This window comes from Duganella guangzhouensis, assembly GCF_009674535.1.
Lineage (GTDB): Bacteria > Pseudomonadota > Gammaproteobacteria > Burkholderiales > Burkholderiaceae_D > Rugamonas > Rugamonas guangzhouensis.
The window spans coordinates 510,765-567,179 of the sequence record NZ_WKJK01000002.1; the positions used below are offsets into that span (position 1 = coordinate 510,765).

The 56,415-nt window shown below is 63.3% G+C and carries 55 protein-coding genes (2 of these 55 running past the window's edge); 20 read left to right on the plus strand and 35 right to left on the minus strand.

Going from position 1 to position 56,415, the window contains the following annotated elements:
* Both GJ699_RS05495 and GJ699_RS05500 read right to left on the minus strand, forming a co-directional pair.
* Positions 1-861, minus strand: the 5' portion of a protein-coding gene (locus GJ699_RS05495) for a threonine ammonia-lyase (protein ID WP_154373864.1). The gene continues 177 nt to the left of window position 1, outside the view; 861 of the gene's 1,038 nt are visible here — the first part of the coding sequence; it begins with the start codon at positions 859-861; the stop codon falls past the left edge of the window.
* Between the two features lie 197 nt (positions 862-1,058).
* Positions 1,059-1,940, minus strand: a complete 882-nt coding sequence (locus GJ699_RS05500) for an alpha/beta fold hydrolase (RefSeq protein ID WP_154373866.1) — start codon at positions 1,938-1,940, stop codon at positions 1,059-1,061.
* A gap of 149 nt (positions 1,941-2,089) precedes the next feature.
* Between GJ699_RS05500 and GJ699_RS05505 the strand changes: the two genes are divergently transcribed.
* Positions 2,090-2,614: a gamma carbonic anhydrase family protein gene (locus GJ699_RS05505; protein ID WP_154373868.1), complete on the plus strand. Its 525-nt coding sequence runs from the start codon at positions 2,090-2,092 to the stop codon at positions 2,612-2,614.
* 4 nt (positions 2,615-2,618) lie between these two features.
* Positions 2,619-3,578 (plus strand): Hsp33 family molecular chaperone HslO, encoded by a 960-nt coding sequence (hslO, locus tag GJ699_RS05510; protein ID WP_154373870.1) that lies wholly within the window; start codon positions 2,619-2,621, stop codon positions 3,576-3,578.
* Positions 3,579-3,679: 101 nt separating this feature from the next.
* Here the strand turns inward: hslO and GJ699_RS05515 are convergent, their stop codons facing one another.
* Together GJ699_RS05515 and GJ699_RS05520 are read right to left on the minus strand one after the other, a co-directional pair.
* Positions 3,680-4,645: a bile acid:sodium symporter family protein gene (locus GJ699_RS05515; protein WP_154374147.1), complete on the minus strand. Its 966-nt coding sequence runs from the start codon at positions 4,643-4,645 to the stop codon at positions 3,680-3,682.
* Positions 4,645-4,956 carry a hypothetical protein gene (locus GJ699_RS05520; RefSeq protein ID WP_154373872.1) on the minus strand — a complete coding sequence of 104 codons (312 nt, stop codon included), beginning with the start codon at positions 4,954-4,956 and terminating at the stop codon, positions 4,645-4,647. The genes GJ699_RS05515 and GJ699_RS05520 overlap by 1 nt, the downstream gene beginning before the upstream one ends.
* Positions 4,957-5,071: 115 nt before the next feature.
* On the opposite strand from GJ699_RS05520, the gene GJ699_RS05525 reads away from it, so the two are divergent.
* The gene (locus tag GJ699_RS05525) at positions 5,072-7,483 is read left to right on the plus strand and encodes a TonB-dependent receptor (protein ID WP_154373874.1); all 2,412 of its coding nucleotides are present in this window, start codon (positions 5,072-5,074) and stop codon (positions 7,481-7,483) included.
* A gap of 110 nt (positions 7,484-7,593) precedes the next feature.
* Entirely contained in the window at positions 7,594-8,679 is a 1,086-nt protein-coding gene (locus GJ699_RS05530) for a glycerophosphodiester phosphodiesterase (protein ID WP_371867474.1), read from the plus strand.
* Between the two features lie 7 nt (positions 8,680-8,686).
* Here GJ699_RS05530 and GJ699_RS05535 read toward each other — a convergent pair whose 3' ends face one another.
* From GJ699_RS05535 to pyrG, 15 genes are all read right to left on the minus strand, one after another.
* Positions 8,687-8,989, minus strand: a complete 303-nt coding sequence (locus GJ699_RS05535) for a type II toxin-antitoxin system RelE/ParE family toxin (RefSeq protein ID WP_154373877.1) — start codon at positions 8,987-8,989, stop codon at positions 8,687-8,689.
* The gene (locus GJ699_RS05540; protein WP_154373879.1) at positions 8,989-9,210 is read right to left on the minus strand and encodes a hypothetical protein; all 222 of its coding nucleotides are present in this window, start codon (positions 9,208-9,210) and stop codon (positions 8,989-8,991) included. Before GJ699_RS05540 ends, GJ699_RS05535 begins: the two co-directional genes overlap by 1 nt.
* A 40-nt stretch (positions 9,211-9,250) precedes the next feature.
* Positions 9,251-10,429, minus strand: coding sequence for a ChuX/HutX family heme-like substrate-binding protein (locus GJ699_RS05545; protein WP_154373881.1), 1,179 nt, complete (start codon positions 10,427-10,429; stop codon positions 9,251-9,253).
* 10 nt (positions 10,430-10,439) lie between these two features.
* Positions 10,440-12,713, minus strand: coding sequence for a TonB-dependent receptor domain-containing protein (locus GJ699_RS05550; protein WP_229261952.1), 2,274 nt, complete (start codon positions 12,711-12,713; stop codon positions 10,440-10,442).
* Positions 12,714-12,947: 234 nt separating this feature from the next.
* Positions 12,948-13,478, minus strand: coding sequence for a gamma carbonic anhydrase family protein (locus GJ699_RS05555; protein ID WP_154373885.1), 531 nt, complete (start codon positions 13,476-13,478; stop codon positions 12,948-12,950).
* 11 nt (positions 13,479-13,489) lie between these two features.
* Positions 13,490-14,272, minus strand: coding sequence for a transporter substrate-binding domain-containing protein (locus GJ699_RS05560; RefSeq protein WP_154373887.1), 783 nt, complete (start codon positions 14,270-14,272; stop codon positions 13,490-13,492).
* A gap of 51 nt (positions 14,273-14,323) precedes the next feature.
* Entirely contained in the window at positions 14,324-14,959 is a 636-nt protein-coding gene (locus tag GJ699_RS05565; protein WP_154373888.1) for a glutathione S-transferase, read from the minus strand.
* Positions 14,956-15,657: an aspartate/glutamate racemase family protein gene (locus GJ699_RS05570; RefSeq protein WP_154373890.1), complete on the minus strand. Its 702-nt coding sequence runs from the start codon at positions 15,655-15,657 to the stop codon at positions 14,956-14,958. Before GJ699_RS05570 ends, GJ699_RS05565 begins: the two co-directional genes overlap by 4 nt.
* Positions 15,658-15,664: 7 nt before the next feature.
* Entirely contained in the window at positions 15,665-16,597 is a 933-nt protein-coding gene (locus tag GJ699_RS05575) for a L,D-transpeptidase family protein (RefSeq protein ID WP_229261953.1), read from the minus strand.
* A gap of 64 nt (positions 16,598-16,661) precedes the next feature.
* Positions 16,662-17,060 carry a VOC family protein gene (locus tag GJ699_RS05580; RefSeq protein WP_154373893.1) on the minus strand — a complete coding sequence of 133 codons (399 nt, stop codon included), beginning with the start codon at positions 17,058-17,060 and terminating at the stop codon, positions 16,662-16,664.
* Positions 17,061-17,081: 21 nt separating this feature from the next.
* Positions 17,082-17,897: a transporter substrate-binding domain-containing protein gene (locus GJ699_RS05585; RefSeq protein WP_154373895.1), complete on the minus strand. Its 816-nt coding sequence runs from the start codon at positions 17,895-17,897 to the stop codon at positions 17,082-17,084.
* 3 nt (positions 17,898-17,900) lie between these two features.
* Positions 17,901-18,230 (minus strand): cell division protein FtsB, encoded by a 330-nt coding sequence (gene ftsB, locus GJ699_RS05590; RefSeq protein ID WP_154374151.1) that lies wholly within the window; start codon positions 18,228-18,230, stop codon positions 17,901-17,903.
* 41 nt (positions 18,231-18,271) lie between these two features.
* The gene (gene eno, locus GJ699_RS05595; RefSeq protein ID WP_154373897.1) at positions 18,272-19,555 is read right to left on the minus strand and encodes a phosphopyruvate hydratase; all 1,284 of its coding nucleotides are present in this window, start codon (positions 19,553-19,555) and stop codon (positions 18,272-18,274) included.
* Positions 19,556-19,679: 124 nt separating this feature from the next.
* Complete coding sequence (gene kdsA, locus GJ699_RS05600; RefSeq protein ID WP_154373899.1) at positions 19,680-20,534, minus strand: 3-deoxy-8-phosphooctulonate synthase; 855 nt, start codon at positions 20,532-20,534, stop codon at positions 19,680-19,682.
* The gene (gene pyrG, locus GJ699_RS05605; RefSeq protein ID WP_154373901.1) at positions 20,531-22,198 is read right to left on the minus strand and encodes a CTP synthase; all 1,668 of its coding nucleotides are present in this window, start codon (positions 22,196-22,198) and stop codon (positions 20,531-20,533) included. The genes kdsA and pyrG overlap by 4 nt, the downstream gene beginning before the upstream one ends.
* A gap of 144 nt (positions 22,199-22,342) precedes the next feature.
* Between pyrG and GJ699_RS05610 the strand changes: the two genes are divergently transcribed.
* Together GJ699_RS05610 and GJ699_RS05615 are read left to right on the plus strand one after the other, a co-directional pair.
* Entirely contained in the window at positions 22,343-22,762 is a 420-nt protein-coding gene (locus GJ699_RS05610; RefSeq protein WP_154373903.1) for a PRC-barrel domain-containing protein, read from the plus strand.
* Positions 22,762-22,938, plus strand: coding sequence for a hypothetical protein (locus GJ699_RS05615; protein WP_154373905.1), 177 nt, complete (start codon positions 22,762-22,764; stop codon positions 22,936-22,938). The genes GJ699_RS05610 and GJ699_RS05615 overlap by 1 nt, the downstream gene beginning before the upstream one ends.
* On the opposite strand, the gene GJ699_RS05620 is transcribed toward GJ699_RS05615, so the two are convergent.
* Genes GJ699_RS05620 through GJ699_RS05630 form a run of 3 tightly spaced genes read right to left on the minus strand, consistent with a single transcriptional unit; the run spans position 22,939 to position 26,705 of the window.
* The gene (locus tag GJ699_RS05620) at positions 22,939-26,106 is read right to left on the minus strand and encodes an error-prone DNA polymerase (protein WP_154373907.1); all 3,168 of its coding nucleotides are present in this window, start codon (positions 26,104-26,106) and stop codon (positions 22,939-22,941) included.
* Between the two features lie 32 nt (positions 26,107-26,138).
* On the minus strand, positions 26,139-26,489 hold the full coding sequence (locus GJ699_RS05625; RefSeq protein WP_154373909.1) for an HVO_A0114 family putative DNA-binding protein: 351 nt from the start codon (positions 26,487-26,489) through the stop codon (positions 26,139-26,141).
* Positions 26,490-26,492: 3 nt separating this feature from the next.
* A complete protein-coding gene (locus GJ699_RS05630; protein ID WP_154373911.1) occupies positions 26,493-26,705 on the minus strand; it encodes a hypothetical protein in 213 nt (70 codons plus the stop codon).
* Positions 26,706-26,782: 77 nt separating this feature from the next.
* On the opposite strand from GJ699_RS05630, the gene GJ699_RS05635 reads away from it, so the two are divergent.
* The 9 genes from GJ699_RS05635 to GJ699_RS05675 all read left to right on the plus strand — a co-directional run bounded on the left by GJ699_RS05635 (position 26,783) and on the right by GJ699_RS05675 (position 36,705).
* Positions 26,783-27,559 (plus strand): PhzF family phenazine biosynthesis protein, encoded by a 777-nt coding sequence (locus GJ699_RS05635; protein WP_154373913.1) that lies wholly within the window; start codon positions 26,783-26,785, stop codon positions 27,557-27,559.
* Positions 27,560-27,684: 125 nt separating this feature from the next.
* Positions 27,685-30,066, plus strand: coding sequence for a TonB-dependent receptor plug domain-containing protein (locus GJ699_RS05640; RefSeq protein ID WP_154373915.1), 2,382 nt, complete (start codon positions 27,685-27,687; stop codon positions 30,064-30,066).
* Positions 30,067-30,132: 66 nt separating this feature from the next.
* Positions 30,133-30,435, plus strand: a complete 303-nt coding sequence (locus tag GJ699_RS05645) for a hypothetical protein (protein WP_154373916.1) — start codon at positions 30,133-30,135, stop codon at positions 30,433-30,435.
* Between the two features lie 84 nt (positions 30,436-30,519).
* Entirely contained in the window at positions 30,520-30,987 is a 468-nt protein-coding gene (locus GJ699_RS05650) for a DUF2844 domain-containing protein (protein ID WP_154373918.1), read from the plus strand.
* A 12-nt stretch (positions 30,988-30,999) separates the two neighbouring features.
* Entirely contained in the window at positions 31,000-32,712 is a 1,713-nt protein-coding gene (locus GJ699_RS05655; RefSeq protein WP_154373920.1) for a DUF3443 domain-containing protein, read from the plus strand.
* Between the two features lie 67 nt (positions 32,713-32,779).
* Positions 32,780-34,885: a bifunctional 2',3'-cyclic-nucleotide 2'-phosphodiesterase/3'-nucleotidase gene (locus tag GJ699_RS05660; RefSeq protein ID WP_154373922.1), complete on the plus strand. Its 2,106-nt coding sequence runs from the start codon at positions 32,780-32,782 to the stop codon at positions 34,883-34,885.
* A gap of 1 nt (position 34,886) precedes the next feature.
* The gene (locus GJ699_RS05665; RefSeq protein ID WP_154373924.1) at positions 34,887-35,609 is read left to right on the plus strand and encodes a tetratricopeptide repeat protein; all 723 of its coding nucleotides are present in this window, start codon (positions 34,887-34,889) and stop codon (positions 35,607-35,609) included.
* A 40-nt stretch (positions 35,610-35,649) separates the two neighbouring features.
* Positions 35,650-36,129, plus strand: coding sequence for a cytochrome P460 family protein (locus GJ699_RS05670; protein ID WP_154373926.1), 480 nt, complete (start codon positions 35,650-35,652; stop codon positions 36,127-36,129).
* A gap of 84 nt (positions 36,130-36,213) precedes the next feature.
* Positions 36,214-36,705 (plus strand): hemerythrin domain-containing protein, encoded by a 492-nt coding sequence (locus GJ699_RS05675; protein ID WP_154373928.1) that lies wholly within the window; start codon positions 36,214-36,216, stop codon positions 36,703-36,705.
* An 89-nt stretch (positions 36,706-36,794) separates the two neighbouring features.
* Here GJ699_RS05675 and coaD read toward each other — a convergent pair whose 3' ends face one another.
* The 5 genes from coaD to GJ699_RS05700 all read right to left on the minus strand — a co-directional run bounded on the left by coaD (position 36,795) and on the right by GJ699_RS05700 (position 42,167).
* Complete coding sequence (gene coaD / locus GJ699_RS05680; RefSeq protein WP_154373930.1) at positions 36,795-37,940, minus strand: pantetheine-phosphate adenylyltransferase; 1,146 nt, start codon at positions 37,938-37,940, stop codon at positions 36,795-36,797.
* Between the two features lie 32 nt (positions 37,941-37,972).
* A complete protein-coding gene (locus tag GJ699_RS05685) occupies positions 37,973-39,349 on the minus strand; it encodes an ATP-binding protein (RefSeq protein WP_229261954.1) in 1,377 nt (458 codons plus the stop codon).
* An 8-nt stretch (positions 39,350-39,357) separates the two neighbouring features.
* Positions 39,358-40,017 carry a response regulator gene (locus tag GJ699_RS05690; protein WP_072781257.1) on the minus strand — a complete coding sequence of 220 codons (660 nt, stop codon included), beginning with the start codon at positions 40,015-40,017 and terminating at the stop codon, positions 39,358-39,360.
* Positions 40,018-40,071: 54 nt separating this feature from the next.
* A complete protein-coding gene (locus GJ699_RS05695) occupies positions 40,072-41,574 on the minus strand; it encodes a Do family serine endopeptidase (RefSeq protein ID WP_154373933.1) in 1,503 nt (500 codons plus the stop codon).
* Positions 41,575-41,711: 137 nt separating this feature from the next.
* The gene (locus tag GJ699_RS05700; RefSeq protein ID WP_154373935.1) at positions 41,712-42,167 is read right to left on the minus strand and encodes an Hsp20 family protein; all 456 of its coding nucleotides are present in this window, start codon (positions 42,165-42,167) and stop codon (positions 41,712-41,714) included.
* 186 nt (positions 42,168-42,353) lie between these two features.
* On the opposite strand from GJ699_RS05700, the gene GJ699_RS05705 reads away from it, so the two are divergent.
* The 3 genes from GJ699_RS05705 (at position 42,354) to GJ699_RS05715 (ending at position 45,380) form a co-directional block, all read left to right on the plus strand.
* A complete protein-coding gene (locus GJ699_RS05705; protein WP_154373937.1) occupies positions 42,354-44,234 on the plus strand; it encodes a M61 family metallopeptidase in 1,881 nt (626 codons plus the stop codon).
* 165 nt (positions 44,235-44,399) lie between these two features.
* A complete protein-coding gene (locus tag GJ699_RS05710) occupies positions 44,400-45,023 on the plus strand; it encodes a glutathione S-transferase family protein (protein ID WP_154373939.1) in 624 nt (207 codons plus the stop codon).
* A gap of 18 nt (positions 45,024-45,041) precedes the next feature.
* Positions 45,042-45,380 carry a hypothetical protein gene (locus GJ699_RS05715; protein WP_154373941.1) on the plus strand — a complete coding sequence of 113 codons (339 nt, stop codon included), beginning with the start codon at positions 45,042-45,044 and terminating at the stop codon, positions 45,378-45,380.
* A 38-nt stretch (positions 45,381-45,418) separates the two neighbouring features.
* On the opposite strand, the gene GJ699_RS05720 is transcribed toward GJ699_RS05715, so the two are convergent.
* The 4 genes from GJ699_RS05720 to GJ699_RS05735 all read right to left on the minus strand — a co-directional run bounded on the left by GJ699_RS05720 (position 45,419) and on the right by GJ699_RS05735 (position 50,140).
* Positions 45,419-48,202, minus strand: a complete 2,784-nt coding sequence (locus GJ699_RS05720; protein ID WP_154373943.1) for a S8 family serine peptidase — start codon at positions 48,200-48,202, stop codon at positions 45,419-45,421.
* A 29-nt stretch (positions 48,203-48,231) separates the two neighbouring features.
* A complete protein-coding gene (locus tag GJ699_RS05725; protein WP_154373945.1) occupies positions 48,232-48,711 on the minus strand; it encodes a protease complex subunit PrcB family protein in 480 nt (159 codons plus the stop codon).
* Positions 48,708-49,268, minus strand: coding sequence for a PEP-CTERM sorting domain-containing protein (locus GJ699_RS05730; RefSeq protein ID WP_154373947.1), 561 nt, complete (start codon positions 49,266-49,268; stop codon positions 48,708-48,710). The genes GJ699_RS05725 and GJ699_RS05730 overlap by 4 nt, the downstream gene beginning before the upstream one ends.
* A 101-nt stretch (positions 49,269-49,369) precedes the next feature.
* Positions 49,370-50,140, minus strand: coding sequence for an alpha/beta hydrolase family protein (locus GJ699_RS05735; protein ID WP_154373949.1), 771 nt, complete (start codon positions 50,138-50,140; stop codon positions 49,370-49,372).
* Positions 50,141-50,153: 13 nt separating this feature from the next.
* Between GJ699_RS05735 and GJ699_RS05740 the strand changes: the two genes are divergently transcribed.
* Positions 50,154-50,342 (plus strand): DUF1653 domain-containing protein, encoded by a 189-nt coding sequence (locus GJ699_RS05740; RefSeq protein ID WP_154373951.1) that lies wholly within the window; start codon positions 50,154-50,156, stop codon positions 50,340-50,342.
* Between the two features lie 27 nt (positions 50,343-50,369).
* Here GJ699_RS05740 and GJ699_RS05745 read toward each other — a convergent pair whose 3' ends face one another.
* Both GJ699_RS05745 and imuA read right to left on the minus strand, forming a co-directional pair.
* On the minus strand, positions 50,370-51,848 hold the full coding sequence (locus GJ699_RS05745) for a Y-family DNA polymerase (RefSeq protein ID WP_154373953.1): 1,479 nt from the start codon (positions 51,846-51,848) through the stop codon (positions 50,370-50,372).
* The gene (gene imuA / locus GJ699_RS05750; RefSeq protein ID WP_154373955.1) at positions 51,778-52,470 is read right to left on the minus strand and encodes a translesion DNA synthesis-associated protein ImuA; all 693 of its coding nucleotides are present in this window, start codon (positions 52,468-52,470) and stop codon (positions 51,778-51,780) included. Before imuA ends, GJ699_RS05745 begins: the two co-directional genes overlap by 71 nt.
* Before the next feature lie 114 nt (positions 52,471-52,584).
* Between imuA and GJ699_RS05755 the strand changes: the two genes are divergently transcribed.
* Positions 52,585-53,844 carry a putative Na+/H+ antiporter gene (locus GJ699_RS05755; RefSeq protein ID WP_154373957.1) on the plus strand — a complete coding sequence of 420 codons (1,260 nt, stop codon included), beginning with the start codon at positions 52,585-52,587 and terminating at the stop codon, positions 53,842-53,844.
* Between the two features lie 10 nt (positions 53,845-53,854).
* Here GJ699_RS05755 and GJ699_RS05760 read toward each other — a convergent pair whose 3' ends face one another.
* Positions 53,855-54,967, minus strand: coding sequence for an extracellular catalytic domain type 1 short-chain-length polyhydroxyalkanoate depolymerase (locus tag GJ699_RS05760; RefSeq protein WP_195763464.1), 1,113 nt, complete (start codon positions 54,965-54,967; stop codon positions 53,855-53,857).
* Positions 54,968-55,033: 66 nt separating this feature from the next.
* A protein-coding gene (gene hrpA, locus GJ699_RS05765) for an ATP-dependent RNA helicase HrpA (protein WP_154373959.1) crosses the window boundary here: on the minus strand, positions 55,034-56,415 show its 3' end. It continues 2,749 nt past the right edge of the window; 1,382 of the gene's 4,131 nt are visible here — the last part of the coding sequence; the start codon falls outside the window, past its right edge; its stop codon occupies positions 55,034-55,036.

Genomic DNA, 56,415 nt, shown 5'->3' on the forward strand with positions numbered 1-56,415 from the left:
GGTGGCCACCGCCGCCGCCGGCTCCGCCACCAGCTTGGCATCGCGGAACAGATGCAGCATGGCCAGGCAGATCTCATCGTCGCTCACCCGCACCACCTCGGTGACGAAGCGGCGGCACAGGTTGAAACTGTACGCCATCGAATACGGCGCGCCCAGGCTGTCGGCCACGGTATCGATGCGCTCCAGCTGCAGCGGCGCGCCCTGCGCCAGGCTGCGGTGCATCAAATCGGCGCCGTAGGGCTCGACGCCATACACCGCGCACTGTGGATTCAGTTGACGCACTGCAGCGGCGATGCCGCCCAGCAAGCCGCCGCCACCGACCGGCACGATCACCGCATCCAGCTCCGGCACCTGCTGCATCAGTTCCAGCCCGACGGTACCGGTGCCCTGCGCGGTCAGCGCGCCGTCATAGGGATGCAGCATGGTGCGGCCTTCGTCGCGCACCAGCTGGTCGCCGTGGGCGAAGGCGGCGTGCATATCGGCCTTCAGCACCACCTCGGCGCCATACTCGCGGCAGGCGAGCACGCGTTCCAGCAGTGCGTGTTGCGGCATCACCACCTTGGCGCTGCAGCCGGCCAGCCGCGCCGTATAGGCCGCTGCGATGGCGTGATTGCCGGCGCTGACCGCCACCACGCCACGGGCGCGCGCCGCCGGAGTCATCGCCTCGATGTTGTTGAGTGCGCCGCGCAGCTTGAAGGTGCCGGTCTTCTGGAACAGCTCCAGCTTGAGCCAGACTTCGGTATTCGGGAATTGCTGCTCGATGATGCCGGTCTGCCAGCGCCATACGGGCGTGGTCAGGACTTTGCCTTGCAGGCGTTCAGCGGTGGCGCGGATGTCGGACAGGGTGGGATAAGGCGTCATGGGTGCTCCATCAATAATTATTCAAAGGGGAATACGCGTGCGATCCGGGGCGCCGAGCACCGGCGCACAGCCGCAGCTCAGCGACCCTGAATAATTCGAATAATGATGGAGCGCGCGCCACCGGCAGCGGCCTGGGCGGCGCTGATGCGATGAATAGTGGTGGCGCGGTAAGAAATCATGTCTGAATCATACCTCGGCTAGGCGAGGAAGTCTTCTATCATTTTCGCCAGCTCGGCGGGCTGATCGTGGTGCAGCATATGGCCGGCGTCATACAGCATTTTCTTGGTGACATCGCGCAGATGGCCGAGGCGGCGCTCCAGCTCGACGCGGCCGGCCGGCTTGGCGCCCATCCAGTCCCACATATTGGTGTGGTCGGCCTCCACCCACAGCACCGGTGCCGTGATCGCCTGCCAGCACGCCATCACATCATCGACCTGATATGGCAGCGGGCTGGCCTGCTTGTGCACCGGATCGCCCAGGATTTCCCACTCGCCGGCCGCGTTCTGTTCCGACCAGTGCTGGGCCAGGAAGGCGGCCTTGTCGTCGCTCAGGCGCGGATTGGTCTTTTGCAGACGGGCGGCGACGGCGGCCTGAGTCGGATAGCCGCGCATTTCCGGCGGTGCCAGCAGGCTGTCCATCCACTTGGCGTAGCGGCCCGGCGCCTGCTCCGGTTTGGAGCCTTTGAGGCCGGCGCCCTCCAGATTGATCAGCTTGCGGATGCGCTCGGGGCGCGCGCCGGCATACAGGCCGACGATGTTGCCGCCCATGCTATGCCCCAGCAGATAGACCGCCTGATCCGGCGAATAATGGCGCAGGATCGCGTCCAGATCGGCCAGGTAGTCGGGGAACCAGTAAGTATCCAGGCCATTGCGCTGCGACAGGCCGAAACCGCGCCAGTCCGGCGCGATCACATGCCAGTCGCCCTTCAGCTCGTCGACCACGAACTGGAACGAGGCGCCGACATCCATCCAGCCGTGCATCATGAACAGCTTGGGCGCGCCCTCCCTGCCCCAGTGGCGGACATGGCAGCGCAGGCCACGGATGGTCAGGAATTCGGAACGGGACGGAGTGTGTGTCATGATGCGATCTACCTTGAAATTAACAGGGCCGGCGCCATATCCTAACCTTCGCGGCTGCCAGGCAAAATAATAGCACGACCGTTCGATAGCTGGGCAAACTAAAAGCCAGCGTAAAATAGCGCCATCCCACCGCACTCAACCAGGCCTCCATGTCTATTTATCAACTGGGCGATCACACGCCCGAGATTGCCGCATCGTCATTTGTTGCCGATACTGCCACTGTGATTGGCAAGGTCAGCCTGCACGAACATAGCTCGGTATGGTTTGGCGCCACGCTGCGCGGCGACAACGAACGGATTACCATCGGTGAAAACAGCAATGTACAGGAAGGCACGGTCATGCACACCGACATGGGCTATCCGCTGACCGTCGGGCGCAACGTCACCATCGGCCACCAGGCCATGCTGCATGGCTGCACTATCGGCGACGGCGCGCTGGTCGGCATTCAGGCCGTGATCCTGAATGGCGCCAAAATCGGCAAAGGCTGCCTGGTTGGGGCCGGCGCGCTGGTCACCGAGGGCAAGGAATTCCCCGACCACTCGCTGATCATCGGCGCCCCGGCCAAGGTCGCACGCGCGCTGACGCCGGAGGAAGTCGCCGCCCTGCAAGGCAGCGCCGACAGCTATGTCAAACGCGGCCAACTGTTCAAGACGCAACTCAAAAAGATTGGATAAAACAATGAGCAACACCCCCACTACCAGCCAGGACACCCTGCAGAAATTCATCTTCGACAACGCCACCGTGCGTGGCGAGCTGATCGACATCTCCGCCACCTGGCGCGAAGTGCAGGCACGGCACGCCTACCCGGCCCCGGTCAAAAAACTGCTGGGCCAGATGACCGCCGCCGCCGCGCTGCTGTCGGCCAATCTGAAATTCAACGGCTCCATCATCATGCAAATCCACGGCGATGGCCCGGTGCGCCTGCTGGTGGTCGAATGCGACGCCGAGCTGCGCCTGCGCGCCACCGCCAAGCTGAACCCGGATCTGCCGATCACCGACGACGCCAACCTGACCGACCTGCTGAACGCAAACGGCAAGGGCCGCTTCATCATCACCCTCGATCCGCTGGATAAAGTGCCGGGCCAGCAGCCATATCAAGGCATCGTGCCGCTGGACGGCGACGACGTCGCGACCGTCATCGAAAACTACATGCTGCGTTCGGAACAGCTGGACACCAAACTGTGGCTGGCGGCCGACGACACCGTCTCACGCGGCCTGCTGCTGCAAAAACTGCCGCACCATGGCGGCAAGGCCGAAGCCAACCCGGTCAGCGCCGACGACGCGCTGGAGACCTGGAACCGCGCCGTCATCCTCGGCTCGACGCTGAAGGAACAAGAGCTGCTGGAAACCGGCATTGACGTGCTGATCCAGCGCCTGTTCTGGGAAGAAACCATCCGCGTCTTCGACCCGGTGCATCCGCAATTCCATTGCAGCTGCACGCGCGAAAAAGTCGGCAACATGCTGAAGATGCTGGGGCAAGAAGAAATCGAAAGCGTGATTGCCGAACAAGGCCACGTCGGCGTCAACTGCGACTTCTGCGGCAAGCACTACGAATACGACAAAGTCGACTGCACCCAGCTCTTCGCCAGCAGCGCGCCAGTCGAAACCCTGCTCCCCGCCAGCGACGCCAAACACTAAAATGTCCACACTTCGGGGTCTGACCCCGAACAAGACATTACAGCGGGCGCGATGCAATGTCCACTTCGGGGTCTGACCCCGAAGTGGACACGAGGTGGGCATTAGCTCGGGTCTTTGGCGTAGCGCTGGGCGAGGACGGCGCAGACCATCAGTTGCAATTGGTGGAACAACATCAGCGGTAGCACTACGGCGCCCAGCGCGCCGCCGGCGAACAGGACTTTGGCCATCGGCACGCCGCTGGCCAGGCTTTTCTTGGAGCCGCAGAAGACAATCGCGATCCGGTCTTCGCGGTTGAAGCCGAGGCGGCGCGCGGCTTGCGCGCTGATCCCCATCACCAGCGCCAGCAACAGCACGTTGATGAGCATCAGGCCGGCCAACGTGCCCCACGATACCTGATGCCACAAGCCCTCCCCCACCGCTTCGCTGAACGCGGTGTACACCACCAGCAAAATCGAGCCCTGGTCGACCAGACGCGTCAGCGGCTTGTGCTTTTCCACCCAGGCACCAATCCAGCGTCGCGCCACTTGGCCGGCGATGAATGGCAGCAGTAGTTGCAAGGCAATCTGCAAGGCCGATTCCATCGGCGAACCGCCCGACATCTGCGCCGAGGTCAGCAAGCCCACCAGTACCGGTGTGATGAAGATGCCAAACAGGTTGGAGGCCGAGGCGCTGCAGATCGCCGCCGGCACATTGCCGCGCGCCGCCGCCGTGAAGGCGATCGACGATTGCACGGTGGACGGCAGCATGCACAGGAACAAAATGCCGAGATACAGATCCGGCGTCACGAGCGGCGTCAGCAGTGGTTTCAGCACCAGCCCCAACAACGGGAACAGCGCGAAGGTGCACAGCAGCACCAGCAGGTGCAATCGCCAGTGGGTGACGCCGGCGATCACCGCCTCGCGCGACAGCTTGGCGCCGTGCAGGAAGAACAGCAGCGATACCGCGACATGGGTGATGCCGTTGAAAATCACGGCGCCCTGGCCATGGCAGGGGAAGAAGCTGGCGGCGATCACGGTGACGATCATCGCCAGCGTGAAGTTATCTGGCAAAAAACGGGGACGTTGCATCATTTAGGACATTTCACTTCCAGCACATCAATCGCGCCGACGGTTTTAGCGGACGTGGTGCTGCGGACGATGTCCACCCGCTCCACGCAGTTTTTCTGGACCAGGCGCTCATAGGTGCGGGTGCACGCAATGATGGCATCGCTGCCGCTGCCGGCGTTGCAGTAGAAGCCCTCGGCCTGCATGCGCACCAGCGCCTGCTCCAGCGGCATGCCGGGCTGGATGGTCTGGGTGACGAAGTGCCCCAGCCGCGACTGGTCGACCGCGCAAGCGGCCAGCGCCAATGGCAAGACTGCCAACAAAAATCTCTGCATCGTAGCGATCTCCTTATTTCCAGACAGCAGTTTAACGCATTGCGCGTCGTCATCACCCGGTCACACTCGGCCCCTATGATGCGCAGCGTTATTCATCCCATAACCTGGACAAAACATGAACAAGAAATTCTCCGCCGTGTGCTTCGCCGCGCTGAGCTTCCCGATGCTGGCCATGGCCGCCAATGTCGCCGCCGCCGTTGCTGACATGGCTAACACTCCGGCCGCCGCCACCGCCACTGCCGCTGCCGCCGATACCGCGCCGGAAGTCGAAGCCGCCGCCGCCGCGCCGATCGCCACGGTGGAAGTCGCCACCCGCAAGACCCGCTCTTCGGTAGAGCTGGGGAAGAGCGAAATGCAAAAGATCCTGCCGGGCATCAACCCGCTGAAGGCGCTGCAAACCCTGCCGGGCGTCAGCTTCCAGACCGCCGACCCGTGGGGCAATAACGAACAGAATCTGTCGCTGTTCATCCACGGCTTCAGCGGACAGCAACTGGGCTATACGATGGACGGCGTGCCGCTGGGCGATCAGCAATATGGCAACTACAACGGCCTGTCGCCACAGCGCGCCATCACCAGCGAAAACGTCGGCAGCGTGATCCTGTCGTCGGGCGCCGGCGACCTGGCCACCGCGTCGACCAGCAACCTGGGCGGCACCATCGAGACCTTCTCCAGCAACCCGCTGCCGAACCGCAACGTCGCGGTGCAACAGACCGTCGGCAGCTACAAGACCTCGCGCAGCTACGTGCGCTACGACACGGGCAACTTCGGCAACGGCAACAGCGCCTACATCTCGGCCGTGCACCACGAGCAAAAAGCCTGGGATTTCAACGGTCGCCAGGGCGGCGACCAGGTCAACGCCAAGTGGATCAACAACGGCGACAACGGCAAGCTGACCGTCTACTTCGCGTATTCGGACAAGATCGAGCCGAACGAGGACGCCACCGTGCGCTCGGCCACCGAGAAATACCAGCCTTACACCCGTCCGTTCACCTATCCTAACTTCCAGCAGGCGCTGAGCTATCTGTCGTCGACCGGCGCCACGCCCACCGCCGATGGCAATAACTACCGCAACTACTACAGCGATGCGCAGCGTACCGACTATCTGACCTACGCCAAGTACGACTGGAACCTGAGCGACAACACCACCTGGTCCAACCAGGTCTACTACCACACCGATGACGGCGTCGGCGTGGTAGCGGGTCCGATCGGCGTGGCCGGCCTGCCGGCACTGTTCTCGGTCTACTTCCCGGGCCAGGATCTGAAACAAGTGTTCGGCAATTCCGGCTACGCGGTGCGCACCACCGAATACGCCATCCACCGCAGCGGCTGGCAATCGACCTTGCGCAGCGAGATCGGCAACCACACGCTGCAGGCCGGCCTCTGGCTGGAGCACAACCGCTCGTCGGCGTATCGCCGCTGGTATGCGCTGGATGTGAACAATCCAACCTCGCCGTACGACCGTCCAAGCAACCCGCTGATCACCCAGTACGGCAGCGAGATCGACAACAAAGTGGCTCAGCTGCACGTGCAGGATGAATGGCATCTGCGTCCAGACATGACGCTGCAGGCCGGCTTCAAATCGAGCCTGCAGTTTGCCGATGGCCAGTTCCCGGTGCAACCGAAAAACGGCGCCATCGCCAACTCGACCGCGCTGCCGGTCGGCACCATCGACACCAAGAAATGGTTCCTGCCGCAGATCGGTGGCCGCTGGGACATCACCGCGCAAGATCAGGCATTCTTCAACGTGCAGAAGAACATGCGCCAGTTCGTGACCTACGGTGGTGGCGGCGTCTCGCCATGGAGTCTGTCGAACCAGGCCGCGTTCGACCTGTTCAAGAAAACCGCGAAGCCGGAAACCTCGATCACCTACGAAGCCGGCCTGCGCAGCAGCCATCAACTGGACGCCGGCGCGCTGACCGCGTTTGACAGCCAGCTGAACTTCTACCACGTCGACTTCAAAGATCGCCTGCTGCAGATCAGCCCGACCTCGGTGATCACCTCTATCATCGGCGGCAACCTGGCGGTGCTGACCAACGTTGGCAGCGTCAAGACCAACGGCGTCGACTTCTCCGGCACGCTGCACTTCGGCCGCAACTTCTCGCTGTACAACGCGCTGTCGTACAACGATTCCAAGTACGACGACAACTACGCCAGCGGCACCACCACCGTACAAACCGCCGGCAAGAAAGTACCGGGCAGCCCGGAGTGGATGGATAAATTTGTCGCCAGCGCCACCGTGGCCGACACCGAGTTCCAGCTGATCGGCGACTACGTCGGCAAGCGCTACGCCACCTACACCAACGATCTGTGGGTGAAGAGCTACTTCCTGATGAGCCTGGGCGTATCGGGCAAGCTGCCATTCCTGAACGGCGGCTGGGTGAAGAACGCGCGCTATCGCGTCAACGTCACCAATCTGGCCAATCGCGAGGGTGATCTGCAGGTAGTGGTCGGGGCCGCCAGCGGCACGTACAATACCTATCCAATTCCTCCACGTCAGGGCTTCCTGACTTTGATGGCCGACTTCTGATGAACGCACTTTATTTACCCAAGCGGCTATCGCGCCGCGGCTTTATCCAAACTGCGGCGGTTGCGGCCGGTGCCTCGCTGATCCTGCCGGGCGCGGCGCAAGCGGCGGCCATGCTGGCTGCTTCCGCGCCGGCCACGCCCGACCTGTCCGGCATGCCGGGCGTCGGCGCGGTCGGCGTTGGTCCGGCGCGGCCACTGGTGTTCGGCCATCGCGGTTCCAGCGCGCTGCGTCCGGAACACACGCTGGCCTCGTACGCCAAGGCGATTGCCGATGGCGCCGACTACGTCGAACCGGATCTGTGCAGTACCAAGGACGGCGTGCTGGTGGCGCGCCACGAAGCCTTCCTGAGCGAGACCACCGACATCGCCAGCCATCCCGAGTTCGCCAGCCGCAAAACGCGCAAGACCATCGACGGCGAAACCCACGAAGGCTGGTTCGTCGACGACTTCACGCTGGCCGAACTGAAAACGCTGCGCGCGGTGGAGCGGATCCCGCAATACCGTCCGGGCAGCGCGCAGTACAACGGCATGTATCAAGTGGTGACGTTTGAAGAAATCATCGACTTCGTCGCGGCGGAGGCGGCAGCGCGCGGACGCATCATCGGCATCGTGCCGGAGCTGAAGCACTCGACCTATTTCGCCAGCGTCGGCCTGCCGCTGGAGGACCGCTTCCTGGCCATCCTCGGCGCGCACGACTATACCCGGCGCAACCAGGTGGAAATCCAATCGTTTGAAGTGGCCAACCTGAAATACCTGCGTGGCAAGCTGGGGCGCCGTGCCAATCTGCGCTTGATGCAATTGGTCATCGGCGAAAACGTGCGTCCGATGGACGTCGCGGCCGCCGGCGGCACACTGACCTTCGCGCAGATGTGCACCCCGGCCGGCATGAAAGACATCGCCCAGTACGCCGACGTCATCGCCCCGCCGACGCGCTCGGTGATCCCGCTGAAAAAAGACGGCTCGCTGGATCAGGTCGCCTCGTTTGTCGACGACGCCCATCGGGCGGGCTTGCGAGTGGAACCATGGACCTTCCGTCCCGAGAACCACTTCCTGGCCGCCGACTTCCGCAACAACGCAGGCGACGCCGCGCGCAACGAAGCCGGCTCCATCGCCGAAATGAAACGCTACATCGCCACCGGCATCGACGGCTTCTTCACCGACGACCCCGCCCTGGGCCGCGCCGCCCTCGGCGCCTGACTGCGTATCAAACCGGCGGCTTGCCGCCGCGGCTGGTGTGCCACAACGCCAGCACATCTACCGCGTCCACCCGGACGCGGTAGTACAAATGATGATGAATTTTAGCCAGATGAATTCGTCTCACGCCACTTAACCGCGCATTCCGCGCCAATGCGCCCAGATGTGGCTGGACCGCCAGCAGCGCAAAAGCGCGTTCAAGCTCGACAACGACAGCATCTGGAGCCGCCGGCCGATTCCGCGACCACCAAGCAGCAGCTCGTGTAATCTGCGCTGCCGCGCGATGGGTGATGTGGATGGAATAGGCGGGCATCAGGTTTGCGGGCGCAAACTCTTGAGTAGTTCCGATGCAGGTATAGTCTCGCCGTGATCTGCCTCGGCTGCGGACGCCAGCAATTCCGCTTCCTGCTCGACGCTCAGTTCAAAGGAATCGCTGTCCTCTCTGGAAAATACAGTCACAGTGGCGCCCTCGTCGAAGGGCATGTCTTCAACGACAATCTGACCGGCTACTATCTTTCCACTGGTGATCTTCATGGAAAAATAGTAGCCCTTAACACCTAACAAGTCAAAACAATCAACGGCTGGCCTGGTTGGCGGCGTCGGCTTTTGGCAGGGCGGCGGTGAGGTCGATCCAGGCTTGCGGGATCGGATGCTCTTTGCTGCGCACGCCGAAGAAGCTGATGACTTCGTTACCGTCTTTGTCGTAGAACTCGACGTCAACCACGCCGGCGCGCTTGACGATGTAGCCGTTGACGAAGGCGCTGTCACGCAGGTGCAGGTTGAATTCCGGGTCCAGCACGTTGAAGTAGCCGCCCGCTTCCTGCACTTTGTTGATCTTGCCGCTGAAGATCTGGATGGTCGAGCTGTTGCCCAGGAAGGCCATGATTTCAACCTGCTGCTTGGCCGCCTGCTCCAGCAACTGACGCACCGCTTTCGGATCGATACGCTGCACTTTGTCGACTGGCCCCAGACGCAGACCCTGCTCGCGCGTCACGCCAAATTCGGTCAGCAGACGATTGAACTGGTGCACGTCGTTGATTTCATTCCACGCCAGCTGGAATTCTTTGACGTCCACCGCGCTGTCCGGCTTCGCTGCCGGCTTGACCGGCGCCGCCGCCACTTTCAGGTCGGCGCTCTGCACCGGATTGCGGAAGTCGGCCACGATTTTGTCGAACACGGCCACACCGGCGTCGCTCTTCACGTACACCTTGTGCGCGGCATTGCCGCTCTGGTCGAAGAATTGCAGGCTGCGCGACACGGCGCCATCCTTGCCCGGCTGGGCAACGGCAAACGCGTACTTCCAGTTCTTGAAGGTGAAGCGCAGGTCGATTTCGCCGCCCAGATAACCGCCGGCGATGTTGCGCAGGCGCGCTTCGCGTTCTTTCTCTTTGTCGGCGTCGAGGCCGGCCACTTCTTCCTGCTGCTTCAGGCGCGAGGCGACGCCGGTGCGCTCCAGCACGCCGTTATCGTTGCGGGTCAGCGCCAGGACCTTGCCCAGGTCCAGCGCGCGGCGCATGATTTCGCGCGGCACGGTATCGCCTTCCTGCAGGCGGGTCACGGTCTTGCCGATGCCGGTCGAGGCCAGCAATTCTGCTTCCGATACGTTCAGCTTGGCGGCGGCATCGCGGAACGCCAGCTTGGGTTGCTCGGCGCGCAGCGCGTCGTAGCGTTCTTGCAGACTGGCGGCACCCGCAGGCAGCGACATCAGCAAGGCGCTGCTCAGCGCCAGGGCAAATCGGTGGTGGGTTTTCATGGCTAGCTCCTTAGTAAATCACTTTGAGGTTGAAGGCGTAATTGCGGCCGGCGCGGGCCTGGCGTTCGATGTCGGCCAGCGTGGCGGCGGTGGTGGCGGCCGGCAGCGTGCGCGACGAGGCGTAGTCCCAGTACTTCTTGTCGCTCAGGTTGTAGACGCCACCGCTCAGCACCACGTGCTTGCTGATGTTCCAGTAGGCGGTCAGGTCGAACACGGTATTGCCCGGCACGTAGAAGGTGCTGGTGGTGGAACCCGAGATGACGTCGCTGCTGCCACGCTTGCCGCGCACGGTGCTGGTGGTGAAGGCGGCGCCGCCGCGCAGCGCCGGATCGTCATAGGCGAAAGTGGCGTTGGCTTTGTACGGCAGTACCGATGGCAGGTCGCCCTTCTTGCCGGTGCTGGTGTTTTCCGCCGTGCCCTTGGAGGCGCCAGCCGCCAGGTTCACGCTGTAACCCTTCATGCCCGGCAGCCACTGGCCCAGCGCGAAGCGCGAGCTGGCCTCAATGCCGTAGATGTTGGCCTTGCCGATGTTTTCAGGACGGTACAGACCGTAGGTGATGGTCGGGTAGTTGACCGGGTCCGCCGCCTGCGTCACGTATTCGATGAAGTTGTTGTAGCGGGTGTCAAACACCGAGGTGCTCATTTCGATGCCGGCGGTCGGCGTGCCTTTCAGGCCCAGCTCGAAGGCGTTGCTGGTTTCCTTTTTCAGATTGGCGTTGCCCAGCACCGCGTAACCGTTGCCGGTGCCGGTGTAGCTGAACGAATCGTAGGTGCCGGTCAGTTCGGCCGCGGTCGGCACGCGGGTGCCACGGGTGTACTGCGCATAGGCGTTGAAATCCTTGCTCAGTTCGACCGACAGGTTCAGGCTCGGCGTGAAGAAGTTGTAGGTGTGTTCGGTCAATTCGCTGGCCGCGCCGGACACCGCCACCGCGTAGTTCTGCAGATTCTGCGGCGTCAACTTGCGGTGGTCGCCGCGCAGCGCCGGGGTCAGCGTGGCCTGGTGGCCGCCCAGCGTGAAGCTGTAGTCGCCACGCACATAGGCGGCGAACTTGTCGGTGTCCATGTCGGCCATGCGGCTCTTGGTGGTGTACTGATGGGCGCCGGTGGCCACCACGGTGCGGTCCTCGGTCCACGGACGGCTGCTCTGCTGCATCTCGTACGACAGGCCGTAGCTCAGCAGCACGCTGCCCAGCTGCTTGGTCGCATCCGACGCCATGCCCTGGCTGTCGTTGTAGTAGCCGGTGTTGATGTTGCGGAGGTAGTTCTGGCCGCCGCTGACGTACTTGGCGTTGGTCACGTCAGCCACGGTGGAATTCTGCGTGTAGAACTTGGTGTCCAGCGTATCGAACAACGCAAAGCCGGTCGGCGACCATTGGTGCTCGATGCTGTAGCGGTTGCGTTCGGTCCGCGAGTTCATGGTGGTGCCGGCCGGGTACAGCGTGCTGGTCTTGTTGGTGTAGACGCGGTCGTGATACGCCTTGTAGGTGTCGACGGTGAAGTTCAGCTTCTGGCCCGGTGCGATGGTCCAGTTCAGCTTGGCCAGCAGCGCGTCCGAATCCCAGTCGTCCGGGTTCAGCGGTGCGCTACCCTTGGTTTCGCCCTCGTCGCCGCTGCGGTGCACCGCCACGATCAGCGCCTTCAGGCTGTCGTTGATCTGTACCGCGCCGGTGACGGCGTTCATGCGCTCGCCCTTGTCCGAGGCGTAGCCGAACTTGTAGTCGGCGTAGACCTTGCGGCCATCGTACAGATAGTCTTCCGGCGACTTGGTGACGAACGACACCGAACCACCCAGGCCTGGCGTGCCGCGCCCGGCCGGGCTGGCGCCGGAACCGATGCTGACTTCGCGGAAGGTTTCCGGATCAAAGTAATCGCGGCCGATGCCGAAGGCGTTCATCGAGGTCGCATCCGGTTTCGGCGCGGCGTCCGGCAGTGAGATGCCGTCCAGTTCCATGCTGACGCGGTTGCCTTCAACGCCGCGAATATTGAAACCGCTGTTGCCCGAGCTATCCCACACACTGCCGCTGCCGCTGGCGCCGGCCGGGGCGCTGATCAGCGGCGAGTAGCGCGCGATGTTCAGCATGTCGATGGCGTTGTTCTGCTCCAGCTGACGGCTGTTGATGACGGTGGTGCTGCCGTTGCGGGTGTTGCTGGCGTCGTCGCGCTTGGCCTGGACCAGGATTTCGCCCAGCGCGCCGGCCGAGTTGGTGGAGCTGTCTTGCGCAAACGTCGGCAGGGCAACCGCGCCCAGCATGACCAGCAGTGCGGAACGGACGTGAAGAGACAAAGGCGCGGCCTGGTGCCGGGCGCCCGTATGGGTAGCGACCATAGTTATCCAAGAAGAGAGAAAGTTGAACGGCTGGCTCTCGAAACGGATACGATCGCTGGCAAAGAACGCATCTTATCAATAATGATTCTCATTTACAAGGGCTGTTGCCAAGATTAGCAAATCAGCCACAGTAAATTGGAATCCCTATCTCCGCCCCCAGCCCGGCGTTACTGGCGGCCTGGCGCGCCTGAGTCAGGCGCCCAGGTAGTTGTTCTTGACCCGCACGTAGTGCTCGGCCGAATACTTCAGATAGGCGATTTCTTCCGGCGTCAATGCGCGCACCTTGGCGGCCGGACGGCCGACGTACAGGTGGCCGCTCTCCAGCACCTTGCCCGGCGGGACCAGGCTGCCGGCTCCCACCATCACCTGATCCTGCACCACCACATCGTCCATGATGATGGTGCCCATGCCGATCAGACATTCATTGCCGATGGTGCAGCCGTGCAGCATGGCCTGGTGGCCGATGGTGACGTAGTCGCCAATGATCAGCGGCGAGCCGTCGGGCTTGGCGGCGTTCTTGTGCGAGACGTGGCACATGGCGAAGTCCTGCACATTGGTGCAGTTGCCGATGACGATGCGGTTGACGTCGCCACGCAGCACGGTGTTGCACCAGATCGAGCAATCCTTGCCGACAGTGACATCGCCGATCACGCTGGCGGTTTCGTGCAGGTACAAACCCTCGCCCAGTTGCGGCGTGGTGTTCAGGTAGGAAGAAACGGGCATTCAGGACATCCTTATTTGCGGGAGTATTTGGCCAGCATGGCGGCCAGGTCGGTCTGATGGGTGGCCATCCAGGTCCAAGCCGCTTCCACCTGCTCGCGGTGCGCGGCGTAGTAGGCTGGGTTGGTGGCCAGCCAGATATTACTGCTGAATAGCGGCATGCGCAGCCGCACCACGTCGTTGCCATAGCGCTCGGCGATGGCCTGGTCCATATCGGTCACGGCGCCCACCGTCAGCGCGACGCCGTCGACACGGTTGAGCCTGAGCTTGCCGATATTGCGCTCCAGGTCGCGCGCACCGTCGTCAACGCGGATGCCGGCGTCGCGCAGCGCATCGGCGTATGGCGCGCCGTAGGGCACGCCGATCACCCTGCCCTGGAAATAGCGTGGCGTGACCACATCGGGCGACAGTTGGTCGGCGGCGCGCACCAGCACAATGATGTTGGTGTGCACCGCGCGACTGCGGTCCAGCGCGCCGTTACGGTCGCGCGGCAGCACGATTTCGGACGGCAGGTCGGCGCGTTCTTCGATCGGCACATAATCGATCTCGCCAGCCTGCAGCGCCACCCGCAGCCGCGTGGTGGGCATGCGCACCAGTTGCACCGGACAAGGAATGACTGCGGCGGCGGTGGCACGCAGGAAGTCGACGCCGAGGCCGGGCGGATCCGGGATCTCGGTGCCGCTGCCCAGCCAGTAAGGTGGCCGCGCCTGGTCGATATAGCCGATGCGCACCGTTGGGCATGGCGCGGCCTGGGCAACGGCGGCGCAGCACAACAGCAGGGCAAACAGAACGCGCATGGCAGTAGTCGAAGAAGTGATGACAAACCGCCATTATAAGCGCGCCCGTCGCTAGACGACGGGATAGGTGCCGTCGCCGTGTGGCGCGGCGCGGAATTCCGGCAACGCCTCAGCCGCAGCCGAGTAGGCGGCCAGCACTGGATAGGCATCGGCCGGCACCGCGTCCGGAATCATCTGTTGGATGAAATGCCAGGTCACGGCTTGCATCACGCCAGGCGGCGACATGGCGGCGCTGGTGGCTTCCAGCGGCTGACGTTGCTGCTCGGCTTCCAGCACATCCAGTGCGGCGCGCAATTGCAGGATCACGCGGTCGGCCCAGGGCTGATGCAGCTTCTCGGCCGGACGCACATTGCGCTCGTACACCAGTTGCACCGCCTTGTCGCAGGCCGCCAGCGACAATCCCAGCAGACGCTGCGAGCGCAGCAGCTCGGTCGGCATGGTCGGGGTGCGGCGCGCCGATGGGCGGGCGATGGCTTCGGCGTATTGCAGGATCAGGGTGGAATCCATCAGCACCTCGCCGTCGTCGTCGACCAAGGTCGGCGCCTTGACCACCGGATTGATCTGGCGGAATTGCTCAAAGGTGCTGAACACCGACAACGATTGATGCTCGAACTTCAGGCCCAGCATCTGCAGCGAAATCGCCACCCGTCGCACGTAAGGGGAATCCAGCATGCCGATCAGTTTCATATTTTCTCCTCAAGTGCCCAAAGCGCGGCACGATGCGCGTGAATTGCGGTGGTATCGAACAGCGGCACGGCGGCATCCTGCTGCGTCACCAGCAGCGAGATTTCCGTGCAGCCCAAAATGACGGCCTGCGCGCCCTGCGCCACCAGGTCGGCGATGATACGACGATAGGCGTCGCGCGAGCTGTCGACAACGCGGCCCAGGCACAGCTCGTCGTAAATGATGCGATGGACGATATCGCGATCGTCTGCGGCGGGCACCACTACGTCAAGGCCGTGCCGCTCGCGCAAGCGCTCCTTGTAAAACGCCTGCTCCATGGTAAAGCGCGTGCCCAGCAGGCCAACTTTGCGCAGGCCGGCACGCTGGATCTCTCCGGCGGTCGGGTCGGCAATATGGAATAGCGGAATGCACACCGCCGCCTCGATCGCCGGCGCCACCTTGTGCATGGTATTCGTGCACAGCACGATGAAATCGGCGCCGGCGGCCTGCACGGCGCGCGCCGCGTCGGCCATCATCGCGCCGGCCGCGCCCCAGTCACCGGCATGCTGCAGGCGCTCGACTTCGTGAAAATCGACGCTGACCAGCACGACCTTGGCCGAGTGCAGCCCGCCCAGTTCGCGCTTGACGGTTTCGTTGACGACGCGGTAATAAGGCACCGTGGATTCCCAGCTCATGCCGCCTATCAGTCCTATGGTTTTCATGCGTTCCTTACGATTGCATCAGCACGGTCGCGCCGCGCGTCACGGCGCGGACCACTTGCATCACGTCCCAGTTGGTCAGACGCACGCAGCCGTGGGATTGGGTCTTGCCTATCTTACCCGGTTCCGGTGTGCCATGGATGCCGTAGTGCTCGATGCTCAGCTCGATCCACGCCAGCCCGACCGGGTTGTTGGGACCGCCGGCGATGCGGGCCTTGGCGTCGCCGGCCTTGGCGTCCCAGAACAGCTTGGGGTTGTAGCGGTACTCGGGATTGGTGGCCACGCCCATCACCTGGAAGCGCCCTTCCGGCAGCGGATCGTGCTTGCTGCCGGTGCTGGCCGGGAATTGCGCAAACGGCGTGCCGCTCGCGTCCAGCAAGGTCAGCGTGCCCTCCTTGGCATCGACCAGCAAGGAAGCCGCCTTCGGCAGCGGCTTGATGATGGCCACGTTCGGCACCAGCAATTGCTCGCCGGCGCGCTTCATCGTCTTGCCGGGATTCAGACGCCGCAGCAGCTCGGGACTGGCGTGAAAGCGCTCGCCCAATGCTTCGCCCAGACTGGCATAGCCCAGCGCTGGCAGCTTGGCCTTGCCGGCCATGTCGGAAGGTATCGCCAGATACGGCCCGGCCACATCCTGCGCGGTCAGCGTGTAGACCGTCAGCACCGGCTCCTGATCGCGCTCCAGCTCCTTCCATGTGGCGGCATCGACCTCGCCGCTGACCTTCAATTGGCGCAGCTTCTGGAAGCCGCGGATGGCCTGACGCAGGCCGCTGCCATAGGCCGCATCCATCTCGCCGGGGGAAAAATGCGCGCGGTCCAGCAGCACTTGCGCGCGCAGTACATTCGGACCGCTGGTTTTGGGCAGCACCGGCCTGGCGCGCTGTGCCGCATTCAGGGTGTCGGCGGCCGACAAGGCCGGCTCGGCGGCATCAGCGCCAGCCATCGCCAGCATTAAAGCAAGGAATAAAGCTCTCAAACCAGACTCGGATAAAACCAGGGAGCTTATTCTAGCTTACAGGCGCAGGGATTTGCTGTGCCACTTCCCAACTGTGTCCGGCGGGATCGACGAAATTCAAGGTGCGCATGCCCCACGCGCGGTCGATCGGGCCTTGCAGTATGGTCACGCCACGCTTTGCGAGATGCGCGGCCACCGCGTCCACATCCGGCACCCAGATGCTGATCTGAAAGCGCGACCCGGCATCGCGTGGAGCCACCACGCCGGGCGCGATGATTTCTGGCGCATGGGCCACCTGCAGCAGATTGATCAACACGCTGTCGAATTTAACCACGGCACAATTGTCGTCCTCGTAGACGACCGGGACATCGAATACGTCCACATAGAACACCCTGGCGGCGGGCAGGTCTTCGACAAACAGGCTGATGGCGCTAAGATGCTTGAGAGACATATCAGACCCTTTCGGTTCACATCAATCGTTCTTGCGGTACTTCTGCATCACATAGCCGAGCCGGCTGCGGTGCTGGTCCAGCCAGGTCCACAGCGCTTCGCATTGCTTGGGGTGGGCGTGGTAGTAAGCGTCGTTGAACGCCAGCCAGACGCGGATGTTCAGCAGCGGCTGCGGCAGTTGTTCGATCTCGCCTTTGTACTTGGCCAGCGTCTGCTTCAGATGGGCCGGTGCCACCGCCGCCACCACCACGCCGTCGACCCGGCCCAGCTTCAGCTTTTCGATATTGCGGTCGAGGTCGCGCGCGCCGTCGTCCAGGGTCAGGCCGGCCTCGCGCAGGCGCGGCGCATAGCTGTTGCCTTGGGTGATGCCCAGTGTCTTGCCCTTGAAGTATTGCATCGGCTGGGTACTGGCCGGCAGCTTGTCCTTGCTGCGCACCAGTACCAGCACCTGATTGTGCAGCGCGCGCGCCAGATCGATATTGCCGGCCTTGTCGCGCGGCAGGGCGATCTCGGCCGGGTAGTAGCTCAGCTCACCCAGCGGTGCCAGATCGATGTCGCCATTGGCCAGCGCCAGCCGGATGCGCGCCACCGGCAGCCGCACCCAGGTCGGCATGCAGGGACCGAAGCCGGAGCCCTGCACCGCGTCGCGGATCAGGTCCACCGCCGCGCCGGGCGGATCGGGCACTTTGTCGCCCTCGCCCAGCCAGTAAGGCGGCCGGTTCTGGTCCATATAGCCGACGCGGATCGGCACGCACTCGGCCGCGCTGGCGCGCCACGGCAGCGCCAGGGTCGCAAGCAGCGCCAGCATCAGCAACAGCCCCGCGCGCAAGCTGTTCATGGTTTAGTGTTCGGGATGTTCGGCCGGCTTGGGCGCCAGCGGTGCAAGAGCGGCGGCTTGTCCCTTGCCGACGATTTGCACGAAGATTTCGTTTTGCTTGATCATGCTGAGCTCGTAGCGAGCCCGTTCTTCGACCGCGCCGGTGCCGTCCTTGAGGTCGCGCACTTCGGAGTCGAGCTTGGCGTTGCGGGCGATCAGTTCCGCGTTCTTGCGGTGGGCGTCATCCACCTGCGTCTCGAAATCCTTGACGCGCAGCCAGCCGCCCTTCCCCAGCCACAGTGGGTACTGGATCAGCAGCAGCAGGAAAGTCAGGCCAAGAGTAATCAGACGCATCATTCAAAAGCGGCCGGATTGCTCCGGCCGCGCTTGCTTAATTACTTCAGATTATAGAACGCGTCGCGGCCTGGGTAGGAAGCGATGTCGCCCAGATCTTCTTCGATACGCAGCAGCTGGTTGTACTTGGCCATGCGGTCCGAACGCGACATCGAGCCGGTTTTGATCTGCAGGGCGTTGGTGCCAACCGCGATGTCCGCGATGGTCGAATCTTCGGTTTCGCCCGAACGGTGCGAAATCACGGCGGTGTAACCGGCGCGCTTGGCCATTTCGATGGCGGCGAAGGTCTCGGTCAGGGTGCCGATCTGGTTGATCTTGATCAGGATCGAGTTGGCGATGCCTTTCTGGATGCCTTCTTTCAGGATCTTGGTGTTGGTGACGTACAGGTCGTCGCCCACCAGCTGGACTTTCTGGCCCAGTTCCTTGGTCAGGATGGCCCAGCCTTCCCAGTCGCCTTCGTGCATCGCGTCTTCGATCGAGATGATCGGGTACTTGTCGCACCACGACGCCAGCAGATTGGTGAACTCGGTCGAGGTCAGTTTCAGGCCTTCACCGTCCAGCTCGTACTTGCCGTCTTTGTAGAACTCGGAAGCGGCGCAATCCAGGCCGATGGCGATCTGGGTGCCTGGCTCGTAGCCGGCTTCTTCGATCGCCTGGATGATCAGCTTGATCGCTTCTTCGTGATTGGCCAGCGATGGCGCGAAACCGCCTTCATCGCCGACGGCGGTGTTCAGACCCTTCTTGTGCAGGATCTTTTTCAGGGTGTGGAACACTTCCGCGCCATAACGCACGGCTTCCTTGAACGACGGTGCGCCCACTGGAATGATCATGAATTCCTGGATGTCCAGGTTGTTGTCGGCGTGCGCGCCGCCGTTGATCACGTTCATCATCGGCACTGGCAGTTGCATCGCGCCCGAACCGCCGAAGTAGCGGTACAGTGGCAGGCCGGCTTCTTCAGCGGCGGCCTTGGCGACGGCCATCGACACCGCCAGCATGGCGTTGGCGCCCAGGCGTGCCTTGTTTTCGGTGCCGTCCAGATCGATCAGAGTGCGGTCCAGGAACGCTTGCTCATTGGCGTCCAGGCCCATGATGGCTTCCGAGATTTCGGTGTTGATGTTTTCGCAGGCTTTCAGCACGCCCTTGCCGAAGTAGCGTTTCGGATCGCCGTCACGCAGTTCGATCGCTTCACGCGAGCCGGTCGAGGCGCCCGACGGTACCGCCGCGCGGCCCATCACACCGGATTCCAGCAGCACGTCGCATTCGACGGTAGGATTGCCGCGCGAGTCGATTACTTCACGGCCGATGATGTCAACAATAGCACTCATGTCATTCTCCAAAGTTAGGCAAAGCGGCGTCGCCACGCGTTCTGATGCGCGTTGCGGACAAAATAACGGGAATTGTACCCGGTACGGACAAGCTTGCTAAATTTTCCATACCGGGCAGGCTGCTTTAGTTGAAGCTGTTCTCCAGGAAGCCAGCTTTTTTGGTGACGCGGTCCAGCTCGATCAGAACGGACAGCAGATCCTTCATGCGGCCCAGCGGTACGGCGTTGGGGCCGTCCGACAGTGCCTCTGCGGGATTGGGATGGGTTTCCATGAACAGGCCGTCGACGCCGACCGCCACCGCCGCGCGCGACAGCACCGGCACCATCTCGCGCATGCCGCCCGAGGAAGTACCGTTACCGCCCGGCAGTTGCACCGAGTGGGTCGCATCGAACACCACTGGTGCGCCGGTTTCGCGCAGGATGGACAGCGAGCGCATGTCGGACACCAGGTTGTTGTAGCCGAACGAGGCGCCGCGTTCGCAGGCCATGAAGTTGTCTTCCAGCAGACCGGCTTCCTTGGCGGCGGCACGGGCTTTGTCGATCACGTTCTTCATATCGTGCGGGGCCAGGAACTGGCCCTTCTTGATATTGACCGGCAGGCCGGACTGCGCGCAGGCGATGATGAAATCGGTCTGACGGCACAGGAAGGCCGGGGTTTGCAGCACATCGACGACTTTCGAAGCGACTTCGATGTCTTCGATGCTGTGCACGTCGGTCAGCACCGGCACTTGCAGCTCGCTTTTCACGGCGGCCAGGATCTCCAGACCCTGCTCGCGGCCTGGACCGCGGTAGGATTTGCCGGACGAACGGTTGGCCTTGTCGAACGATGCCTTGAAGATGAACGGGATGCCCAGTTCGGTGGTGATCTCTTTCAGCGTGCCGGCGGTGTCGAAGGCCATCTGGCGCGATTCCACCACGCAGTTACCCGAGATCAGGAAGAACGGTTTATCCAGGCCAACGTCGAATCCGCACAGTTTCATGCTGCCTCTCCTTGCAGTTCACCGGCGCCCGCCGCCTTGTGGGCCAGCGCCGCCTTGATGTAGGACGTGAACAGCGGGTGGCCGTCACGCGGGGTCGATTTGAATTCAGGGTGGTACTGCACGCCCATATACCATGGGTGCGCATTGTCGCCGCTGCGTGGCAGTTCCATGATTTCGCACAGGTCTTCGGTCGGGGTACGCGCCGCCACCACCAGGCCAGCCGCTTCCACGCGTGGCAGGTAGTGGTTGTTGGCTTCGTAGCGGTGACGGTGACGCTCGGTCACCACCGCGCCGTAGATTTCCGATGCCAGCGTGCCCGGCTTGATGGCGCAGGTTTGCGCGCCCAGACGCATGGTGCCGCCCAGGTCGGAGTTCTCGTCGCGCTTTTCAACCTTGCCGTCCTGGCCTTGCCATTCGTCGATCAGAGCGACCACTGGCTGTGGCGTGCCCAGATCGAACTCGGTCGAGTTGGCGTCGGTCAGACCGGCTTTGTGGCGCGCGTATTCGATCAGCGCCACTTGCATGCCGAGGCAGATGCCGAGGTAAGGAATCTTGTTTTCACGGGCGAACTGGGCGGCCAGGATCTTGCCTTCCACGCCGCGCTTGCCGAAGCCGCCCGGCACCAGGATGGCGTCGTACTTGGCCAGGTTGGCGCAGCCGGTGGTTTCGATCTCTTCCGAGTCGATGTACTCGATGTTGACCTTGGATTCGGTGTGGATGCCGGCGTGACGCAGCGCTTCGGTCAGCGATTTGTACGACTCGGTCAGTTCGACGTATTTGCCGACCATGCCGATCGAAACTTCCTGCTTCGGATGCTCTTGCGTGTAGATCAGCTTGGTCCAGACCGACAGATCGGCCGGCGCCGGGTTCAGGTCCAGCGCCTCGCAGATGATGGTGTCCAGGCCTTGGTCGTGCAGCATTTGCGGCACTTTGTAGATGGTGTCGACGTCCCACACCGAAATCACGGCCTGCTCTTCGATGTTGGAGAACAGCGAGATCTTGGCGCGTTCGTCATCCGGAATGCGGCGGTCGGCGCGGCACAGCAGCGCGTTCGGCGAGATGCCGATTTCGCGCAGCTTCTGTACCGAGTGCTGGGTCGGCTTGGTTTTCAGTTCGCCGGCGGAGGCGATGTACGGCACCAGGGTCAGGTGCACGAAAGCGGTGTTCTTGCGGCCGGCGCGCAGGCTCAGCTGACGCGCCGCTTCCAGGAACGGCAGCGATTCGATATCGCCCACGGTGCCGCCGATTTCGCACAGCGCCACATCGTAGCCTTCCGCGCCACGACGGATGTAGTCCTGGATTTCATTGGTGATGTGCGGGATCACCTGCACGGTTTTGCCCAGGTACTCGCCACGGCGTTCCTTGCGGATCACCGAATCGTAGATCTGGCCGGTGGTGAAGTTGTTCACCTTTTTCATGCGGGTGCTGATGAAGCGCTCGTAGTGACCGAGATCGAGGTCGGTCTCGGCGCCGTCATCGGTGACGAACACTTCGCCGTGTTGCATTGGAGACATCGTGCCCGGATCGACGTTGATGTACGGATCCAGCTTGAGCATGGTGACTTTGAGGCCGCGCGATTCGAGGATCGCAGCGAGGGAAGCAGCGGCGATCCCTTTACCCAGGGAAGACACGACGCCGCCAGTGACGAAGACAAATTTGGTCATTGCGGAAGGTGCCGAACGGCACATGCGGGAAATTGAAATTATAGCCTAAAACGGCTGATTCTTCATCTTTCCTGTGCATCAGCGTACAGACCTCGCTTGCATAAAAGAACAAAATGATAACTCATTAATGAAAGGAGATTCGTCATGAGCTACGAAGATCGTGATCAATATGGCATGTATGTCGACAACGGTCATAAAGGCCCGGGCCCCGAGCTGATGGGGGCCGACACGCTGATTGGCGACCATGTCCACAACATCAAAAACGAGCACCTGGGCGAGATCAAGGAAATCATGCTCGACATGCGCACCGGCAAAATCGCCTACGCGGTGATGGCCTCCGGCGGCGTGCTGACCATCGGCGAAAAACTGTTCGCCGTGCCGTGGGAAGCGCTGACGCTGGACACCGTCAACAAGCGCTTCACGCTCAACCTCGACAAGGAGCGCATCGAGGCCGCGCCCGGCTTCGACAAGGATGACTGGCCGGACATGGCCAACCAAACCTGGGCCAGCCAGGTGCATAGCTACTACGGCACCGGCGGCAGCGTCGGCACCGGAGCAAGATAATGCTGGCCGCCATCCTCGTACTGATCGGCGTAGCCGGTCTGGCGGCCCATTGGCTGTACCGACACTTCCTGCGCCGCACGCCGCGGCTGCAGGATGGCATGCCCGTCATGCTCAGCAGTTGGGCAGATGGGCACGAATCGACGGTGGCGGTACATTTGCGACGTCGCAGTCGCTGATTAGCAGAAGTCGCGGCTGACGGTCGGCAGCCGTCCCAGCAAGTGGGACATGTCGACCAGTCGATGGGCCACCAGGTGACGCACCATGCCCTGCTGCTGCCACACGCCATACACCCCCAGCAGCGGCGCGCTCAGCACCTCGCGCCGCTGCTGCTCCAGCAAGGCCGGCCAGATGATGACGTTGACGCTGCCGGTTTCATCCTCCAAAGTCATGAAGATCACGCCCTTGGCGGTGCCGGGACGCTGCCGCACCGTGACCATGCCGCAGGCGCGCGCCACCATGTTGTTGGTGTAGGTGTTGAGCGTGGCGGCCGGCATGAAGCGGTGCTTCATCAACGTGGCGCGCAGCAGCGCCAGCGGGTGGCGGCGCAGCGTCAGGCCGTGCGAGCGGTAATCGCCGAGGATGTCTTCGCCTTCGCTGGGCGCATCCAGCGCTGGTGTCTCCTCGTCCGGCATGGTGGGGCGCAGCAGATCCTTGTCCGGCACCGCGCCGACCGCGTCCCACAGCGCGGCGCGGCGGTGGCCGGACAGGCCGCGCAGCGCGTCGCCGCCGGCCAGCACGTGCAGGTCGTGGCGATTCAGATCGGCGCGGCGGGCCAGATCGGCCACGCTGGCGAACGGCCGCTGCGCGCGCGCCTGTTCGATGCGCTCGGCGGCCTCGGCGCCCATGCCCTTCAACATGTTCAGCCCCAGCCGCACCGCCGGCTGACCGCGCCGGCCGGCTGGTTCTTCCAGCGACGATTCCCAGCCACTGATGGTGACATCAATCTCGCGCACCACAACCTCATGCCGCCTGGCGTCCTGCACCAGTTGCGACGGACTGTAGAAGCCCATCGGCTGACTGTTCAGCAGCGCGCACAAAAAGGCCGCCGGCTCGTGGTACTTGATCCACGAGCTGGCATAGCTGAGCAGCGCAAAGCTGGCCGAGTGCGACTCGGGGAAACCGTATTCGCCGAAGCCCTGAATCTGCTTGCAGATCGCTTCCGCAAACTCGTCCTCATAGCCGCGCTCCTTCATGCCATTCTTGATGTCTTGCTCGTATTTTCCGATCCCGCCCTTGCGCTTCCAGGCCGCCATGGCACGCCGCAATTCATCCGCCTTGCCTTCGCTGAAGCCGGCCGCGAGCATAGCGATCTGCATCACCTGTTCCTGAAAGATCGGCACGCCCAGCGTGCGCTCCAGCGCGACTTCCAGACCTTTCGGGCAGTTCACCGTCTGCAGCCCCATGCGCCGCTGCAGATATGGATGCACCATGCCGCCCTGTATCGGTCCTGGCCGCACGATCGCCACCTCCACCACCAGATCGTAAAACCTCCTCGGCCGCAGGCGTGGCAGCATGCTCATCTGAGCACGCGATTCGATCTGGAACACGCCGATGGTGTCCGCCTCGCAGATCATGTCGTAAGTGGCGCAATCTTCGGCCGGGATGTCCTGCAGGGCGAACGGCTGACCGCGCTGCGCGCTCAACAGATCGAGTGCGCGCCGCAGCGCCGACAGCATGCCCAGCGCCAGCACATCCACCTTCATCAGGCCCAGCTCTTCGAGATCGTCCTTGTCCCACTGGATCACGTAGCGATCTTCCATGGTGGCGGCCTCGACCGGCACCAGCCGCGTCAACTTCTCGTGCGAGATGACGAAGCCGCCCGGATGCTGGGACAAATGACGCGGATAGCCCAACAGCGCAAAGGCCAGCGCCGCCCATTGCTGAGCAATGAGCGACTCCGGATCGAGTCCGCACTCGGCCAACCGCCCCAGCAAATCATGCTTGCTGTCGAACCAGCGCTGCGATTTACAGACCTTCTCAATAATCGCCAAGTCCACCCCTACCGCTTTACCGCTATCGCGCAAGGCGCTCTTGGGCCGATAGCTGATGACCACTGCCGCCAGCGCGGCACGGTCACGGCCATACTTCTGGTAGATGTACTGGATCACTTCTTCGCGCCGCTGGTGCTCGAAGTCCACATCGATATCGGGCGGCTCGTTACGCTCGCGGGAGATAAAACGTCCCATCAGCAAATTACCGCGATCCGGATCGACCGCCGTCACGCCCAGGCAATAGCACACCGCCGAGTTGGCGGCCGAGCCCCGGCCCTGACAAAGAATGCCTTGCGCGCGGGCGTAGGCGACGATGTCGTACACCGTCAGGAAATAGGCTTCGTATTTCAGCTCCGCGATCAGTGTCAGCTCCATCTCTACCTGATCGCGTACCTTTTGCGAAGCGCCTTGCGGCCAGCGGCGCGCCATCCCCGCCTCAACTTCCTGCCGCAGATAGCTGGCCGGCGTGTGACTAGGCGGGATCAGCTCATGCGGGTATTCGTAGCGCAGTTCTTGCAGGTTGAACGTGCACAGCTCCGCAATGCGTGTCGTTTCGATCAGCACGGCACGGGGATAGATGTTGGCCAGGCGTACCTTTGATCGCAAATGCTGCTCGGCGTTCTGCGCCAGTGCGTAACCACACTCGCCCACCGGCTTGCCGACGCTGATGGCGGTCATCGTATCCTGCAAGGGCTTGCGCGAACGCACATGCATGCAAACGTGTCCCACCGCCACCACCGCCATCTGATGCTGCGACGCCACCTCGGCAATGCTGAGCCGGTGCGCCTCGTCGAAGGCGCGTTGCAGCAGGTTCAGCCCCATCCAGGCGCGGCCGGGGAAAGTCGCTTCCATCCACGCCGCCTGCACGTGCAGCCGGTCGACGTCGGCCGCCGTGTGCGAGGGATAGTGCGGCAGCAAAATCAGCAGACAATCCGGCAAGCCTTTGAGATGCGCAAACTGCTGCGGCGGCGCCGCCAGGTCGTCCAGCGTCAGCAAATAACTGCCCTTGGCCACGCGATTGCGGCCGATCGTGATCAACTCGCACAGATTGCCGTAGCCATTCCGGTTGGTGGCCAGCGCGACCAACGACAGCGCCGGACTGCCATCCGGATGCTTCAGTTGAAAATAACTGCCGATAATCAGCGGCAGCGCCAGCTCCTTGGCTGCGGCGTGAGCACGCACTACGCCCGCCAGCGAGCACTCATCGGTAATCGCCAGCGCCGCATAGTCCAGCTGCACGGCGCGCGCCACCAACTCCTCCGCCCGGGACGCCCCCTGCAGAAAGGAAAAATTGGATAAACAGAACAGCTCGGCATAGGCCGGCAGTCCCAAGGTGGGCAATAGCGTGCTCATACGAATACTGTGTTTTTATACAGTATTCTAACTCAAGGTGCGACGATGTGAAATTCCACCGCTTTGACCACCGGACGAATGCGATTCCGCTCGCGCTTCAACTCAACAATGCCGTATTTGGACATTCCCCGTAAAATGCGGGCCAGTTCGGCCGGCTCCTGGCCGGTAGTCTCGGCCAAGGCCGAAATGGAGCAGGGCTGGCTTTCCGAAATAATCCGCAGCAAAGCACGGTTGTCATCGCTCAGCACTTCTGCAAGAGACTGCATCGACGCAAACCATATTTTGGGTTCGTTCGGCTCAAGTTTGACCGCGCCACGAACGATGGCAGCAATTCGTTCGCGTATCCGCTCCGGCGACATAACGCCAATAACAATTGGCTTCATCCTTCACACTCCTCCCAGTCTCCGGTATACGTCCGCAAAGCCAAGTATGCGCCCTCCAGATGGATCATGTAGCGTCAATGAATAACGTATGCCGTGCGGCACGGCTTTCGAAATATCGACTAGCTTCGCTTCCATCTTGATCCAGTAACCATCCCCCTGCTCCAGAATTGAGCCATCGAAAGCAAGCAAAATATCCACTGCGGAATCTTGCGGCATGGATTTGCCATATCATCTGTTCGCATCGGCAAATCGTGGCAAGATTTAAGTACTTCTTTTTTGATTTGGAACAGTAAATGCGCGTCGTACACGAACTCCTCTGCTTCGGCACTGCGGCGGGTGGCGGCAACGCCGCTCTCGTCATTCAGCAAGACCAGTCCAGCGCCGAGCAGCGCCAGCGATTCGCGCGTGAGCAAGGCCGCCCGGCCTGCGTGTTCATCGACGCGGCGGAAGATGGCGCTATCGTGCTGGATTATTTTTATCCGCATACGCGTAGCCCGCTGTGCCTGCACGCGACGCTGGCGGCGGCGCGGGTTTTGATGTCGCAGCAGCGGCCGGAGCTGACGGTGCGCACCGCCATGCGCGACCAGCCGCTGCGCCTGCTGCTGAAGGATGGCGAGGTGTTTATCGCGCTGTCGCCGCAGGCCGTGCCCGCAGTGGTGATCGCGCCGGAACTGCCGGGGCAGTTGCTGGCGGCGCCCGGCATCGCGCTGGCGTCGGCCCCGACCATCGCCTCGGTCGGCAGCCCCAAGCTGCTGCTGGAGGTGGCCGACAGCGCCACCCTGCTGGCGCTCACGCCCGACCTGGCGCGGATTGCCGACTGGGGCCGGCAGCATGGCGTCAGCGGTGTCTACGCCTGGTGTCGGCGGTCGGATGGCGCGCTGGCTGGCCGCAACTTCAATCACCTCGATCCGGCCGCTGAAGATGGCGCCACCGGCGTCGCCGCCGGCGCCCTCGCGGTCCATCTGCAAGCCGATGTAGTGTTACACCAGAGCAATTGCCTGCTGCGCGCCGTGCACGGCGACGAAACTATTTTAATAAGTGGAAAAACCGAGCTGCGTAGTGCTACGTAAGGGGATCACAGAGGTGGCGCGCGCATACAACACAAAATAATGTTCAAACGGAAAATTGCTACATTTTCACCTGTCTATATGAGTTATTTGAATAGAATCGATCCCACATTCCACGGGAGAGATTCATGTTCAAAACAAAAAAACTCAATAAAGCTGTCCTGCTCGCCCTGTACGGCACCGGCGCGCTGACCATCGCGTCGGACGTCTACGCTCAGTCCGACATGCAATCGGTCAGCATCGTCGGCTCGCGCCGCGCCACCAGTTCCGCCACCGACACTGTGGTGCCGGTGGACGTGATTCCGCTGTCCAAGGCCGGCGAACAAGGCGGCCAGTTCGATCTGGCGCAAACGCTGACCTATATTTCCCCCTCGTTCAACTCGACCCGCCAGACCGGCTCCGACGGCGCCGATCTGGTCGATTCGGCCGCGCTGCGCGGCCTCGGCTCCGACCAGACCCTGGTGCTGGTGAACGGCAAGCGCCGCCACACCACCGCGCTGGTCAACCTGTTCGGCGCGCGCAACCGCGGCAACACCGGCACCGACATGAACGCCATCCCGATGCTGGCGATCAAGGACGTGCAGATACTGCGCGATGGCGCCGCCGCCCAGTACGGCTCGGACGCGATTGCCGGCGTGATGGACATCGGCCTGAAAAAATCCAAGGGCTGCGAAGCGGTCACCGGCTACAGCCAGTACAGCAAGGGCGACGGCAAGAATTACCTGGCCTCGGCCTACTGCGGCTTTGAGATCGGCAACGGCGGCGTGCTGGGCGTGACCGGCGAATACCTGGACCGTGGCCGCTCCAACCGCGCCGACGCCGGCAGCCTGCGCACCATCGGCGACTCCAAGACCGAAAACCAGACCATCTACCTGAACGGCGAACTGCCGACCGTCGGCACTGGCCGCCTGTACTTCACGGCCGGCGCGCAAAGCCGCGACGCCTCGTCCGGCGCCTGGGCGCGTGGCGGTGTCGGCAGCGACGATATCCCGTCGCGCAACTCGGCCGCCATGTACCCGAACGGCTTCGTGCCCTTCATCAACGCCCAGATCGACGACCGCTACGCCATCCTCGGCCACCGCAACCAGCTGGGCGAGTGGAATATGGACTTGTCGCAGACCTACGGCTACAACAAGATGATCTACGACATCAGCAACACGCTGAATGCGTCGATCGCCAACCAGGATCTGCTGAACGGCGGCAAGGGCGTCAGCGCCAGCCACTTCAACGCCGGCGGCTTTGCCTTCGAGCAGCTGACCACCAACCTCGATTTCAACCGCTACTTCGACGGCGTGTTCGGCGCCGGCGGCCTGAACGTGGCGTTCGGCGGCGAATACCGTCACGAGAATTACAAGATCTACGCCGGTGAAGCCGGTTCCTATATCGACGCCGATGGCGTGGGTATCGGCGGCAATGCCGGCAGCCAGGGCTTCCCCGGCTTCCAGCCAGCCGACCAGGTCAACGCCAATCGCCACAGCATCGCCGCCTACATCGATCTGGAAGCCGACCTGACGCCGACCATCAAGGCCCAGACCGCCTTACGCTACGAGAAGTACAGCGACTTCGGCTCCACCACCACCGGCAAGCTGGCCGGCAGCTGGCGCGTGGCGCCGACGGTGCTGCTGCGCGGTTCGGCCTCGACCGGCTTCCGCGCGCCATCGCTGCAGCAGATGTATTTCTCGTCCACCTTCACCGACTTCATCGGCGGCGTGCCGACCGACGTGGTGCTGGCGCCGAACAACAGCGCGGTTACCAACCTGGCCGGTATTCCCAAACTGAAAGAAGAGAAATCCACCAGCTTCACGCTGGGCGCGACCTGGACCCCGACCCAGGCCGTCTCCGTCACCGCCGACCTGTACCAGATCAAGATCAAGGACCGCATCGTGCTGTCCGGCCGCTTTGACGACAGCAACTACCCGGACCTGGCCGCCAAGCTGGCGACATTGGGCGTGGGCCAGGCGCAATTCTTCGTCAACTCGGTGGACACCAAAACCCAGGGCCTGGACCTGACCGCTTCGCACAAGACCAGCTTTGGCGCCGACAAGCTGACCACCTTCCTGGCGATGAACGTCAGCAAGACCGAAGTGACCGGCATCCATGCGCCGGCCTCGCTGAAGGGTTACGAGGACGTGCTGCTGTCGGAGAAAGAGCGTTTGTACATCGAACAGGGCGCGCCGCGCTCCAAGGCCACGCTGGGCTTCGACTACACCCACAGCGCGTGGGAAACCGACTTGAAAATTATTCACTTCGGTCCGCAGACGCTGGGCACCTACAGCGGAACCGCCGCCGGTGTGCCGAACCAGCACTACGAGTCAAAGACCTCGGCTGACCTGAGCTTTACGTACACCATCAACAAGAACATGAAGTTCACCTTTGGCGGGAACAACATTTTCAACGTCAAGCCTACCGTGCAGAATCCGGATGAAACGGACAACGGATTCAAATACGAGTCGGTACAATTTGGCTTGAATGGCGCTTCCTACTTCGGACGCCTGTATGTGAAGTTCTAAGCAACACGCCGCCTGCGCTTTGATTCACGTCAAGCGCAGGCGGTGATAGCGGCGTACTGTACACCGATGGAAGCCAGAGTCGAAAAGCTCGAAGACTTCGCCACGGAAACCAGAGACAGACTGGTGAAGATAGAGTCACGCCTGGAACAGACCGCCGCCAACGTGAGTGCCTTACAAGTTGAAATGCACAAAGGCTTTGCCGAGATCATTAAATGGATGGTCGGCATCGCCATAGCGCTGGGCGCCACAGGAATTACGGTCATCACCTTTGTATTAAACAATGCAACCCCGAAGGCGCCGGCACAGCCGCCGATCGTCATCTATACATCGGCGCAACCACCGGTCGCCGCGCCCGCGCCCAAACCGTAACGATTGCTTACATCTCGCTAACTTAACTCAACGCGGGATGGATCTACACTGCCCTTGTCTTAATTTCCGGCAATGGAGTGTTCTATGCGCCGCGCATTCACCCTGATGATCTTCCTGTCCCTGCTGCAAGGCGCATTAGCCTGGGCGGCGCTGGGCAGCACCCCGTCGGAATTCAGCGACACCAAACAAACCAAACTCACCGCGCGCAGTCTGGCGGCCGCCGCCAGCAGCGACAGCACCTCTGTCTACACCGTCAGCCAGTCGACGCTGGACAGCGGCACCATCGTGCGCGAATACGTCGACGCCAGCGGCGTGGTGTTTGCCGTCAGCTGGAGCGGCCCCACCCTGCCCGACCTGCGCACCCTGCTTGGCGACAAATTTACCGTCATGACCAGCACCGCTGAAAAACGCCCCAAAGCCGGCCACTCGCAGCTGGCGGTCGAACAATCGGACGTGGTCATCGTCTCCAACGGCCATATGCGCGCGTTTGCCGGCCACGCCTGGATCCCCAGCGCGCTGCCGGTCGGCTTTGACACCACCACCATCGAATAACAGGATGCCCGCATGAAATATCTCCACCTGGCCGGCGCCCTGCTGTGCCTGGCATTGGCAGCGTGCGGCGGCGGTAGCGGCTCATCGTCGAGCAGCGGCAGTACCGCCAGCATGGAATCGGCCAGCAGCGCCACGCCGGTGATCAGCATCAGCGCCTCGCCCACCGCCACCACCACCGGCCAGGTCATCACGCTGACCTGGAGCGTCAGCAATTACAGCGGCAGCAGCTGCACCGCCTCCGGCGCCTGGACTGGCAGCGTAGCCACCAGCGGCTCGCAAAACGTCACCGCCGGCGATGCCGGCACAGCCAATTACACCCTGACCTGCGGCAGCGTCAGCAACACCGCCGTGGTCACCGTCAGCACGCCGCCACCGACGCCGACCGTGACGCTGAGCCTGTCGTCGGCCAGCATCACCACCGCCCAGACCACCACGCTGAGCTGGTCCTCGGCCAACGCCACCAGTTGCACCGCCAGCGGCGACTGGAGCGGCAGCAAGGATACCTCCGGTTCAGTCACCGTCACGCCGACTGCGGCCGGCGATTTCACCTACAGCCTGTCGTGCACCGGCGATGGCGGCACCGCCAGTGGCAGCGCCGCGCTCAGCGTCACCAGCGCGCTCAGCAACAGCGTCACAGTCACCGTCGACAGCGGCCCGAGCGGCGTCAGCGGCGTCATCAACGTGCCCTATGTCAGCGTGACCGTGTGCGTGCCCGGCACCACCACCTGCCAGACCATCGACCACGTGCTGCTAGATACCGGCTCCTACGGCCTGCGCCTACTGGCCAGCCAGCTCAGCTCGACGCTGGCCCTGCCCGCCGTGACCACCGCCAGCGGCGCGGCGGCCGGCGAATGCGGCAAATTCGTCAGCGGCTACACCTGGGGCGCGGTGCGCCAGGCCGACGTCAAGATGGCCGATGAAGTCGCGTCCAGCATCTCGATTCAGGTGATCGGCGACACCGGCAGCGCCTACAGCAGCACGCCATCCACCTGCAGCAGCGCCGGCAGCAACATCGGCACCCTGTCGGCGATCGGCGCCAAGGGCATCCTTGGCGTCGGCATGTTCACCCAGGATTGCGGCAGCAGCTGCGCCAGCAGCGCCGTCAGCGGCACCTACTATGCGTGCGCCAGCGGCAGCTGCACGGCCAGCGCGATGCCGCTGGCCAAGCAGATCAGCAACCCGGTCAGCTCGTTCAGCACCAACAACAACGGCGTGATGATTTCGATACCGGCCGTGGGCACGGCCGGCCTGACCTCGGTCAGTGGCACGCTGTATTTCGGCGTCAACACCCAGAACAACAACACCATCAGCAGCGAGACCATCTACAAGGCCAACAGCAGCGGCGATTTCAGTACCACCTACAAGGGCAAGACCTACACCGCCAGCTTCATCGACAGCGGCTCCAACGGCTACTTCTTCACCGACAGCACGATTCAGAAATGCTCGGGAGGCGACTTCTACTGCCCGGCCTCGACGCTGTCGCTGAGCGCCACCAACGCCGCCTCGGACGGCAGCGCCTCGGGCACGGTCAGCTTCAACGTGGTCAACCTGGTGGCGCTGGCCTCGACCATCAACGCGGCCCAGGTCGGCGGCACGGTCGGCAGCTCGTCTTCGTCCAGCAGTTATTTCGACTGGGGGCTGCCATTCTTCTACGGCCGCAAGGTGTTTGTGGTGATGGAAGACACTACCGTGGCCAGCAAGGCGGGGCCTTTCTGGGCGTATTGATCCATGTCATAGTGTTGTCACGATAAGTATATAAAGTTGCAATCTTGAATTTTTCTTCGAGGTTGCGATGAAACTCCATTTGCTGATACCAGCCGCCCTGACCGCGGCCGGTCTCGCCGCATGCGGCGCCGATAATGCGCCCACCACCGCCACGCCGGCGATCCCGGAAGGCACCACCGTCACCCTGGCGCTGTTGGAAACCACCGACATCCACGCCAACGTGATGAGCTACAACTACTACTCGCTGGCCGAGGACACCAGCCTGGGCCTGGAACGCACCGCCACGCTGGTCAAAGCCGCGCGCGCCGAGAATCCCAACAATGTGCTGCTGGACGACGGCGACACCATCCAGGGCACGCTGCTGGGCGACCTGCAAGCCGTCACCAAGCCAATCGCCTGCAGCGAAACGCTGGCCGTGCACAAGGTGATGAACGCACTGCAATTTGACGGCGGCGGCTTCGGCAACCACGAATTCAACTACGGCCTGCCGTTCCTGAGCCAGGTCACCAACACCGACTTCGGCATTCCCGGCGTGAGCAAGCCCAGCGGCACCTGCGGCGCGCCGACCTTCCCGCTGGTGCTGAGCAACGTCACCGGCGTGTCCAGCGGCAAGCCGATCGTGCAGCCGTACACGCTGCTGCCGAAAACCTTCTCGGCGCTGAAGCCGGACGGCAGCAAGCTGGACGTGAAAATCAATATCGGCATCATGAGCTTTGTGCCGCCACAAATCCTGGAATGGGATCAAAAGAACCTGGCTGGAAAGGTTGCCATCACCGGCGTACAAGAGGCGGCCAAGCAATACGTGCCCGAGCTGCGCAGCAAGGGCGCCGACCTGGTGGTGGCGCTGTCGCACGGCGGCCTGGACCCGAGCACCTACAGCCCGAAAATGGAAAACGGCTCCTACCACCTGACCAGCACCGGCATTGACGCACTGCTGATCGGCCACTCGCACCTGATCTTCCCGAAAGGCAAAGAGACCGGCGCGGCCGCGCTGGACGCCTCGTTTGCCGCCTTCCCGAGCAGCGCCAACATCGACGCCATCAACGGCTTCGTCAACGGCGTGCCGACCGTGATGGCGCAGAGCTGGGGCCGTCGCCTCGGCATCATCAAACTGACGCTGGCCTACACCAGCGGCAAATGGGTGGTCCAGACCGGCAAGACCACGGTCGAATCGCGCGGCTTCAAGTACACCGACGGCACCACCAACATCGCCGCCGACAGCAGCATCGCGCCGCTGGTCGCCACCGAACATGCCGCCACCATCGCCTACGCCAAGCAGCCGCTGGGCGTAACCACCGATTTCGAGATGTCGTCCTACTTCGCGCTGGTCGGCGACGTCAGCGCGATCCAGCTGGTGAACCAGGCGCAACTGGCGTATGTGAAGAACTTCATCGCCACCAGCACCGACGCCACCATCGCCAGCTACAAGAGCATTCCGGTGATCTCGTGCAGCGCGCCGTTCAAGGCCGGCCGCAACGGCCCGACCGACTTCACCGATGTGGCGCCGGGCGCCAGCACGGCGGCGCCGATCGGCCTGCAGGTGCGCAATCCGGGCGATCTCTATCTGTACTCCAACAACAACCTGCAGGCGGTGAAAATCAAGGGTAGCGACCTGAAGAACTGGCTGGAAGCCTCGGCCAAACAGTTCGGCCAGATCGATCCGACCAAGACCAGCGAGCAGGATCTGGTGCCGTCCTACAGCACCATCTACAACTACGACGTGTTCTATGCCGAGAACAACGCGCTGACCTACCAGATCGACGTCACCAAGGCGGCCGGCAGCCGCATCGTCAACCTGATGTACAACGGCAAGGCGGTAGCGGACACGGACGACTTCATCGTCGCCACCAACGACTACCGTGCCGGTGGCGGTGGCGCGGTGCCGGGCATTGACGGCAGCAAGACCATCATCAAATCGCCGGACGCCAACCAGGCCGTGGTCAGCAGCTACCTGAGCGCGCAGGGCACAGCCACCGGCAAGGTCACGCTGGCCAGCAATGGCAGCGCGCGCAGCTGGAGCTTCGTCAAAACCACCACCGCCGGTCCGGTGATCCTGCGTTCGGCGCCGGGCCATCTGGCACTGGCGCAGGCCAGCGGCATCACGGCGGTGGCGTCCGAAGGCAGCCTGGACGCCAGCGGTTTCGGCAAATACAGCATCGACCTGAGCAAATAACATGCGTCCGCATCATTACCCGGGCGCCGCCCTGATTGCCGTGCTGACCTCGGTCTTCCTGTTCGGTTGCCAGATCCAGCGTGAAGCGCCAACCACGGCGCAGATCGAAGTGATCGGCATGAAAGCCAAGCAGGAAGCCGACGCCCATGCCGAGCGCAAGCTGATGGCGTGGGCGGCGCAAAGCCTGCCGGTGGCGCAGCGCGAGCTGGCCCTGCTCTACCAAAGCCGGCCCAAGCAACGCGCCGACGCCTTCAAGCTGTTCGAACAGGCGGCGCGCGGCGGCGACAGCGAAGCCGCGTTCCAGCTGGGCGAAATGCTGCGCGCCGGCGCGCCCGGCGTACCGGGTCTGCCGGCCGCCGCCGCGCCGTGGTATGCCCAGGCGGCCCAGCAGCAGCACGCCAAGGCGGCGCTGGCGTTGGGCCTGCTGTACAAAAACGGCAATGGCGTCGCGCGCGACGAGCCGCAGGCCACGCACTGGCTGACCGTGGCCAGCGATCTGGGCAATGCGCATGCGATGTTCCTGCTGTCCAACGACTACCGCGAGCAAGACCCGGTCAAGGCGCGTGCGCTGCTGGAAGAGGCGGCCGAGCACGAATATCCGCCCGCGCTACAGGAACTGGCACTGCAACTACAACAAGGCAACTCCCAACAGGACAGGCAGCGCGCAGGTCATCTGATGCTGGAAGCCAGCGAACACCGGCGCAATAATTGGAACCGGTTCTGAGCGATCACGGTCTCGGGGCCGTCATCGTTCAGGAGAATTCATGAAAGCACTGCTTACCGCCCTGTTGCTGGGCGCCGCCGGGCTGGCCCAGGCCGCGCCCAAGCCCGCCTCGCCGATTTACGGCGTCACGCTGCCGGACGGCTATCGCCAATGGCAATTCATCGCCCCGGCGCATGAAACGCCGCCGCTGGACGAATTGCGGGTGGTGGTCGGCAATCCGATCGCCATGGCCGCCATCGAAAAGAACCAACTGCCGTTCCCGGACGGCACGGTACTGGTCAAGCTGGCGTGGAAGCACGTGCAGTCGAGCGAATCGCCGCCGGCCTATGTGCCGGGCAAGGCCACCACGGTGCAAGTGATGGTCAAGGACTCGAAGAAATACGCTGCCACCGGCGGCTGGGGCTTTGGCCGCTTCATCAATGGCCAGCCGGCCGACGAGGCCCAGCACCAGACTTGCTGGGGCTGTCATCAGGCATTGGTCAAAAACCACGACTTCGTGTTCACCCGGTTGGCCCCCTAGCGTGGTCCGGCGCACAGACCGGCGTAGTAGCGGCTCCTAGACTGGCTTGGCAGTCCCATTCGCCAAGCCAGTCCAGGAGCCACCATGAGAACCACTTCGCAAACGCCAGGCAAAGTCACCAAGCCCATCCCCACCGAAACCGAGCCGCAGGACGCCATCGCCCTGTTGATCGACGATCATGAACACGTCAAAGCGCTGTTCGAGCAATATGAAGAACTGGGCGACCGCGCCCACGTCAGCAAGCACAAGCTCGCGCTGCAGATCTGCGACGAGCTGACCAAGCACACCACGGTCGAAGAAGAAATCTTCTATCCCGCCGTGCGCCAGGCCATCAAGGATGACGACATGATGGACGAAGCCGTGGTCGAACACGCCTCGGCCAAAGACCTGATCGCCCAGATCCAGAGCATGGAACCAACCGAAGACCTGTTCGACGCCAAGGTCAAAGTCCTGTCCGAAATGATCGACCACCACGTCGAGGAAGAAGAAAGCGACATGTTCCCCAAAGTCCGCAAAACCAAGCTGGACCTGGAACAACTGGGCGCCGCCATGGCCGCCCGCAAAGAAACCCTGTAACCGGGGGCTATCCTCCCAAAGCTACACGGGCTCTACCGTAGCGTTCCGCTACGGTAGAGCCCGTGTAGCTTTGGGAGGATTGACCCCGGTTACATGGACAGCCGCTCCATCTCGCGCTGCATGTTGTCGATGGCGCGTTCGTTGTATTGTTCGGCAAAGTAGTCGTTGCGGAACAGCTGGCCGGCCTGGGCCTTGCGCGACAGGTGCGCCAGCGCGCCGCCGCGTTGTTCGCGGTATTTGGCATCCGGCAGGTGGATGTATTCCTGCCGGATCGCGCGCGCGTAGTTCTGGTAGACCTCGTCATCCTGGCCCAGGATCGCCAGGTCGACGCACAGCAGGATGTCTTTCAGCCGGTGCTGGATCGAGGCTTCCTGGAAGTGGTCGGTGGCGCGGATCAGCTCGGCCGCGTCGCCCATTTCCTGCCCCAGATGACTGCCCAGCCACAGCTGCGCGCTGGCTTCTTCGTTGCTCGGCGCCGCCGGGTCGGCGTTGTGGCCGTATTCGGCATCGTGGAACCAGAACGCTTGCTTGATGATGTCGACATCCAGCGGATCGGGCCGGGTGTTGGCGGCCCAGACGCGGATTTCGCACAGGCCGTGCACCAGGTGGTCGAGGTTGTGATAGTGCCGCGCTGGCCCACCGTAAGCAGCCGGTCCGGTCAGTTGGGCAAACCAGTCGTCGGCGTGGGCGATCGCGATCGCGTCGCGGTGGGCGTAATCCCACAGCGTTTCCCATTCCTTGCGCAGCCAGCTCAGCACCCAGGCGTGGTAGGCCGGGCCGGGCACGAATTTCTTCATGATCCAGTTCCAGCCGATCGGCCCTTCCAGCGCTTTGACGAACGAGGAGCTGACCGAGCCCAAATCGCGCGGCGGCATCACGAATACCGTCTTGGCGCCCTGCAGCACGTCGACGTTGGTTTGCTGGATCAGGTTTTCGTAATCGAAGTCGGCGGTGGTGCGAATGCCGCGGATCAGGCAGTGCACGCCCTGCTTCTTGGCGGCACGCGCGGTGTAGTCGCCGCGCACGATCACCACCGACACATTGTCCCAGCCCTGCTCGGCGCAGCTCTTGGCAATGATGTGCTCGCGTTCCTCGGCGCTGAACTTGGGTTTCTTGGCCGAGTTCTCGGAAAGAAACACCACCACCTCGTCCGCCAGCGAACGGGCTTCGTTGATCACCCACATGTGACCGTTGGTGATCGGGTCCAGCGTGCCTGAAAAGCCGATTTTCTGCATGCACCACTCCAGCGCCGTGTTAAAACGGCATTTTAGACTGGAGTGGGCTTGTTAGTCTCTGGAAAATCGACTTGCACTTTAAGCCCCCCCAGCCGCGCCGAGCTGTCCAACGACAGCACGCCGTTGTGGCGCTCGGCGATCGACTGCACGATCGCCATGCCCAGACCGCTACCGCCAGCAGGGCTGCCGGGTACGCGGTAGAAGCGGCTGAACACGCGTTCACGCTCTTCCGGCGGGATGCCGGGACCGGAATCCTCCACGCTCAGCAAGATGCGCGGCTTGGCATTTTTTGTGGCGGCTATGCTACGCCGCACCTCGATATCGACGGTGCCGCCGGCCGGCGTGTACTTGATGGCGTTGTCGATCAGGTTACGCAGCAGGATGATCAACGCGTCCTGCTGGCCGGCCACGCTGACCTCGTCCGCATGGAACAGGCCGAGGTCGATCTGGCGCGCCTGCGCCAGCCCGTTCATGTCGCCCAGCACGCGCTTGACCAGGTCGCTCAGGCTGACAGGCTCCAGTTTGATTTCCTCGATGCCGCCTTCCTGCCGCGCCAGCACCAGCAATTGCTCGACCAACCGGGTGGCGCGCTCGATGCCGCTGGTGACGCGGCCGACGGCGACCTTGCGCGCCGCCTCGTCCGGCGCCCGCTCCAGGCTCAGCACCTGCAGTTTCAGCGCCGCCAGCGGCGTGCGCAGTTCGTGCGCGGCGTCGGCCACGAAGTGCTGCTGCGCCTCGAACGCGGTACGGACCCGCACGAACAGCAGATTCAACTCCTGCACCAGCGGCAGCACTTCATCCGGCAGATCACTTTCCGACACCGGCGACAAATCCTCGGCCTGGCGCGCCGCCACCTGGCGCTTGACGCGCGACACCGGCGCCAGCGAGCCGGACACCACCCACCACACCACCAGCATCAGCACCGGCGCCATCACGGCGATCGGGCCGACCGTGCGCAAGGCCAGCGTGCCGGCCATGCGCTGACGCACCGCCATGTCCTGCGCGATCTGCACGGTCTGATTCGAGGTCTGCACCGAAAACACGCGATACGTCGTGTTGTTGACGCGCACATTGGAAAAGCCCAGCACCGCGCGCTGCGGCAAGGCGGCGCGCGACAGCGAACGGAATACCTGGGCGCCGTCCGGGGTCCACACCTGCACCACCAGATCGTCGTTTTCGGGATCGGCCGCGGTGTCGGCGGCCTTGTTGGTCAGCGTGGCGCTGGAACGCAGCGACATCGCCATCTGCTGCATGTGGTAATCGAAGATCTGGTCGGCGTCGCTGAGCGCGCTGCGATAGGCGACCATGGCCTGCGCCAGCGCGGCCATGGTGATGGCGGCCAGCAGGAACCACAGCAAACGGCCGCGCAATGAGTGGGTGGGAACCGGCACGCGGGGCAGCGGCGGCATCCTCACCTTCATAGTTTCGGCACCATGTAGCCGAGGCCGCGCACGTTCTGGATCAGTTCGGCGCCCAGCTTCTTGCGCAGACCGTGGATGTAAACTTCAACCGCATTGCTGTTGACTTCATCCTTCCAGCTGTACAGCTTTTCTTCCAGCTGATGGCGCGACAGCACGATGCCCGGCCGCGCGATCAGCGCTTCCAGCACCGCCCATTCGCGCGCCGACAGGCTGACCGGCTTGCCGTCGGCGATCACTTCACGGGTTTGTGGATTGACGGTGACGTTGCCGTGTTCGAACACCGGCTCGGCGCGGCCGGCCGAGCGGCGCAGCAAGGCGCGGATGCGGGCCAGCAGCTCATCGAGGTCGTAGGGTTTGAGCACGTAATCGTCGGCGCCGGCGTCGAGACCGGCGATGCGCTGTTCCTTGGCGTCGCGCGCGGTGGCGATCAGCACCGGGGTCAGCTCCTTGCGCAGGCGCATCGAGCGCAGCACGTCGAGACCATCCTTGCGCGGCAGCCCCAGATCCAGCAGCACCAGATCGTAGGTCTGGGTTTGCAGCGCGGTGTCGGCCATATCGCCGTCCTTGACCCAGTCCACCGCGTAGTGCTCGGCCCGCAGCAGATCGAGCACCACTTCGCCTATCATCGTATCGTCTTCTACCAGCAGAAGTCGCATATTGTTTCCTTTCTGTTTTTGTTCAGCGTTCTGCCGGCCGAAGCCAGCTCCCCGTTATCCCAGGCGGACCGGTATGAAGATTTTATCGTCGCCGCGCTGGATCAGCAATGCCACCGACTTGGAGGACTTGCCAACCACCTCGCGCACCTGGTCGATGGTGTTGACCGGACGGCCATTTACCGACAGTAGCACATCACCCGGCTGCACCCCGGCATTGGCGGCGGCGCCACCGGCGTCCTGGATCAGCAAACCGCCGGCGATGCCGGATTCACGCCGTTCGTCCTGGTCCAGCGGACGCAGCGACAAGCCGAGACGCAGCTTGGCGCTGGCCTGGTCGGCCGGCGATGCGTCATCCTGCGCCGCCACCTTGTCCTTGGCGTTGCCCAGCGTGGCGGTGATCTGCACCGGCTTACCCTGGCGCCAGACCTCCAGCGCGATCTTCTCACCCGGCGCCGACAGGCCGACGATGGACGGCAGATCGGCCGAGCTGACGATTTTCTGGCCATTCAGCGAACGAATCACGTCGCCGGCCTTGAGGCCAGCCTTGTCGGCCGGACCACCGCGCTCGACGTTGGAAATCAGCGCCCCTTCCGGCGTCGCCAGGTTGAAGGAATCGGCAAAGCCCTGGTTCACTTCCTGCACCGTCACGCCCAGCTTGGCGTGCACCACCTTGCCGGTGGCGACGATCTGGTTCTTGATCTTGTTGGCCACATCGATCGGAATCGCGAACGACAAGCCCTGATAACCGCCGGTCTGGCTATAAATCTGCGAGTTGATACCGACCACCTCGCCGCGCGTGTTGAACAGCGGACCGCCGGAGTTACCAGGATTGACCGCGACGTCGGTCTGGATAAACGGCACATTACCATCCGGCAGCGAGCGGCCCTTGGCGCTGACCACGCCGGCGGTCACGGTGTTGTCGAGGCCGTATGGCGAGCCGATGGCCAGCACCCATTCACCCACTTTCAGATCGTTACCCTGAGCCAGCGGCACCACTGGCAAGTTCTTGGCGTCGATCTTCAGCACCGCGACATCGCTTTGCGGATCGGAGCCCAACACCTTGGCGCGGAATTCGCGGCGATCGGTCAGCTTGACCACCACCTCGCTGGCGTCACGCACCACGTGCGCATTGGTCAGAATGATGCCATCCGAACTGATGATGAAGCCCGAGCCCAGGCCATGCGTCGGCTGAGCGCGCTGCTGGCGTTGCTGGCCCTGGAAGCGGCGGAAGAATTCGTAGAACGGATCATCGGCATACGGATCGTTGCCGTTGCGGCCTTGCTGGCCATCGACATCGTAGGCGGTCTTGGTCGAGCCGGTGACGTTGATGTTGACCACGGCCGGGCCGTTGTGGGCGACGATGACACTGAAGTCCGGCAGCGCGATGCTCGGAGCGCCAACCGGGACCGGCGCGGCGCTGGCCGGCGCGACGGCGGCGGCAACCGGAGCGGCGGCGGCCACGGCGGCATTCTGTTTGACAGCGACTGCACCGCCGACGCCGATCACGCCCAGGACGGCGACTGCGACGGCTGCGCGTTTGAGAGTAGAGTTGGACATAACGGTCTCCTGAAAGAGGATCTTAGATGTATCCAATATGCAGCTAAAAACTTAGGCACCACTTAACCAAAACAGGCCTTAAAACGCAAAACTGGCCGGATCGACCGGCCAGTTATCAGTACTGCATTAAAGCGGAATTAAGCTGCGGCGCGCTGCTCCAAAGCAGTCACGTTCTCGCCACCATCAATGACGATTTTACGTGGTTTCAGCGCTTCCGGAATCTCACGCACCAGTTCAATGGTGAGCATGCCGTTGTCGAAGCTGGCGCCGGTCACTTTGACGTGGTTGGCCAACTGGAAGCGCTGCTCGAAATCGCGGGCGGCGATGCCGCGGTGCAGATAGGTGCGCTCGGTGGCATCCTTTTGCTTGCGGCCGACCACGGTCAGCGCATCGCGTTCAAAGGTGATGTCGATTTCCGCACGGCTGAAGCCGGCCAGCGCCATCACGATGCGGTATTGGTCATCCGACACCAGCTCGATGTTGTATGGGGGGTAGCTCGGGGTGTCGCTGCGCTGGGCGTCGTTCAGCAATTGTGCCAGACGATCGAAGCCGATAGCGGAACGGTACAGAGGGGTCAGGTCAAAACTACGCATGGTGCATATCCTTTCAAGTTTAAGCGATATCAGTGTGGGGAGCATCCCCGCTCGCGGCCCCCATCTGGGCAACCGCTGAGTCCCATATAAGTCGCCCTGTAGCCCTTTCAAGAGATTTTTTAAAAAAATTTTTCGTTTCCTACGTGCTACACTCAGTCCCTTGTCCAACCGCTTTATCGTTTTATTATGACCCTGACCCGTGCCGTACTTGCCGCCGTGCTGGCTACCGCCTTCAGCGCGCAGGCCGCATCCATCTCCGAGCAGCCCTATCCGGGCACCATCGTGCTGAAAGTGGATGCCACCAACAATGCCCAGCAAATCTTCCGCGTCCAGCAACACATTCCCGCCAAAGCGGGCAAGCTGACGCTGCTGTATCCACAATGGGTGGTGGCCAATCACGGCCCGAGCGGCGCCATCAACCAGTTCGCCGGCTTCAAGGTCAGCAGCGGCGGCAAGGCGCTGGAATGGAAGCGCGATCCGTTGAATGTGTTCGCGTTTAACATCGAGGTGCCGAAAGGCGCGGACGCGGTGGACGTCGCGTTTGACCTGGTTTCGCCGGTGGAAACCAACCAGGGCCGCATCACCTTCACCAACGACATCCTCGGCGTGCAATGGCAATCGCTGGCGCTGTATCCGGCCGGCTACCGCAGCCGCAACATCACGGTGCAGCCCAACCTGACCGTGCCCCACGGCTGGCAGTTCGGCAGCGCGCTGGAAGTGGCGGAACAGCAAGGCGACGCCGTCGCCTTCAAACCGCTGGACCTGGAAACCCTGCTCGATTCGCCGCTGTTTGCCGGCCGCTACTTCCGCCGCATCGACCTCGATCCGGGCGCCAAAATTCCGGTCCACCTGAACCTGGTGGCCGACAGCGCCGAGCAGCTGGAGGCGACGCCGGAACAGATCGCGCCGCATCGCGAACTGATCCAGCAAGCCTACAAGCTGTTCCAGTCACAGCACTACAAGCACTACGACTTCCTGCTGGGCATCAGCGACGAATTTGGCGGCATCGGCCGCGAGCATCATCAGTCGAGCGAGAATGGCGTCAAGCTGGGCTACTTCGCCGAGTGGAAAAAATACGAAGCGCGGCGCGAACTGCTGCCGCACGAATTCACCCACTCGTGGAACGGCAAATTCCGCCGCCCGGACGGCCAGGACGTGCCGAACTTCAACACCGCGCTCGACAACTCGCTGCTGTGGGTGTACGAAGGCCAGACCCAATACTGGGGCGCCGTGCTGGCCGCCCGCTCCGGCCTGATCGCGCCCGAGCATACGCGTGACCAGCTGGCCGCCACCGCCGCCAAGCTGGACAACGTCCAGGGCCGCGCCTGGCGCGCGCTGCAGGACACCACCTACGACCCGATCATCAACGCCCGCCGGCCCCAGGTGTGGAACAACTGGCAGCGTGCCGAGGACTACTACCAGGAAGGCCAACTGATCTGGCTGGACGCCGACACCAAGATCCGCGAACTGTCCAACGGCAAGCGCTCGCTGAACGATTTCGCGCGCGACTTCTTCGGCGTCGACAACGGCGTCAACGTCGCCAAGTTCTACAGCTTCGACGACGTGGTCAAAGCGCTCAACAAAGTGCAGCCCTACGGCTGGGCCGACTTCCTGCGCAGCCGCGTCGACGGCCATGGTCCTGGCGCGCCGCTGGACGGCCTGGCGCGCGCCGGCTGGAAACTGGTCTACAGCGACAAACAGACCGAGTTCCTCAAGGCCCAGGAAGACCTGAGCAAATCGGCCAACTTCCAGTACTCGCTGGGCTTCTCGGTGAGTTCCGAAGGCAAGCTGGAGGCGTTCGTCTGGGACGGCGTCGGCTTCAAGGCCGGCCTGTCCGGCAACACCACGCTGCTGGCGGTGAACGGCCAAGCCTACAAACCGGAACTGCTGCGCACGGCGGTGACGGCGGCCAAGGGCGGCAAAGAGCCGATCAACCTGCTGGTCAAAAAAGGCAACCAGTACCGCACCGTCGCGCTGGACTACCACGACGGCCTGAAGTACCCGCGCCTGGAACGCATCGACGGCACCCCGGACCGGCTGACCGACATCCTCAAGCCACTGCCATAATGCCCAGTTCGTGTCCACTTCGGGGTCAGTTCTAAAATTCGGACATTGCATCGTGCACGAGACAATGTCCATTTTTGGGAACTGCCCCCGAAGTATGAGACATAGCGGGCGCGGCGTTCGCTCCGGATGGATTATGGTTACACCAAATTCATCCGGAGGAACGCCATGCTGACGCTGCATACCTGGACCACGCCCAACGGCCGCAAGATCCCCATTATGCTGGAGGAACTGGGCCTGCCTTATACGATCAAAACGGTTAATCTCGGCAAGAAGGAGCAGTTCGCCCCCGAGTTTCTGAAGCTATCCCCCAACAACAAAATCCCGGCGATGGAAGACGGCGGCCTGACGATCTTCGAAAGCGGCGCCATCCTCACTTATCTGGCCGAGAAGACCGGCAAGCTGCTGCCGCCGAACGGTCCGCAGCGCTACAAGGTGCTGGAATGGCTGCACTGGCAGATCGGCGGCCTCGGCCCAATGCTGGGCCAGGCCGGCTTTTTTGCCGTGCGTTCGGAACAGAAGGCGCCGCTGGCCATTGAGCACTTTCTGAACGAGACCGACCGCCTGCTGGGCGTGATGGATAAGCAGTTGTCGCAGCACACTTATATCGCCGGCGCGGACTACAGCATTGCCGACATCGCCTGCTACCCGTGGGTGATGGCGGCGCTGGACAAGCTCAAGCCCGCCCTCGCCGATAAACTGGACAACAAGCCCCATCTGCAACGCTGGATCAAGACAGTGGGCGAGCGCCCCGCCGTGCAGCGCGGCATGGCCTTGCCCAAAGTGGACTAAGCTGTGTATGCTGCGAATATGAACAATGACACCGATATCCAACTGAGCGGCCCCTTCAAGGCCACCGACGGCTCCGGCCGTGCCCACGACGCCAAGGCGATCCGCATCTTCGACGAAGGTTACGGCGCGATCGAGGTGTATGTGGATTTCAAGGCGCCCATCAGCGGGTTGCACAAGGATCAGGCGCTGATCGCCGCCATCGTCACGCAACTGCGCAGCGTCGGCTACCAGGGCCCGGCGCTGACGGCGGGCGATCCGGTGCTGCAGGAAAGCCGGCTGCTGGTGCTGGACACGCCGGACGAATTCGCCGCCTTTGCCGTCAGCAAGGGCTGGAAAGACCTGTCGGAAGACTTTTAAACAGATCTCGGCACGCTGCTGCGCCAAGGTCGATTGACTTATTTGAAGCGGATGGTGTCGAGCAGGCCGTTGGTGTCGTAGATGCCGTCGCCACGATCGCGCACCCGCAGCCGGTATTTGCCGGCGCCGGCCGTGAGCGGAAACTTCACCGACACCACATTCTTCCAGCCGGTCCAGCCGACCGTGCTGTCGCCCCCGGGGAAGTCGATGCCGCCGATGGCGCTGAAGGCGGAACCGTCCACCGTCTCCAGCGCCACCTGATGCTCGACGCCGTCCGGCGTTTCCAGCGTGACGCGGAAGTCATCGTTGAAGCCGCGCCCCACCCACTCCGGATATTCCTCGGTCACCATGGCATAGCTGAACGACAGCGCCAGCTCAGTGACATCCTGCCGCACGGTGAATTCCTGGTACAGCTCGGACTGCTCCACGGCGGCGTCCGGCCCGGTCGAAGCCATGCCCAGGCGCACACCCTTGACCGGGCTGATCGGCCCCAGCTTGGGCACCGCGCTGCCGGTGCCGCTAATCTTCCAGCCCGACAGGTCATGCTCGAAGCTGCCATTGAACACGGCGTCGAAGGCGTCGACCCGCGGCCCCACCTGCTGATTCAGCGGCAGCGCCGTCTTCAGCAGACGCTCCTCCACCTGGCTGCGCGTCATGCTGGGATTGTTACCCCACACCAGCGCCGCGACCCCGGCCACCAGCGGCGATGCCATCGAGGTGCCGGTCTTGTATTGATAGCCCGAGGCATCGGCAAAGGTTGGCACGGTGGACAGGATGTCGGTGCCCGGCGCGGCGATGTCGACATGGGCGCCGTAGTTGCTGCCGTACTTGGGATCGGCATAGCGCACGTCAGCCGAGGTGGTATTGCCGACGCACAGCACGGTCGGATAGGCACACGGCAGCTTGGGGTCGCTGCTGTTATCGTTGCCCGACGCCGCCACCACCAGCACCCCGGCCGCACTGGCCGCCTCCACCGCCTTCTGATAAGCGGTTTTGAGGCCCAGCAGGTTCAGCGCCGCCTCGAACAAACTCTTGTGCCCCCTCAGGCTCATATTGATGATACGGGCCTGTGACGTCGCCGCCAGGATGCCGGAAATGATCGCCGATTCCGGGCAGCCGCCGACGATGCCCACGCCCGGCACACCAGTCTCGCCGCCGCACACCTTGATCGCCAGTATCTCCGCGTCCCAGGCCATGCCGGCCACGCCGACGCTGTTATGCCCTTTGGCGCCGATGATGCCGGCCACATGGGTGCCATGGCTGTGATCATCCTTCGGATCGGCATCGTTGTTGACGTAGTCATGGCCCAGATGCACCCTCCCGACCAGGTCGGGATGCTGGTAATCGACGCCGGAATCGAGCACCGCCACCACCACACCCTGGCCGCGCGCGATCAGCCAGGCCTCGTCCGCGCGCACCAGCGGCGGCGCATACTGGCTGGCATAACGGCTATCGTTGGGCTTGAACTCGGCCAGCGCGCTCCAGCTGTTGGGCTCGGCCGCCACCACCTGCGGCTGCTGCGCCAGATAGGCCAGCGCCGCCTTGACGCCGGCGATGCCCTGGCACGGGATGCCGATCTGGTAGGCGTTGATCAACGGCTCGACACCCCACACGTGGCCGCTGACGCCAGCCACCGCCGCGTCGATCGCCGCCAGCGTGGCATCGGCGCGGAACTGCACGATCACCTGGTCGCACTGCAACTGCACACCGGTTTCCGCCTCCACCACCGAAGCCGCCGGGTTGGCTGGCACGAAGCTGATGTGGTAGGGCAGCGACGGCAGACTCACCACTGGTGATTCCACCGGTGTGCCGGAGGCGAACACCGCCACCGCCTTGAAGTAGCGCAGGCTGCCAGCGGGACCGGCTTGCAGCGTGGGCTGCGTGGTGTAGGTCTGGTCGTCCGCCGCCAGGTCGGCCTGGGCGCCATCGTCCAGCATGGCGCCCTGCTCGTGCAGGATGACGCCGGTGGCATTGGTTTCGTACAGCGTGACGCTGACCGGCAGCGTCGGCCCCATGGTGTAGCCAGCGCCAAACACGATGGCGCCACTGGTGCCGGTTTCGATGCCGCCCGGATAAGCGGTCAGTCCCAGCTGGCCGGCGCCGTTGGCAGGCAGCACGTGAATCAGCATGGTCGCGCTGGCCTGGTCGCTGGCACCGCCGGCATTCAGCGTGCCATCCAGCTTGACGGTGTAGTCGCCGGGTTGCAGCGCGGTGAAAGTATCCTGCACCAGGAAGGTCTGCATCGATTGCGTGCTGGAATAGCCGCCGGGATTCAGATCGGTCACCAGCGACAGCCCGCCGGCCGGCGTCAGCGATTGCACCGCAGTGATATTGCCACTGCCGCCGGCCTGCTTGGACATCTGCAGGATGAAGGCGGACGATACCGTTTCCCCCTGCAGCAAGGTGATTTCCTGCTGGCCAGCAGTGATCTGCAAGTCCAGCGCCGGCAGCACCTGCAGCGGTAGCGTCTCCGATTGCAGGCGCCGCGCCACGCCGGTGTAGGCAGCCGAGGCGCGGAACTGGTATTCGCCGTTGCTGGCGGCGGGCACGCTCAGCGTCAGCGTGTAGAGGTTATCGTTGGCCAAGGCATCGCCGGCCAGGCCGTCGTCATGCATGGTGCCGACCACGCCGTAGACGCCATTCACGGCGCGCAGCAAACGCACACTGCTTTTGATCAGACCCGGCTCCGCCGGCAGGCTGGCGACGAAGGTGACACTGGTCGGCGTGTTGGCGAACACCGCATTGGGTGTCGCCGTGAAGCTGGTGAATTCGGCGTGCGCCAGCACAGGCAGCAGCGCCAGTAACAAAGTGAAGAATTTCATGACAAGCTCCCGATACGGGTAAGGTGAATTTAGCGGCAAGCGCCTTTGCCACTGATGCCGTCCTGCCGCACCCAGCGCAGCGGCGGCGCGGTCTTGGCGATCAGCCGGCTAGCGTACGGCGAGGTGACCACGGCCAGCTGCGCGGTATCCGATGCCGGACGGCACACCAGCACCGTCACGCGCGCGCCGTGGGCCGTGCTTACAACCGGGCCAATGCGCACCGCGTAACCACCGCTGCCCTGATTGCCCAGCAAGACCACCAGCACGTCGTGTCGGCGGAAATCGACCGCAGGCGCGCTGCCGTCCGTCGCGAAACGCGTCCAGAATGCCTGCCACTGTTGCGCGTCGTGGAAGTGAAGTTGCTGGGCCTGCGGATTCAGCAGCACCAACTGGTGGGCGATGGCTTTGAAGTCCTGGTCGAACTGGCCACCATCATCCGGCTGCGCCAGCAGCGCTAAGGGCTGCGTCAGCGCCAGCAAGGCCGAGACACTGAACAGTTGGCGCTTCATGATTGCCGCCTGCGCGATATCGCCGCGCCCAGGCCGCCCAGCAGCATCAGCGCCAGCACGCCTGGCTCCGGCAGCGCGGCCACACCAATTTGCAGATCATCCAGCGTGAACGCGGTGCCGCCTTGCGCGCTGATCACCAGCGAGGACAGGTCGGCCTGCGTGGTAGTGAACAGATAGTGCGATCCAAGGTTGGAGATCGATGGCGTATCAACGCTGAACAGCAGGTTCAGCGCGCTGTCGTAGCCGCTGAAGTTCAGCGTGCTGGCGTAAGTGAAGTAAGCGGACAGCTGATCAACCGGCGCGTCGGTGGTGATGGTGAGCACGCCCGACAGCGCGGCCAGCACGTTCTGGCCAGACACCGGCGGGAAGTCGATGTCGTTGAGACCAACGCCGGCGGTCAGCACCGTGCCGCCGGAAAAGGCGACGTCGGGCACTTCCGTGCTGACGGCATAGCTGTCGGTGAACTGTTCGAAATCGATGGGCGCGGCCTGCGCCCACGAGCTGAACAGCAAGAGCGCCAATGCCCATGCGGCAACTGGCATCGAGGGGATTTTCATGACGACTCCTTTGAGAGCGGGGGTATCCGCCCTCGAGCAATCGTCATGCCACAGCCGTGCGCCACTATGAAGAGGGCCGCGCCAAGCGCGGCCACTGTCAATTATTCCGACACCGGGAATAGGTAACGGTCGGCCCAGGCCGCTATCAGGTTGGCGACATAGGCCGCATCCTCGCGTCCGGTCAGCAGATGGTTCGCATCGTCCAGCGAGACAAAACTTTTCGGATGCCTGGCGGCGGTGAAGATCTCCATCGCGTTGCTAATGGCCACCGTGTCGTCGCCTGGCGCGTGCATCACCAGCAGCGCGCGCTTGAGGCCGGCGATCTTCTGTTTGAGATTATGGCCGCCGGCATCGTCAACGAACTGCTGCTTGATGCGGAACGGCCGCCCGGCCAGTAGTACCTCGGCCTCGCCGTCGCGCGCGATCTGTTCCAGATGCTCGCTGAACATGCCGGTCACGAACACTGGCGAGCTGGGCGCGGCGATGGTCACCACCGCTTTGACTTCCGGCACCTGCTCGGCCGCCGCCAGCGCCGCCGCGCCGCCCAGGCTGTGGCCGATCAGCAGACTTGGCGCTTGCCAGCTTTCGCGCATACAATCGGCGGCCGCCACCAGATCGGCCAGATTGGAGGAGAAATTGGTGTTGGCAAATTCGCCCTCACTAGCGCCGAGTCCGGTAAAGTCGAAGCGCAGCACGGCGATACCATGCTCGGTCAGCGTTTGCGCGATGCGACGCGCGGCCAGCACGTCCTTGCCGCAGGTGAAGCAGTGGGCGAACAGCGCGTAGGTCTTGATCTCGCCATCCGGCGCATCCAGGCGCGCCGACAGCTTGTGGCCATGCGCGCCGATAAATTCTTGTCGTTGTGATTTCATAAGGAAACAGTAAATGCGTTACCAGCACTATAAAGGCGGTCTCTACGAATTGGTGTGCGAAGCCACACTGGAGTCCGACCTCAGCCCCATGATTGTATATCGCGCCGCCAACGGCACCATCTGGTGCCGTCCACGCGACGTGTTCTTCGAGCTGGTGGAGGTGGATGGCAAACAGGTGCAGCGCTTCACGCCGCTAGACTGAGACCAGGCCCGAGCGGCGATTGCCAGTCTAGCCGAAAAAACCATGCAGATACCAACGCGTTTCCGGTACCGGCTTGCTGGTGTCGCGCTCCTTGTAGAGCCAGTAATAGGCATGGTCGTCGCCCTGTGCCATCACGTAATCGCGGCGCTGCATCTCGCCCCACCAGCCGGCCTCGATGCGCTCGCCGGTGGAGCGGATGCGCAGCGGCGAGCCGTAATACGGCCGATGGTCGCGCAGCAATAGTTGCACCGGCTTGGCCAGCAACCAGGTCGGACGCGGCAAGCTGCCCAGGTCCGGCGGCAGTTGCGCGCGCGCGTCGGCCGGACGGATTTTTTCCTGGATGCTGACCCACGCATTGGCCTGCTCCGGACGATAATCGGCACGCGGCGCCGCTTGTAGCACATTGTCCGCGCCCAGCCGCGCCGACAGCACTTCCAGCAGACGCTGCCAATCCTCCTTGCTGCCGCCCGGCTCGGGGAACAGCGACTCGCTGGGCGGCGCCATCGGCTGCACCTGCGGCGCCTCCAGACACAGACCGATCACAGGCGCATCCAGCTCCTGCTTGGCCAACCGCTCTTTCAACAGCCGCACCAGATGCGCATCTTTCCAGGTCGGCTCCGCCAGCACCACTTCGATGACGGTGGGCGGCCCGGCACTGCGGCCGCGCTCATGTTCCAGCAGCAGGTGGATGCGCTCCACCGCCAGCTGATGCGCACTCAGCCAGCCGGTCAGCTGCAGCAACAAACGATGCGCCCCAAACAGCAGCGCCTCGGCGTTTTCGACGCGGTCGAACAACTCCAGCCGGGCGCGGAAGCTGGCCGGCGCCTGCAGCCATTGGTGCAGTTCGGGACGGGCGCCATGGGCATCGTCCAGCATATCCAGCAAGGCGCGGCCGCAACGGCGTTGCAGGCCGGGACGCGGCAGCCGCCGCAACTGCTCCAGCGTGAAGCAGCCTATGCCTTCCATCCAGTCCAGATAAGCGCGCGCCGGCGGCAACAGACCGACCGGCAGCAGCGCCAGCCGACGCTCCAGCGTCGCCATCTTCAAAGCACGGCCGCCACCGCTGCGCGCCAGCAGCCAGGCGCCGCGCGCGGTGGGTGCGCAGCTGAGGCTGCCGGTAAAGCCCAGCGCACGCACGCTGCGCGCCACCAGCCGACACAGCGCGCGAATGCCGCCGAACAGACGCAAGCTGGCACCGATATCCAGCAGCAACGTGGCTTCCTCGGCCTCGGCCAGCTGCGGCGTGAATTGCAGCAGTGCCAAAGCGGTCGCCTGCATCGCCTCCGCTTCCAGCTGCGGTGCGCGCTGCTGGAACTGAGCCTGCGGCGCCAGCATGATGGCGCCGCCGCGCCGCATGCCCAGCTGCACGCCAGCCGCCCGCGCGCTGTCCGCCATCGCCGCTACCCGCTCCTGTTCCAGCACCACGGTGCAGTTGTCATCCGACCAGCGCGGGCAAAATACTTCGAGCGGGAGCCTCGGCAGGTGTAGAGCTATCCAGAGACGCATGACGTTGCAACAGAGCGGGGGTTAAGGGAAGGAACAGCGGAACATCGCGCTGAGGTCCTCGTCGTTTGATAAAGCCGATATCCAGGCCGCCCGCCACCGGTCTGAGCGACAGCCGCAACGGCGCCGGTGAAGCGTCCTGCGCCGCCGCCAGCGGCCGCAACATGCAGAACAACGTCTCGCCACTTTGCGCCGCCAGATGCAAGCGCCGCAACGTTTCGCCGCGCGCCTGTTTTTGCCACATCAGCAGCGCGCCGCAACAACCGCTGCGCAGGATCTGCTCGGCGGCCCACAGCGCATCGCTGGCCTTGGCGCCGCTGCGCACCCACAGCAGTTGCGACGGCTCCAGCCCCAGCGCGGCCAATGCCAGCGCCTGTGGTTCGTGCGGCGGTTGCAGCAGCACGATGGGACGCTTGCCGAGCGCCGTCAACGCCGGCTGCAACAGGCGCAGCTCACCGATGCCGTGTTGCTGCACCAGCAAATCGACCAACGTGCCCAGCGGCCAGCCGTCACCCGGCAGCTGCGCCGACAGCGCGGCAAAGCCGGTGTCCAGGCAGCGCGTGGCGTTCTGGGCGAGCTGGTCCGCCCGCCACAGTGACGGATGCAGGGTTTCAGGAAGTGTCATGGCATTTTACCGCAAATACTGTATAAATACACAGTACTTCACATACCGTATTTTGGCAAGGTTTATCTGCTCTGCGGTACCATGGCACTCAGCGCATTAGTCAAAAGGCATACTTTGCAAACCATACACATCATCGGCGCCGCCCTGTTCGGTCTGGCGCTGCTGCACACCTTCGCCGCCAAATCCTTCGAGGTGCTGGCGCACCGCCATCCACGTCATGCTGGCCTGTTCCACCTGCTGGGCGAGGTCGAGGTGGTGTTCGGCTTCTGGGCCTTCATCCTGATGGGCGCGCTGGCCGTGCTCAACGGCGGCCAGGCGGCGATTGCCTATGCCGAATCTCGGCAGTACACCGAGCCGCTGTTTGTGTTTGTGGTGATGGTGGTAGCGGCCTCACGGCCGGTGATGGAGATCGTGCAGCGCACGCTGCTGGCGTTGGCGCGACGCATGCCGATGCCGGCCGAACTGGCGCTGGTGTGGTTCGGCATGGCGCTGGTGCCGCTGACCGGCTCGCTGATCACCGAACCGGCGGCGATGACGCTGGCGGCGCTGATGCTGGCACCACTGGTGTTCCGCGACGGCATACCGGAGTGGAAAAAATACGCGGCACTGGGCGTACTGTTTGTCAACGTCTCGATCGGCGGCCTGCTGACCTCCTACGCCGCGCCGCCGGTGCTGATGGTGGCCGCCACCTGGGACTGGAACACGGCCCACATGGCCGCGCAGTTTGGCTGGAAGGCGACGCTGGCGGTACTGTTCAATGCCAGCGCCATCAGCTACGTGCTGCGTCAGCATCTGCGCGCGCCGGCCCGCAGCGACAGCACCGAGACCGACAATACGCCCGCCATACCGCTGGCCGTCACCGCCATCCATCTGGCGTTTCTGGCGGCGGTGGTGGTGCTCGGCCATCATCCGGTGCTGTTCATGGGCGTATTCATGCTGTTCCTGGGCTTCACCCAGGCATACCAGCGTTATCAGCATCCCTTGATCATCAAGGAAGGCTTGCTGGTCGGCTTCTTCCTGGCCGGGCTGGTGGTGCTGGGCGGGATGCAGCAATGGTGGTTGCAGCCTATCGTCGAAAGCCTGCCGCCGCTGGCCCTGTTCTTCGGCGCGATGAGCCTGACCGCCATCACCGACAACGCCGCCCTTACCTATCTGGGCTCGCTGATCGAAACCATCACGCCAGCCTCGCAATACATGCTGGTGGCGGGCGCCGTCACCGGCGGCGGCCTGACGGTGATCGCCAACGCGCCCAATCCGGCCGGCGCCGCGCTGCTGCGGCGCGGCTTCCACGACCAATCGATCAGCGCCCTTGGCCTGCTGGCCGGCGCCCTGCCCCCAACCGCCATCGCCGCGCTGGCCTTCCTGCTGCTCTGACCTGGCATCGTTAAGTCCGGCGGTGGCGGTTGAAGAATTCGAGCAGCATTTTGCTGGCGTTGGGGCCGGCGTGGTCGTTGAAGGCGAGTGTGGAATCGCCGCCGCTCCAGGCGTGTTGCAGCTTGTCGATCTGGGCGACGCGCAGCATCAGCTTGCGGCCGTCGTAGTAGTCGTGCAGGCTGTAATGCCGCTTGCGCGTGATCTTGGGTGGACCGGCGAGATGATTCAGCAGCAGGCTTTGGCGCGTCAATTGGATCTGGTTGATGGGGCGTACCACGTCGTCGTTCTGGCCCTGCACCAGAATCGCCGGCATGCCAGGAAACTGCGGCTGGCGTTGCAGGATCTCGTGCACCGCGAGGTCGGCGCGCATGCCGCCGGCGCCATGCTGCATCACGCCCAGCGCGCCCAAGGTGTTGTGACCCGCACCAAACACCGGCCCGGAATGCAGGCCCACCGCCGCAAACAGGCGCGGATGATTCAGCGCCAGGATGTTGGCCATGCCGGCACCTGCCGACAGACCCGCTACAAATATCCGCGAACGGTCGATCGCGCACTGCGTCAGCACTTTGTTGATGATGCCGATGATGGTGGGCACATCGCCGCCGCCCTGCTGCGTGGCGCGCTCGTACCACTTCCAGCAGCGCTGCGCATGACTGCTGACCAGCTGCTGCGGATACAGCACGGCATAGCCCATCTGCTCGGCCAGCAAATTCATGCGCGTGCCTTGCGCGAACTGGGTCGCGGTTTGCTGACAGCCGTGCAGCATCACCAGCAGCGGCAGGCCTTTGCTGGCCGCGCGTTCGGTGAGCTGGTTGGGCAGATAAAGCCAGAAGTTCATGCGCTGCCCGGACGCGGTGGGCACGTATGACGACAACCACTTGCCCGGCGCGACACCGGATGGCGCGGCGGCCGATGCCACTGGCTTCGCGACGGCGGGCCGGCTGCGCGTGGACGCGCGCGGCTTCCTGACAACGCTGCCGACAGCGGATTTTGCGGTGAGCTTGACCACCGCCGCCTTGGGTTTGCGTCTGGGCTTCGGTGGCGCGGTGGCGGCGGCGAACAGCTTCGCCGTGCGCGTGCCGGCACGAATCAAACTACGCAGCAGCTTGCCGGTTTTGGCCATCGCAACATCCCCCTGTTGCAAAACAGTCTACCGGAAAGCCGCCGCGCACTGCGTTCGGCAGCCCGCTTAACGCAGCATGGACTCCCACACTTTTTGCAGACGCTTGGCCGATACCGGCATCGGCGTGCGCAATTCCTGCGCATACAGCGACACCCGCAACTCCTCCAGCATCCAGCGGAATTCCACCATTTTCGGATCGGTGTTCTTGCCGGCCGATTTGTCGCGGCTCGCGCGCAGATACGCTGCCGCGGCCTGCTGCCACTCGCCCATCAGTTTCGTATCGCGGGACGGATCGCCGCGCAGCTTTTCAATCCGCACGTTCATCGCTTTCAGATAGCGCGGGAAGTGCGCCAGCTGGCTGTACTCGTTCTCCAGCAAGAAGCGCTTGTGCACCAGTCCTTGCAGCTGCTGCTGCATGTCCTGCGCCGCCTGTTGCGGCAAGCCTTGCAGACGTTTCGGCAGGCCGTGGAATTCAGTCAGCACCTGAGACAGCAGACGCGCGATCTCGTTCACCAGCAGTACCAGGCGCGATTTTCCTTCGTCCTTGCGCTTGGTGAAAGTGGCGGCGTCGATCGGCAGCGGGTCTTGCAGACAGGCGATGTCCAATGCCTTGTTGATGATCTGTTCGCGCAGTTCTTCCTGCGTGCCCATGCTCATGAACTGCATGCCCATTTGCTGCAGATTGGGGATGCTCTTTTCGATGAATTTGATCTGGTCCTTCATCTGCAGTGCGAACAGACGACGCAGGCCGACGCGGTGGGTGCGCGCGGCGACGTTCGGATCGTCGAATACTTCGAGGTCGCAGTGCGTGCCTTTGTCCACCAGCGCGGGGAAGCCGATCAGCGTCAGCTTGCCCTGGGCGATTTCCAGCAGCTCCGGCAGTTCGCCGAAGGTCCAGGAGGTCAGATTGGTCAGCGTGATGTTGTTGGCCGGCGCGTCCACCGCAGCAGCCTTCCCGCCGGCGCTGCCAGCGGCCGGCGTTGCGGAGCCGCGAGCAGTGCCCACGGCAGTAGCCGCGCCGCCGCTGGCCGGCATCACTGCGCGCGCGGCGACGGTGGCTTGTGGGCCGGAGGCTTCCGCCATCTTCTGGAAGCTTTCACGCGCCTGCGTGCCGTACTCCGCCTGCAAGGTGGCGAGGTTGCGGCCCATGTCCAGCTGGCGGCCATGCTCGTCGATCACCTTGAAGTTCATGAAGTGGTGCGCCGGCAGCGTCTCCGGCTTGAAGTCGGTGGTCAGCGGCGTCACCGTGATCTGAGCGCGGATGTCGGCGATGATGGCGTCAACCAGCTCACCACGGCCAAACGCATGCTTCGCTTCGATCCGCTCGCAGAACTTGGCCGCGTAATCCGGCAGTGGCACGCAGTGACGGCGCAGCTTCTGTGGCAGGGATTTCAGCAGCAGATGCACCTTCTCCTTCAACATGCCCGGTACCAGCCATTCGCAGCGCT

Bases quoted from the DNA above. Each gene is read 5' to 3' on its own strand.
- GJ699_RS05665 (WP_154373924.1), top strand. From the start codon at position 34,887: ATGCGTCCGCATCATTACCCGGGCGCCGCCCTGATTGCCGTGCTGACC.
- GJ699_RS05545 (WP_154373881.1), bottom strand. From the start codon at position 10,429: ATGAAAACCCACCACCGATTTGCCCTGGCGCTGAGCAGCGCCTTGCTG.
- GJ699_RS05720 (WP_154373943.1), bottom strand. From the start codon at position 48,202: ATGAAATTCTTCACTTTGTTACTGGCGCTGCTGCCTGTGCTGGCGCAC.
- GJ699_RS05580 (WP_154373893.1), bottom strand. From the start codon at position 17,060: ATGTCTCTCAAGCATCTTAGCGCCATCAGCCTGTTTGTCGAAGACCTG.
- GJ699_RS05745 (WP_154373953.1), bottom strand. From the start codon at position 51,848: ATGCGTCTCTGGATAGCTCTACACCTGCCGAGGCTCCCGCTCGAAGTA.
- GJ699_RS05525 (WP_154373874.1), top strand. From the start codon at position 5,072: ATGAACAAGAAATTCTCCGCCGTGTGCTTCGCCGCGCTGAGCTTCCCG.
- GJ699_RS05735 (WP_154373949.1), bottom strand. From the start codon at position 50,140: ATGAAATCACAACGACAAGAATTTATCGGCGCGCATGGCCACAAGCTG.
- GJ699_RS05555 (WP_154373885.1), bottom strand. From the start codon at position 13,478: ATGCCCGTTTCTTCCTACCTGAACACCACGCCGCAACTGGGCGAGGGT.
- imuA (WP_154373955.1), bottom strand. From the start codon at position 52,470: ATGACACTTCCTGAAACCCTGCATCCGTCACTGTGGCGGGCGGACCAG.
- GJ699_RS05650 (WP_154373918.1), top strand. From the start codon at position 30,520: ATGCGCCGCGCATTCACCCTGATGATCTTCCTGTCCCTGCTGCAAGGC.
- GJ699_RS05505 (WP_154373868.1), top strand. From the start codon at position 2,090: ATGTCTATTTATCAACTGGGCGATCACACGCCCGAGATTGCCGCATCG.
- pyrG (WP_154373901.1), bottom strand. From the start codon at position 22,198: ATGACCAAATTTGTCTTCGTCACTGGCGGCGTCGTGTCTTCCCTGGGT.
- GJ699_RS05725 (WP_154373945.1), bottom strand. From the start codon at position 48,711: ATGAAGCGCCAACTGTTCAGTGTCTCGGCCTTGCTGGCGCTGACGCAG.
- coaD (WP_154373930.1), bottom strand. From the start codon at position 37,940: ATGCAGAAAATCGGCTTTTCAGGCACGCTGGACCCGATCACCAACGGT.
- GJ699_RS05515 (WP_154374147.1), bottom strand. From the start codon at position 4,645: ATGCAACGTCCCCGTTTTTTGCCAGATAACTTCACGCTGGCGATGATC.
- kdsA (WP_154373899.1), bottom strand. From the start codon at position 20,534: ATGAAACTGTGCGGATTCGACGTTGGCCTGGATAAACCGTTCTTCCTG.
- GJ699_RS05635 (WP_154373913.1), top strand. From the start codon at position 26,783: ATGCGCGTCGTACACGAACTCCTCTGCTTCGGCACTGCGGCGGGTGGC.
- GJ699_RS05610 (WP_154373903.1), top strand. From the start codon at position 22,343: ATGAGCTACGAAGATCGTGATCAATATGGCATGTATGTCGACAACGGT.
- GJ699_RS05695 (WP_154373933.1), bottom strand. From the start codon at position 41,574: ATGTCCAACTCTACTCTCAAACGCGCAGCCGTCGCAGTCGCCGTCCTG.
- GJ699_RS05670 (WP_154373926.1), top strand. From the start codon at position 35,650: ATGAAAGCACTGCTTACCGCCCTGTTGCTGGGCGCCGCCGGGCTGGCC.
- GJ699_RS05645 (WP_154373916.1), top strand. From the start codon at position 30,133: ATGGAAGCCAGAGTCGAAAAGCTCGAAGACTTCGCCACGGAAACCAGA.
- GJ699_RS05585 (WP_154373895.1), bottom strand. From the start codon at position 17,897: ATGAACAGCTTGCGCGCGGGGCTGTTGCTGATGCTGGCGCTGCTTGCG.
- GJ699_RS05705 (WP_154373937.1), top strand. From the start codon at position 42,354: ATGACCCTGACCCGTGCCGTACTTGCCGCCGTGCTGGCTACCGCCTTC.
- GJ699_RS05620 (WP_154373907.1), bottom strand. From the start codon at position 26,106: ATGAGCACGCTATTGCCCACCTTGGGACTGCCGGCCTATGCCGAGCTG.
- GJ699_RS05715 (WP_154373941.1), top strand. From the start codon at position 45,042: ATGAACAATGACACCGATATCCAACTGAGCGGCCCCTTCAAGGCCACC.
- hslO (WP_154373870.1), top strand. From the start codon at position 2,619: ATGAGCAACACCCCCACTACCAGCCAGGACACCCTGCAGAAATTCATC.
- GJ699_RS05740 (WP_154373951.1), top strand. From the start codon at position 50,154: ATGCGTTACCAGCACTATAAAGGCGGTCTCTACGAATTGGTGTGCGAA.
- GJ699_RS05520 (WP_154373872.1), bottom strand. From the start codon at position 4,956: ATGCAGAGATTTTTGTTGGCAGTCTTGCCATTGGCGCTGGCCGCTTGC.
- GJ699_RS05575 (WP_229261953.1), bottom strand. From the start codon at position 16,597: ATGGCTGGCGCTGATGCCGCCGAGCCGGCCTTGTCGGCCGCCGACACC.
- ftsB (WP_154374151.1), bottom strand. From the start codon at position 18,230: ATGCGTCTGATTACTCTTGGCCTGACTTTCCTGCTGCTGCTGATCCAG.
- GJ699_RS05565 (WP_154373888.1), bottom strand. From the start codon at position 14,959: ATGAAACTGATCGGCATGCTGGATTCCCCTTACGTGCGACGGGTGGCG.
- eno (WP_154373897.1), bottom strand. From the start codon at position 19,555: ATGAGTGCTATTGTTGACATCATCGGCCGTGAAGTAATCGACTCGCGC.
- GJ699_RS05540 (WP_154373879.1), bottom strand. From the start codon at position 9,210: ATGAAGATCACCAGTGGAAAGATAGTAGCCGGTCAGATTGTCGTTGAA.
- GJ699_RS05570 (WP_154373890.1), bottom strand. From the start codon at position 15,657: ATGAAAACCATAGGACTGATAGGCGGCATGAGCTGGGAATCCACGGTG.
- GJ699_RS05700 (WP_154373935.1), bottom strand. From the start codon at position 42,167: ATGCGTAGTTTTGACCTGACCCCTCTGTACCGTTCCGCTATCGGCTTC.
- GJ699_RS05675 (WP_154373928.1), top strand. From the start codon at position 36,214: ATGAGAACCACTTCGCAAACGCCAGGCAAAGTCACCAAGCCCATCCCC.
- GJ699_RS05690 (WP_072781257.1), bottom strand. From the start codon at position 40,017: ATGCGACTTCTGCTGGTAGAAGACGATACGATGATAGGCGAAGTGGTG.
- GJ699_RS05530 (WP_371867474.1), top strand. From the start codon at position 7,594: ATGCTGGCTGCTTCCGCGCCGGCCACGCCCGACCTGTCCGGCATGCCG.
- GJ699_RS05640 (WP_154373915.1), top strand. From the start codon at position 27,685: ATGTTCAAAACAAAAAAACTCAATAAAGCTGTCCTGCTCGCCCTGTAC.
- GJ699_RS05730 (WP_154373947.1), bottom strand. From the start codon at position 49,268: ATGAAAATCCCCTCGATGCCAGTTGCCGCATGGGCATTGGCGCTCTTG.
- GJ699_RS05615 (WP_154373905.1), top strand. From the start codon at position 22,762: ATGCTGGCCGCCATCCTCGTACTGATCGGCGTAGCCGGTCTGGCGGCC.
- GJ699_RS05655 (WP_154373920.1), top strand. From the start codon at position 31,000: ATGAAATATCTCCACCTGGCCGGCGCCCTGCTGTGCCTGGCATTGGCA.
- GJ699_RS05660 (WP_154373922.1), top strand. From the start codon at position 32,780: ATGAAACTCCATTTGCTGATACCAGCCGCCCTGACCGCGGCCGGTCTC.
- GJ699_RS05760 (WP_195763464.1), bottom strand. From the start codon at position 54,967: ATGGCCAAAACCGGCAAGCTGCTGCGTAGTTTGATTCGTGCCGGCACG.
- GJ699_RS05500 (WP_154373866.1), bottom strand. From the start codon at position 1,940: ATGACACACACTCCGTCCCGTTCCGAATTCCTGACCATCCGTGGCCTG.
- GJ699_RS05625 (WP_154373909.1), bottom strand. From the start codon at position 26,489: ATGAAGCCAATTGTTATTGGCGTTATGTCGCCGGAGCGGATACGCGAA.
- GJ699_RS05710 (WP_154373939.1), top strand. From the start codon at position 44,400: ATGCTGACGCTGCATACCTGGACCACGCCCAACGGCCGCAAGATCCCC.
- GJ699_RS05630 (WP_154373911.1), bottom strand. From the start codon at position 26,705: ATGCCGCAAGATTCCGCAGTGGATATTTTGCTTGCTTTCGATGGCTCA.
- GJ699_RS05535 (WP_154373877.1), bottom strand. From the start codon at position 8,989: ATGCCCGCCTATTCCATCCACATCACCCATCGCGCGGCAGCGCAGATT.
- GJ699_RS05560 (WP_154373887.1), bottom strand. From the start codon at position 14,272: ATGCGCGTTCTGTTTGCCCTGCTGTTGTGCTGCGCCGCCGTTGCCCAG.
- GJ699_RS05685 (WP_229261954.1), bottom strand. From the start codon at position 39,349: ATGCCGCCGCTGCCCCGCGTGCCGGTTCCCACCCACTCATTGCGCGGC.